Here is a 56,553-nt window from a genome sequence, read left to right on the forward strand (position 1 = left end):
CGTACAACGGCGTACGGAACACTGACGGCGCCTGCCCGCCTGTCCCCGACCGGACGACTGGGCAGGCGCCGTTGCATGTCCGGACGCCTACTCGTACCAGACGCCGTCCAGCGGTCCTCGCTCGGTGACGGCCCGGACCCCGGGCGGCAGCACGGCCCTCGCCAGGTCACCGCGGACGTGCTGGTAGAGCGTGGGCGTGGGCAGGCCGGCGGTCTGGATCCAGCCCCTGCCGTGCACATGCCCGGCCGCGATCAGCTCCTCCGGCTGTCCCGGCGGGGCCAGGTCCCGGCGGTACAGCTGGGAGATCGTCCGGCCGGCGTCCGCGAAGGCGAAGCGTGCGGCGTAGGCGTAGCCGTCGTCGTTCAGCCAGACGTAGAGCACCACGGGTCGCTCCAGCACCGACCGGAACCACTCGGCCGACCGGTCCGCCAGTTCCCCGATCGTGCCGGTGGCCTCCAGCGCCCAGCCGGAGGGGCGGTCGGGCAGCGTGAACAGCTGGTTGTGCAGACGGTCGCCGTGGACCCGGTCGCCGTAGAAGTGCACGCCGACGTCCATGAGGTGGCGCCGTGCGTGGGGGTCGCCGAAGGACAGGCAGGCGACCAGCGAGTCCCAGGCGTCCGTGCGCAGGACGTCACCGCCGACACGGGCCTCGGCCCAGCCGGCGGTGCGCTCCCGCAGCGCGGCCGCGAAGGCCCGCTCGGCGTCGGTGAACTCGAACTCCTCGTCGTCCTCCGGTTCGATGACGAACCACGGATGCTCAGGCATGGCCGGAAGCGTACGGTCGGCGCTCCCGGCCGGGCACCCGGTTTTCCGGCGCCCGCTCAGCTCGTCAGCGACGCCACCCGCACCGAGGTCAGGACGAGCAGCAGCGCCAGCAGGGCCACGCACACACCCGTCTGGACGAGGACGCGCCGGCCGTCCCGGGGCGCGTACGCGTACGCCAGCGTCACCACACCTCCCGCCAGCAGGCCGCCGGCGTGGGCCTGCCAGGAGGTCATCCCCGCGGAGACCAGCAGCCACAGCAGCAGGCCCGCCATGTAGCGGTTCACGGCCCGCATGTCGTGGCCGAGGCGGCGGCCCATGACCCAGTAGGCGGCGCCCAGGCCGAAGATGGCGCCGGACGCGCCGACCGTGAAGGCCGTGGGGTCGAGCAGCAGCACCAGCACCGAACCGCCCAGCGCCGACAGCAGGTACAGGGCGAGGTAGCGGACCCGGCCCAGCTGGGCCTCGACGACCTGGCCCACGTTCCACAGCGCGAGCATGTTGAACAGGATGTGCGTGATGCCGAACGTGCCCTCGTCGGGCGTCAGATGAAGGAACGCGCCGGTCAGCATCCGGTACCACTCGCCGTGCGCGACACCCGCCGGGAGGTAGCCCGCGGGCACCGTGCCGAGCATGGCGAAACGGTCCTCGACGGACGGCCGGGCCAGCTCCGCGACGTAGGCGAGCACGTTCAGCGCGACCAGCACGTACGTCACCAGCGGCACCGAACTGATCCGGCCGCCGAACGCGGTCCGCGCCTGCCGGACCGAGCGGGCACCTTCCTTCACGCACTCGACGCACTGGTGGCCGACGGAGGCCTCGCGCATGCAGGAGGGGCAGATGTAGCGGTCGCAGCGGGTGCAGCGGACGTAGGACTCCACCTGCGGATGACGGAAGCAGGTGGTCACGGCGGACTCGGCGGCCACGGCCGGCTCCTCGGAGGAAGGAAAGCGGGACAGGATCGAGCCGGTGGGGCGGCGGTGATCAAAATAGCGAACTCATATGACCGGCGTAAGGACAGGGGCCCGTGACCACGTAGGCTCGGCCGTCCGGACAGCGGAGGGGAGACCATGGCCGCGATCAGCCTGCGCAAGGTGGAGGAGACCGCGCCCGCGCTCGTCGGCGCCTACCGCTCGGCCGGGGTGTCCCTGCGCAAGCACGGCCTGGACGGGCTGCGCGCCGCCGTCTACCTCGTCATCGACTACTCCGGCTCCATGAAGCCCTACTACCAGGACGGCAGCGTGCAGGCGCTCGCCGACCGGGTGCTGGGGCTGTCCGCGCACCTGGACGACGACGGGCGGGTGCCGGTGGTGTTCTTCTCCACGGACATCGACGCGGTCACGGACATCGCCCTCGACGACCACCGGGGCCGCGTCGACCGGATCGTCTCCGGGCTCGGGCACATGGGCAGGACGAGCTACCACCTGGCGATGGACGCCGTCATCGACCACTACATGGACAGCGGCGCCACCGACCCCGCCCTGGTCGTCTTCCAGACCGACGGCGGCCCGATCAACAAGCTCGCCGCGGAGCGCTACCTGTGCAAGTCGGCGCCGCTTCCCCTGTTCTGGCAGTTCGTCGGCTTCGGCGACCCGGGCAGCCGGCAGTTCGACTTCCTGCGGAAACTGGACGAACTGCCCGTCCCCGGCAGGCGGATCGTGGACAACGCCGGCTTCTTCCACGCGGGACGGAACCCGCGGCAGGTCTCCGACGCGGAGTTGTACGACCGTCTCGTCGGCGAGTTCCCGGCCTGGCTGGCGGCCGCACGCGCCGCGGGCATCGTGCGCCCCTCCTGAAGCCGGCCGCTCACGGGCCGGGCGCTCACGGGCCGGCCGCGAGGGCGTCGCCCAGCACCAGGTCCCGGCACTCCTCGGGCGTCCCCCACGCGCCCCGCAGCGCGCGGGCCCTGGTCAGCCACAGGGACAGGTCGTACTCGGCCGTGTAGCCGATAGCGCCGTGCAGTTGCAGGGCCGTGCGGGCGGCGGTGTGGGCGGCCTCGCAGGCCTTGAGCTTGGCGGCGGCCACGTCCGTGGGGCGCATCGAGACCGCCGCGCCGTACACCAGGGGCCGGGCGAACTCCAGGGCGGTCCGGGTGTCCGCCAGCCGGTGCTTGACGGCCTGGAAGGAGCCGATGGGGACGCCGAACTGGGTGCGCCGGCGGACGTGGTCGAGGGTCCGGTCGAGGAGGGCGAGTCCCACGCCGAGGGCCTGGGCGGCGACGGCCAGGCGGATCCAGGCGAGGGCCCGGGCGCGGGGCGGGTCGGGGGTGAGGAGTTCGCCGTCCGGGGGCAGCGGGGTCAGACGGCGGGCGGGGTCGAGGGAGCGGTGCACCGGGCCGGGATCCGCCGTGCACAGGTACAGGCCCTCGGGGGCCGGGTACAGCCGCAGGGAGGCCGCGTCCCCGTCGAGGGCGTGACCGGTGGGCGCCGCCACCGTCGCGAGGTCCGTCCCGGCCGCGAGTCCGGCCAGGAAGCGCTTGGCCGACGGGGGTTCGCCGAGCAGCACGGCCGCGCCGACCGTCTCCGCCAGCGGCCCGGGCACCGCGTGGCGGCCCAGCTCCACGAAGGCCACCGCCAGGTCCACCGGGCGCGGCCCCAGCCCCCCGTGCTCCTCCGGCACCGCGAGGCCGAACACGCCCGCCCGCGCGAGCCGCGACCACAGCGCACGCCCGCTCGCGTGGTCGCCGCGGCTCCAGTCCCGGATCACCGCCGGGGTGTCCGCGGCCGTCAGCAGCGCGTGCAGCGACCCGGCGAAGGCGCGCTGCTCGGCATCGAGGACGAAGCGCATCAGCGGCGTCCCTTCGGCAGGCCGAGCAGGCGCTCGGCGATGATGTCGCGCTGGATCTCGTTGGTGCCCGCGTAGATCGGTCCGGCGAGCGAGAAGACGTACCCCTCGGACCAGTCGGTGCCGGCCAGTTCGCCCTCGGCGCCGAGCAGGTCGAGGGCCGTCTCGTGCAGGGCCAGGTCCAGTTCGGACCAGAACACCTTGTTCATGCTGGACTCCGGGCCGAGCCGGTCGCCGTCCAGGAACCGGGAGGCGGCCTCGTAGGTGAACAACTGGTAGGCCCGCGCGCCGACCAGGGCGTCCGCCACCCGCTGCCTCGCGTGCTCCGGGCAGCCCCGGCTCCGCCAGAGTCCGAGCAGCCGGGCCGCGGAGGCGAGGAAGCGGCCGGGAGAGCGCAGGGTCAGCCCGCGTTCGTCGCTTGTTGTGGACATCGCGATCCGCCAGCCCTGGCCGGGCTCGCCGACGACGTCCTCGTCGGGCACGAACACGTCGTCCAGGAACAGTTCCGCGAAGGCCGGCTTCCCGTCCAGGCGGGCGATGGGGCGGACGGTGACACCGGGGGCCCGCAGGTCGAACATGAGGTAGGTGAGCCCCTGATGCGGCTTCGGCGCCCCGGGATCGCTGCGGAACAGGCCGAAGGCCCGGTCGGCGAAGGCCGCCCGCGAGGACCAGGTCTTCTGCCCGCCGAGCAGCCAGCCGCCGTCCGTCCGCACCGCCCTGGAGGCGAGCGCGGCGAGGTCGGATCCCGCTCCGGGCTCCGACCAGGCCTGCGCCCAGACCACCTCGCCGCGGGCCATCGGCGGCAGCACCCGCGCGCGCTGCTCCTCGGTGCCGTGCTCGAAGAGCGCCGGGGCGAGCAGGCCGACGCCGTTCTGCCCGACCCGGCCCGGAGCGCCCGCCGCCCAGTACTCCTCCTCGAAGACCAGCCACCGCAGCAGGCCCGCGTCCCGCCCGCCGTACCGCTCGGGCCACGACACGACCGACCAGCGGTCCGCGGCCAGTTCGGCCTCCCACGCGCGATGCGCGGCGAAGCCCGCCGCCGTCTCCAGGGACGGCAGCGGGGTGCGCGGCACATGCGCCTCCAGCCAGGCCCGGGCCTCGGCGCGGAACTCCTCGTCGGCCGGGGAGTGGGTCAGGTCCACGGTCGCCGTCACCATCCTTCCCTAACAAGTGTTTGGTAGGTTAGCGTGGCCCCATGACAGGCGTCGAGAGCCCGGCCCGCGTCCCCGGGCACGGACTGCTGCAGGGGCGCACCGCCGTCATCACCGCGGCGGCCGGCGCCGGTATCGGAGGAGCGACCGCGCGCCGCTTCCTGGAGGAGGGCGCGCGCGTGCTCATCAGCGACGCGCACGGCCGCCGGCTGAAGGAGTACGAGGCCGAACTGGGCCGGGACTTCCCCGGCGCGGTGACGGCCCTGCCGTGCGACGTCACCGACGAGGGACAGGTCCGGGCGCTGTTCGAGACCGCCGCCGCCCAGCACGGGCGACTCGACGTCGTCTTCAACAACGCGGGCCTCGGCGGCACTTCGCCCCTCGTCGACATGACCGACGAGCAGTGGTCGAAGGTCCTGGACGTCACCCTGGGCGGCACCTTCCGCTGCACCCGCGCGGCCCTGCGCGCCATGCGGGAGACCGGCGGCGGGGTGATCGTCAACAACGCCTCCGTCGTCGGCTGGCGCGCCCAGGCCGGCCAGGCCCACTACGCCGCCGCCAAGGCCGGGGTGATGGCCCTGACCCGGTGCGCCGCGATCGAGGCGGCCGCCTACGGTGTGCGGGTCAACGCCGTGGCGCCGAGCCTCGCCCTGCACCCGCACCTGGCGAAGGTCACCTCCGCCGAACTGCTGGCGGAACTGACCGAACGGGAGGCCTTCGGGCGCCACGCGGAACCCTGGGAGGTGGCCAACGTGGTCGTGTTCCTGGCCTCCGGCTACTCCTCCTACATGACCGGCGAGGTCGTCGCCGTCAGCAGCCAGCACGCCTAGGACCAGAATGGGTGCGTGCCGACCAAGAAGAAGCCCCAGGTGACCCCCGCGGCGGCCCGGCGCGGCGAACTCCTCAGCACCGCTGCCGAGGTGTTCGCCGAGCACGGCTACAACGCCACCACCGTCCGCAGGATCGCCGACCACGCCGGGATGCTCGCGGGCAGCCTCTACTACCACTTCGACTCCAAGGAGTCGATGCTCGAGGAGATCCTGCGCACCTTCCTCGACGAGCTGTGGGACGGCTACGACACCGTCCTGGCCTCCGGACGCGGGCCCCGCGAGACGCTGGAGGCCCTGGTCACCGAGTCCTTCCGGGAGATCGACCGGCACCGCGCGGCCGTCGCGATCTACCAGAAGGAGAGCAGGCAGCTCGCGGCCCAGGACCGGTTCGCCTTCCTCGCCGACTCCCAGCGCAGGTTCGAGAAGACCTGGCTGTCCACCCTGGAACGCGGGGTCGCCGAACACGTCTTCCGCGCCGACCTGGACGTCCGGCTCACCTACCGGTTCGTCCGCGACACGGTGTGGGTCGCCGCCTCCTGGTACCGGCCCGGCGGACAGCACAGCCCCGAGGAGATCGCCCGGCAGTACCTGTCGATGGTGCTGGACGGCATCGCGGTCCGCGATGAGCACGGAGCACACGGCGAACAGAGCGAGCACAGCGGATAACACCCCTTTCCTGACGAGGGAGTCGCCATGGCCGAGGCCTACATAGTCGAAGCGGTCCGCACGCCCGTCGGGCGGCGCGGGGGAGGACTCGGCGAAGTCCACCCGGCCGATCTCGGCGCGCATGTCCTCAAGGCCCTCGTGGAGCGGGCCGGGATCGACCCGGCCGCCGTGGAGGACGTCGTCCTCGGCTGTCTGGACGCGGTGGGTCCGCAGGCCGGGGACATCGCCCGCACCTGCTGGCTGGCCGCCGGACTGCCCGAGGAGGTGCCGGGCGTGACCGTCGACCGGCAGTGCGGCTCCTCGCAGCAGGCGGTGCACTTCGCCGCGCAGGCCGTACTCTCCGGCACCCAGGACCTGGTGATCGCGGGCGGGGTGCAGAACATGACCCAGATCCCCATCGCCTTCGCCTCCCGGCAGGCCGCGGAGCCGCTCGGCCTGACCGACGGCCCCTTCCTCGGCAGCACCGGCTGGCGCGCCCGCTACGGCGACCGGCCCGTCAACCAGTTCGCCGGCGCCGAGATGATCGCCGCCAAGTGGGGCATCGGCCGCGCGGAGCAGGAGGAGTTCGCCCTGCGCTCGCACGAACGGGCGGTCCTGGCCGTCGACACCGGCCGCTTCGAGCGCGAGACCGTCCCCTTCGGCGCGGTCGCGGTCGACGAGGGCCCGCGCCGGGACACCTCTCTGGAGAGGATGGCCGCGCTGAAGCCGGTCCTCGACGGCGGCACCGTCACCGCCGCCTGCTCCTCCCAGGTCTCCGACGGCGCCGCCGCCATGCTGCTCGCCTCCGAGCGCGCGGTACGCGACCACGGACTGCGCCCCCGCGCCCGCGTCCACCATCTCTCCGTGCGCGGCGAGGACCCCATCCGGATGCTCTCCGCACCCATCCCGGCCACCGCGCACGCCCTGGAGAAGACCGGCCTGGCCATCGACGACATCGACCTCGTGGAGATCAACGAGGCCTTCGCGCCGGTCGTCCTCGCCTGGCTGCGCGAGACCGGCGCCGACCCCGGGAAGGTCAACGTCAACGGCGGCGCGATCGCCCTCGGCCACCCCCTCGGCGCGACCGGCGTCCGGCTCATGACCACTCTGCTGCACGAACTGGAGCGCACCGGCGGCCGGTACGGCCTCCAGACCATGTGCGAGGGCGGCGGCCAGGCCAACGTGACGATCATCGAACGGCTGTGACGCCGGGCCGGGCCGTCAGCGCACGGCCCTGAGCCCGTCGAGGCCCGCCAGCACCTCCTCAGCCTCCGCCACGACGCGCTCCACCAGCTCCGCGCACGACGGCAGGTCGCCGATCACCCCGGCGACCTGCCCGGCCGCCATCACCCCGAGGTCCGTACGCCCGTCCACCATCGCGGACCTCAGCAGCATCGGCGTGTTCGCGGCGAGCAGCACCTGGCTCCAGGACAGCTCCTTGCCGTGCCGCAGGGCGAGGCCCTCACGGACCAGCTGCCGCCAGGTGAGACCGGACAGCCGCCGGAACCCGGCCGCCCGCCGCACCGCGTGCCCGAAGGCCCGCACGCGGCCGGACCGCTCCAGCGCCTCGACCAGGTCCGTGCGCAGCATCCGGTGCGGCAGACCGTCCACCGCCCGGGTGACCGTGACGTCCCGGACCGTCGCCGCCAGATATCTGGCCTTCACCGCGTCCGGCACCGTCGAGTCCGAGGTGAGCAGGAACCGCGTGCCCATCGCGACCCCGGCCGCCCCGTACGCCAGCGCCGCCACCAGGCCCCGGCCGTCGAAGAACCCGCCCGCCGCCACGACCGGTATCCCCACCGCGTCCACCACCTGCGGCAGCAGCACGCTCGTCGCCACCTCGCCGGTGTGCCCGCCGCCCTCGCCGCCCTGCACGACCACCGCGTCCGCGCCCCACGCCGCCACCTTCTCGGCGTGCCGCCGCGCCCCCACGGACGGGATGACGACCACGCCCGCCTCCTTGAGCCGCGCGATCAGCTCGGGCGACGGGGCCAGCGCGAAGGAGGCCACCCGGACGCCCTCCTCCACCATGATCCGCACCCGCTCGGCCGCGTCGCCCGCGTCGGCCCGCAGATTCACCCCGAACGGCGCGCCGGTGCGGGACCGGACCTCCCGTATCGCCTCGCGCAGCCGGCCGGGCGTCATCGTCGCGGACGCCAGGACGCCGAGCGCTCCCGCGTTCGCCGCGGCCGAGACCAGCCGTGGTCCGGCCACCCAGCCCATGCCGGTCTGCACGACCGGATGGCGGACGCCGACCAGCCGGGTGAGCGCGGTCTCCATCAGCCCCTCACCCCCTCGGGCACCTCACGGTCGCGCGCCCCGCCCGGGTCCAGCACCTCACGGATCAGCCGCAGTTCCTCGGCCTCCGGCTCCCGTGTGGCCGGCACCTCGTCCGGCACCGCGAGCGCGAAGCCCGTCGCCTCCCGCACCCGGGCGACGTCCACCCCCGGATGCAGCGAGGCGAGGCGCATCGAGCGGTCCGGCGTCGCGAAGTCGAACACGCCGAGGTCGGAGACGACCCGCACGATGCGGTGGAAGCGGGCCGTCGCGCCGAGCGCGGCCGCCCGGTCGTACCCCACCCCGCACACCATGTCCACGCGCTCCACGAACACCCGCCGGGAGTGCCGGGGGATCCAGTAACTCGTGGGGTTGTTCAGCGTGTTGAGCGGCGCCCCGCGCACTCCCAGCAGCTGGCGGCCGGGTCGCGCCCAGTCGCCGATGCAGGAGATGTTCTGGTTGCCGTACCGGTCGATCTGGCTCGCGCCCATCATCACGTGCCGTCGGCCGCCCGTCACCAGCTCCAGATGCTGCCGGTAGGGCAGCCGGCCCTCCGGGGTGCCGTCCGGGCGCACCAGCAGGGCCTCGCCGTCGGTCAGCAGCAGGTCCGGCGCGAAGGTGAGCCGGGCCAGCCGGGCGCCCAGCGAGGGGATCAGCCCCATCGGGCTCGCCAGGATCTCCCCGGCACCGCGCCAGGCGTCGGCGCAGGCGGCCACGCAGTACTCGGCCCGGGTGACCCTCATCGCCCCTGCTCCTTCCGCCGCTCCTCGACCGCCGCCCGGTACGCGCCCTCGTCGCCGGCGAGGAACCGCCCGGCGAACTCCGGCCACGGCGTGCCCGCGTACACCTTCTGGAACTCCTCGTCCCTGCCGTAGTCCGGCGCGCAGGACGTGAAGTGCGCGCCGTTCGGCGCCTCCACCACGCCCGTCACCGCGAGCCGTTTCAGCAGCAGTGACTGCGTCGGCGCCTCCTTGGTCAGCTCGGCCGTGTCCACGATCCGTTCGCAGGAGACGTAGGCGGTGTCCGCCGCGGCGCAGAACAGGTCGTCGAAGTACGGGTCCGGGCCCAGGCACTGGCCGTTGCCCAGCCGGTCGGCACGGTTGACGTGGACCAGCGCCGCGTCCATCCGCAGGGCGGGCATCGCCACGAACGTCTCCCCGTCCTCGTACGGCGAGGTCACCGTCCGCAGGGCGGGGTTGACCCGCATGACGTCCGAGCCGAGCCCCGCCCGCACGGGAAGGAAGGGCAGCCGGCGCGCCGCCGCCTCCAGGCCCCACAGGAACATCCCCTCGTCGACCTCGGTCAGTTCGAGGCCGCCGCGCTCGCGGGCCGCCCGGTAGTGCGGCTCCAGCGGGACGGAGTCGAGGGTGACGAACGCGGTGACCAGCCTGCGGATCCGGCCGGCCGCCGCCAGCATGCCGACGTCCGGGCCGCCGCACGAGACGACGGTGAGATCGCCGATCCCGGACCGCAGCAGCGCCCGCACCAGGGTCATCGGCTTGCGGCGCGAACCCCAGCCGCCGATGCCGAGGGTCATGCCGCTCTCCAGCCGGGCCACCACCTCGTCGGCGGTCATCGTCTTGTCGCCCATCTACGCACCCTCCTTCCCGAACGTGTCGCGGACCCGGCCGGCCAGGCCGCTCAGGTTGGCCTCGAAGGTGAAGCCCTGTTCGAAGCGGTAGCTGCGGCGCACGTCGACCGGGTCGATGCCGTTGATGGCGGCCTTGGCCATGCGCAGCAGCCGCCCGTCCTTGGCGGCGATCTCGCCGGCCAGCTCCAGCGCCGCCGCCCGCAGCCGCTCGCCCGGCACCACGCGCCACACCGAGCCGTGCCGGTGCAGCTCGGCCGCGCTCACCTTGCGCCCCGTGAAGTAGAGGGCGCGCATCAGATGCTGCGGGACCAGCCGCGCCAGGTGGGTCGCGGCGCCCAGCGCGCCCCGGTCCAGCTCGGGCAGCCCGAAGACGGCGTCCTCGCTCGCCACGATCGCGTCCGCGTTGCCCACCAGGCCTATCCCGCCGCCCAGGCAGAAACCCTGCACCGCCGCGACGACCGGGGTCTCGCACTCGTAGACCGCGGCGAAGGCCTCGGCGCAGCCGTGGTTCGCCCCGATCAGCGCCTGGGGGCCGTCCGCCTGTATCTCCTTGATGTCCACGCCCGCGTTGAACCCCCGCCCCTCGGCGGCCAGGACCACGCACCGGACCTCCGGGTCGCGGCCCGCCGCGCGCACGGCATCGGCGAGCGCGAACCAGCCGGCCACCGGCAGCGCGTTCACCGGCGGGAAGTCGACGGTGACCACGGAAATCCCCTTTTCCGGGGCCGAACGGCAGACACCCATGGACACATCAGCTACCTTTCCACCAAACATTTGTTAGGTGTGAGGCTTCGAAGCTAGCAGTCGGCGAAGACGAGCGGGAGGCCCTGTGGACAACTCGACCGCGCGCCCTGTGGACAACTCGCTGCACGGCAGGACCGTCGTCGTCACCGGCGGCACCCGGGGGGTGGGCGCCGGGATCGCGCGGGCCTTCGCCGACGCGGGCGCACACGTCCTTGCCTGCGCCCGCAGACCCCCCGAACAGCCCCTGGACGGCGTCGGGTTCGCCCCGCTGGACCTGCGCGACCCGTCCGCCGTGCGGGCCTTCTTCGCCGCGCTGCCCCGGCTCGACGTGCTGGTCAACAACGCGGGCGGCACGCCGTACCGCAGGCTCGCCGACGCGGACGCCGAACACCACGCGAGGGTCGTCGAGCTGAACCTCGTCGCCCCGCTGACCGCCTCCCTCGCCGCGTACGAGCACCTGCGGCGCGGCAGGGGCTCCGTCGTGATGGTCGGCAGCGTGAGTGGCGGCCGTCCCTCGCCCGGATCGGCGGCCTACGGCGCGGCCAAGGCGGGGCTCGCGAACCTGGCCGCCTCCATGGCGGTGGAGTGGGCGCCGGAGATCCGGGTCAACACGCTCGTGGTCGGCATGGTGCACACCGAACTGGCCCATCTGCACTACGGCGGCCCGGACGGCGTCGACGCCGTCTCCCGCACCGTGCCGCTCCGCCGGCTGGCCGCCCCCGCCGACGTCGGCGCCGCCGCCGTCTTCCTCGCCTCCGACGCCGCCGCCTACATCAGCGGGGCGAGCCTGCACGTGCACGGGGGCGGGGAGCGGCCCGCCTTCCTCGACGCCACAACCGCCCACAGGGAGAGCTGAGATGAGGGGAATCTGCGACGGCCGGGTCGTCGTCGTCACCGGAGCGGGCCGCGGACTCGGCCGCGCGCACGCCCTCGCCTTCGCGGCCGAGGGCGCCCGGGTCGTCGTCAACGACCTGGGCGTCGGACTCGACGGGGCGCCCGGCGCGGAGAGCCCCGCGGACGCCGTCGTCGCCGAGATCCGGGCCGCGGGCGGTGAGGCGGTCGCGCACGGCGGTGACATCGCCACCACCGAGGGCGCCGCCGCACTGGTCCGGGCCGCCGTCGAGACGTACGGCCGGCTGGACACGCTGGTCAACAACGCGGGCTTCCTCCGCGACCGCATGCTGGTCAACCTCGACGAGGACGACTGGGACGCCGTGCTCCGCGTCCACCTCAGGGGCCACTTCCTGCCGCTGAGGCACGCCGCCGCGCACTGGCGGGCCGAGGCCAAGGCGGGGCGCACCCCGCGGGCCCGGGTCGTCGGCACCAGCAGCGGGGCCGGCCTGCTGGGCTCGGTCGGCCAGGTCAACTACAGCGCCGCCAAGGCCGGGATCGTCGCGCTGACCCTCGTCGCGGCGGCCGAACTGGCCCGCTACGGAGTCCAGGTCAACGCGATCGCGCCCGCCGCCCGCACCCGCATGACGGAACGGGCCTTCGCCGCGACCATGGCGGCCCCGGCCACCGGCTTCGACGCCATGGCGCCGGACAACGTCTCCCCGCTCGTGGTCTGGCTCGGCTCCGCCGCCAGCGCGGGTGTGACCGGCCGGGTGTTCGAGGCGGAGGGCGGCCGGATCACCGTGATGGAGGGCTGGCGGCCCGGCCCCACCGCCGACAAGGGCGCGCGGTGGACACCCGCCGAGGCGGGGGAGACGGCGCTGAAGCTGCTGGCGGACGCGCAGCCGCCGGGCCGGGTGTACGGCGCCTGAACGGCCCCGCGATCCTCGGGGAGGCCTACGTGTCGCACTCCAGCACCGTCCGGCACAGCCCGCAGCGCGCTCGCACGCGGCCCCGGACCGGCACCCTGATCCGCTGGTGGCAGGTGGGGCAGGCGAAGGAGACGCGGAGGTGGCCCGCGGGGTCGGGGGTGAAGGCGTAGGGCGCCTCCGGCGGCACGGCGTGCGCGTGCCGCCGGTCGTGGGCGTACCGCCTGCGCCCCGCCCAGCCGGCCGCGGTCAGCGGTGGCTGCTGCTCGTCCCGGCGGGCCCGCTCCAGGCCCTTGACGTAGGCGGTGTAGGCCTGCGGGCTGGTGAACCACACCGACGGGTCCTCGGCGAAGAGCAGGGACCGCTTCGCCAGCACGTAGCCGAACTCCTCCGGGGTGAGGTAGCCGAGCTTCTGCGAGGAGACCCCGTCCTCCCGGAAGGCGTCCAGCAGCAGCCAGCCCGCGCCCAGGTAGGTGGTCACCGTGTCGGTGAGGATCTCGTTCTCCGCCGTGGTGGGGAAGGCGAGGTCCAGCCGGTGCAGATAGACGTGGGCGACCTCGTGGGCGAGCGCCGCGCCGATGTCCCTGCGGTGGGTGCGGAAGCGGTCGTTCAGTTCGACGAAGTACTCCGGTCCGGCCGCCAGTTCGACGTTCGCCGCGTGCGTCATCTCGCGGAAGCCGACGATCAGCCGCGCGTCCGGCAGCCGGAAGTGCCGCACGATCTCCCGGGCCACCCGCTGGGCGCCCAGGTGCAGGTCGTCGGTGTCGCAGAAGGCCACGTCGGCGGGGACCACGCTGGTCGAGAACGTCCGCACCGTCTCGTAGGACAGGCGCCTGTACAGCGCCGTGACGGCGGCCCGCACCGTCTCCAGGTGCGGAAAGCCGTGCTGGACCGGTCCGCCGTTCGCCACGTCCGTACCCCCAAAGACGCCGGAGCCCCCCTCCACTGTAGGCGGGACCGGCGGCCGGTCACACGGGCAGCAGGCGGGGTGCCGGCCGGCCGGGCTGCGTCTCCTGGAGCTCCAGCACCCACACCTCGTTGCCACCCTCCCGCAGCACCGGGCCGGGGACGCAGAGGGTGCGCTGGGGGCCCACCGACCAGTAACGGCCCAGGCCGAAGCCGTTGACCCAGACGAAGCCGCGCGTCCAGCCGGGCAGTTCCAGCCGGGCGTCCCCGGCCCCGCGGACCTCGGCCGTGCCCCGATACAGCCCCGGCGCGCCGTGCGCGGGCGGCGCGCCGAACGGCACCCCCGCCACACCCCCTCGGAACGAGTCGAGGTCCAGCCCGCGCGCGCGTACCCCGTGCAGATACTGCCGCTCGTGCAGGATGCCGCCCGTGATCCCCTTCGCCTCGCCGGACCGCGGCCCGTAGCTCACCCTTCCGAGGGACTCCACCCACAGCTCCACGCGCGCGGGGCCCGCGACGGGCTCCTTCAGCCGCGGCTCCTCCTCCGTGAGCACCCCGGCCGGCTCGCCGTCGACGTACACCACCGCGAGGTCCCGCAGCCCCCGCACGGTGAGCGGGTACGGCTGCCGGGGTCCGGGCACGTCGACCTCGTAGCGCACCAGGCCCCGGGTGACGTGCAGTTCCTCGAAGGAGGGCGGCACCGGGGAGGCCGTCTCCCCGCCGCCCAGCGCCTCAAGGACGTCACCCAGGGGCGCCCAGCCGTCCAGCACGACCTCGGCCGGGCGGCCCAACGGGGCGGGCGCGGGCGGCGGTTCGGGCAGCGGCTCGGAGTGGTACTCGGCCAGCACCTCGCGGAAGCGCCAGAACTTCTCGGTCGGGCGGCCGTACTCGTCCACCGGGGCGTCGTAGTCGTAGGACGTCACATCCGGCTCCAGCGGGCCGTCGTGCAGCTCGCCGCCCCGGTTGGCCCCCGCCCAGCCGCCGAAGCTCGTGCCGCCGTGCGCCATGTAGAGGTTCACCGAAGCCCCGCACTCCAGGATCTCCCGCAGCACACCGGCGGCCTCCTCCGGATCCCGTACGGCATGCCCGCCGGCCCAGTGGTCGAACCAGCCGCACCAGAACTCCGCGCACATCAGCGGGCCCCCGGGGCGGTGGCGGCGCAGCGTGGCGAAGGCCTCGCGCGCGTGGGAGCCGAAGTTCACCGTGGCGAGCACCCCGGGCAGCGAACCGCCGCTCAGCATGTGGTCCTCGGGGCCGTCGGAGGTGAACAGCGGGACCGTGACCCCCTCGGCGCGCAGCACGGCGGCCAATTCCCGCAGGTACCGGGTGTCGCTGCCGTAGCTGCCGTACTCGTTCTCCACCTGCACCAGGACCACCGGGCCGCCGCGGCCGATCTGCCGGGGCACGACCTCGCGCAGCAGACGGCGCAACCAGTGCCGCACCGGGCCCAGGTAGCGCTCGTCGCGCGTGCGCACGCGCGTGCCCGCCGCGGCCGTCACCCAGGACGGCAGTCCGCCGTTCTCCCACTCGGCGCAGATGTAGGGGCCCGGCCGCACGACCGCCCAGAGGCCCGCCTCCCGGACCGCGTCCAGGAACCGGCCGAGCGCCCGCACGTCCCGGTGGTCTCCCGGGCGGGGCTCGTGCAGGTTCCAGGGGACGTACGTCTCCACGCAGTTCAGGCCCATCGCCCGGAGCATCGCCAGCCGGTGGCGCCAGTGCCGCTCGTGCACCCGGAAGTAGTGCAGGGCCCCGGACAGCAGCCGTACCGGCCGTCCGTCCAGCAGGAAGCCGGATTCCCCCACCGCGAACTCGCTCATGCGGCCCACCCTCGCCCCTTCCCGCGCCCGGCACCATGGACGAAGATCGGCACTGCTTGGACAAAAGTCGGCCGTCGCCGACGCGGGGAGGAGCGCCGATGTACCAGACCTGGATGCGGTTCTTCAGCCCCGGCCCCGCCCACCACCGCCTCGGCCTGGTCTGCCTCGGCGTCGGCCTCCAGCACGGCGCGCTGCCCACGGTCGGCCCGCGCACCCTCGACCACCACGTGGCCGTCGTGATCAGCTCGGGCGGCGGCTGGTACCGGGGCGCGGACGGCCGCCGTACGACCGTCACCGCGCCCGCGCTGCTGTGGCTGACCCCGGGCGTGCCGCACCACTACGCGCCCGACGCGCACTCCGGCTGGGACGAGGGCTTCGTCGACTTCGCCGGGCCCGCCACCACGACCTACACCGAACTCGGCTACATCGAACCCGAGCGGCCCGTCGTCGCCCTCTCCGACGCCGCCGGGCCCCGGGCGGTCGTCGCCCGCATCGCCCGCGCCGCCCGCCGCGGCAACCCGCTGCTGGAGGTGGAGACCGGCGCCGCCGTGCACGAACTGCTCGTCGCGCTGCGCCGCGCCCGCGCCGACCTCGCGCCCGACGGCGACCAGGTGCTGGAGGCCCTCGCCCGCGACGCCTGCACCCCGATGAGCGTCTCCGACCACGCGGCCCGGCACGGCATGACCACCGCCGAGCTGCGCGGCGCGGTCCGCCGGGCGGCCGGATGCAGCCCCAAGGACTACCTCCTCGGGATCCGTCTCGGCCGCGCCAAGGAACTGCTCGCCGCCACCGAACTGCCCGTCGCGGCCGTCGCCCGCCGCGTCGGCTACGACGATCCGGCCTACTTCTCCCGGCTGTTCACCCGTCGTGTCGGCCTCGCTCCCGTCCGCTTCCGCGCCCAGCAGGGGCGCAGCGTCCCCGGTGGCTGGAGCGACCGCGTCCCGGAACCCGACGCCCCTCCGGTGATCGAATCCCGCCACACCCCGTAGGGGCGGCCCCGGCGAGCACATAGGGTGGGCACCCATGACCACCAGCAACACCGGCACCGGTGACGTGGACCCCGGGGTCCGCCAGGAACTGGAGCGGCTGCGCGACAGCATCGACAACATCGACGCGGCCGTCGTCCACATGCTCGCCGAGCGTTTCAAGGCCACGCAGCAGGTCGGCCGGCTCAAGGCGGTGCACCAGCTGCCGCCCGCCGACCCGGCCCGCGAGGCCCGCCAGATCGAGCGGCTGCGCCGCCTCGCCGAGAGCGCCAAGCTCGATCCCGCGTTCGCCGAGAAGTTCCTGAACTTCATCATCGCCGAGGTGATCAGGCACCACGAGCGCATCGCCGAGGACACCAACGGGCGCTGACCCGCAAGGGGCGGACGGGCCGGCCGCGGGGGCAGGGGAGCGAAGCGGACATAAGCCGTGTACCGATCCGCCCCTGTGCGCTGTCGGTCCCATCAGGCAGCATGGCCTGCATGTCCGTACTCACGCGCGACGAAGCGCAGCTCCGTGCACAGCTCCTCGACGTCCACCACTACACGGTCGAACTGGACCTCACCACCGGGGACGAGACCTTCGGCTCCCACACCGTGATCCGGTTCACCGCACGGACGGACGGCGACACGTTCGTCGAGCTGAAGCCCGCCGAGCTGCGCGGCGTCACGCTCGACGGGCAGCCCCTCGACCCGGACTCGCTGCACGAGGGCCGGCTGCCGCTGAAGGACCTCGCCGCCGGCGAGCACGAACTGCGCGTCGACGCGGTCATGCGCTACTCCCGCACCGGCGAGGGCATGCACCGCTTCACCGACCCGAGCGACGGCGAGACGTACGTCTACACGCAGCTGTTCATGGACGACGTCCAGCGCGTCTTCACCGCCTTCGACCAGCCCGACCTGAAGTCCGTCTTCGAGGTCTCCGTCAAGGCCCCCGAGGGCTGGACGGTGCTCGCCAACGGGGTCACCGAGGAGCGGGGCGACGGTGTCTGGCGGGCCGCGCCGACCCCGCTGATCTCCACCTACCTGGTCGCCGTCGCGGCCGGCCCCTGGCACTCGGTGCGGACCGAGCACCGCGGACTGCCCTTCGGCATCCACTGCCGCCGCTCCCTCGCGCCGTACCTCGACACCGATGCGGACGAGATCCTCGACGTCACGCGCGCGTGCTACGACCGGTACCACGAGAAGTTCGAGGAGCCGTACCCCTTCGACTCCTACGACCAGGCGTTCGTCCCCGAGTTCAACGCGGGCGCCATGGAGAACCCGGGCCTGGTCACCTTCCGCGACGAGTTCGTCTACCGGTCCGCGGTCACCGAGACCGAGCGGCAGACCCGCGCCATGGTCATCGCGCACGAGATGGCCCACATGTGGTTCGGCGACCTGGTCACCCTCAAGTGGTGGGACGACATCTGGCTGAACGAGTCCTTCGCCGAGTACATGGGCTACCAGACCACCGCCGAGGCCACCCGCTTCACCGACCCCTGGACCGAGTTCGGCGTCACCCGCAAGGCCTGGGGGTACGACGCCGACCAGCGGCCCACCACCCACCCGGTCGCCCCCGAGAACGTCGACGACACGGCCTCCGCGCTGCTCAACTTCGACGGCATCTCCTACGCCAAGGGCGCCTCCGCCCTGCGCCAGCTGGCCGCCTGGCTGGGCGAGAAGGACTTCCTCGCCGGCATCAACACCCACTTCGCCCGGCACAAGTTCGGCAACGCCACCCTCGCCGACTTCATCGACTCCCTCGCCTCGGCCACCGAGCGCGACGTGCACGCCTGGGCCGACAGCTGGCTGCGCACCACCGGCGTCGACACGCTCACGCCCGTGATCACCGCCGCCGAGGGCACCTGCGTGCTGACCGTGGACCGCGCGGGCAGCCGCCCGCACCGCCTCACCGCCGGCCTCTACGACCACGACGTCGCCGACGAGGGCCGGCTGGTGCTGCGCGAGCGCCGCGACCTCGACGTCCCGCAGGCCGAGCCGCAGCCCATCGGCAAGCGTCCCGCGCTGCTCCTCCTGAACGACGGCGACCTCACCTACGCCAAGGTCCGCTTCGACACCGAGTCGTTCGACGCCCTCCGCGCCGGACTGTCAGGGCTGCCCGACCCGCTCACCCGCGCGGTCGTCTGGAACGCCCTCAGGGACGCCGTCCGCGACGGCGAACTGCCCCCCGCCGCCTATCTGGAGACGGCCCGCGCGCACCTCCCGCGCGAGACCGACCTGGCCGTCGTGCAGGGCGTCCTCGCCTTCGCCTCCGGCCAGATCGCCGACCAGTACCTGCCCGCCGAGGAGCGCCCGGCCGCCCTGGCCACCCTCACCTCGCTCTGCCGCGACCTGCTGCGGCGCACCGAGGACGGCGACCACCCCGGCCTGCGGCTGATCGCCGTGCGCCATCTGATCGGCGTGGCCGCGCACCCGGACACCATCGCCGCCTGGCTCGCCGACGGCACGGTGCCCGGGGGGCCGGAGCTCGACCCCGAGCTGCGCTGGCGCGTCCTCTCCCGGCTCGCCGTGCTCGGCGCCACCGACGAGGCCGCCATCGCCGCCGAGCTGGAGCGCGACCCGAGCGCCACCGGCCAGGAGGGCGCCGCCCGCTGCCGTGCCGCCCTGCCCGACCCGGACGCCAAGCGCGCGGCCTGGGAGGCGATGTTCGCCGGCGACGACCTGTCGAACTACCTGTTCACGGCCACCGCGCAGGGCTTCTGGCAGCCCGAGCAGGCCGAGCTGGTACGGGAGTACGTGGCACGCTTCTACGACGACGCGGTCTCCCTCGCCGCCCGCCGCGGCCCCGCCATCGCGGTCGCCGCCGGCCGCTGGTGCTTCCCGGCCCACGCCGTCGACGCCGAGAACGTGCGTCTCGGCGAGGCGTGCCTGGACGACGCCGAGCTCACCCCGGCCCTGCGCCGTACCCTCGCCGACCGGCTCGACGACCTGACCAGGGCCCTGCGGGTGCGCGGGGAGTAGGTCCGGCGACGTAGACGCGGCTGGTCCCCGGCGACGATGCGGCGCGGGGACCGCCCTCCTAGGCTCTGCGGGAACGATCGGCCGAGCCTCTGGAGGCAGCATCGTGATCGTCGTGACCGGCGCGACCGGCAACGTCGGACGCGCCCTCGTCGACCGTCTCCTCGCCGCGGGTCAGCCCGTGCGCGCGCTGACCCGCGACCCCGAACGGGCCGCGCTGCCCGGGCGGGCCGAGGTGGTGCGATTCCGGCCGGAGGACCCCGCTGCCCTGTTCGAGGGCGCGACGAAACTCTTCCTCTACGCCCAGGCGGGCACCGTCTCCCTCCTCGACGCGGCCCGCGCGCACGGCGTCCGGCACGCCGTGCTGCTCTCCAGCGGCATCGTCCAGGAGGGCGCGGACGAGACCCACCCCATCCACGTCGCGCACGCCACGGTGGAACGGCGGATCCGCGACAGCGGGCTCGCCTGGACCTTCCTGCGGCCCAACGCGTTCGCCACCAACGCCCTGCGGTGGGCGCCCCAGATCCGCGCCGGGAACACCGTCCGGGGCGTGTTCGCGGACGGGCTCTCCGCGCCCATCCACGAGGACGACATCGCGGCCGTCGCCGAGCGCGCGCTGCTCGACGACGGGCACGAGGGCGCCGTGCACCGGCTGACCGGACCCGAGGCGGTCAGCAACGCCGAGCAGGTCGCGGCGATCGGCGCGGCCGTCGGCAAGGAACTGGCCTTCGTCGAGGTGGACCCGCGCGAGGCGGGCCCGGAACTCTTCCCGCACGTGCCGCCGCAGATGCTCGAACGGCTGCTGGAGACCTTCGCCGGAACCGTCGGCGTGCCTCCGGAGATCACCGCGACGGTCGAGAAGACCACCGGCACCCCCGCCCGCACCTTCGCCCAGTGGGCCAGGGACCACGCGGGGGACTTCACGGCCTAGGACAGGGGGGGCCGACGGAGGCCGACACCCCCCAGGACTCAGCCCGCGGCCGGGCCGAGCGCCGCCCGCCGTACACTGGCTCGGGAGACTCAGCACGCCCCCCGGGCGGAGGATGGCCCGTCGTACGCTGCCGTGCGGGACTCAGCCCGAGCGCCGCCCGCCGTACACCGCCTCGCCGGACTCAGGCCGTCGCCGGGCGGAGGATGGCCCGTCGTGCACCGGCTTGCCGTGCTCAGCCCGTCGCCGGGCGGAGCACGGCCCGTCGTACGCCGTCCTCGCGTGGGCCCGGGCGGCGGCCGGCCGTGCCGTCTGGGGCACCCGTGTCGAGGGTGAAGCCGAGCCGCCGCAGGAAGCACTCGCCGGGCCGCCAGCCCGGCGGGACCGTCGCCGTCACCACCGTCGCGCCCTCGGCGCGGGCCAGCAGGGACGCGGCCAGGGCCCGGCCGAGGCCCCGCCCCCGCGCCCACGGGGCCAGCAGGAACAGGCCCACGGCCACCGCGCCCGGCTCCGGATGGTCACGCACGGCGTCCACCACGCCCGCGACCACCCCGTCCCGCTCCAGCACCAGCAGCACCTTGTCGTCGGGTCCCGCGCCCTCGGGCAGCGCGTAGAACAGGCTCTGCACGTCGCCCGGCCCCGACGGCAGGCCAGTGGCCGCCACGAACCAGTCCTCGCACTCCTCGAACAGCCTGAGCAGGGGTTCCTCGTCCGCCGGGCCGAGCTCACGGACCAGCACGCGCTCACCGGGCACGTCGATCATCCACGCGTCAACCATTCGACTGAAAGTACCCCTCGCGGCCCCCGCTCCAACGTGTTTTCCCCGCACGGCAGTACCCACTTTCGGGTTTCGATCGTTGGACTTTCAGGACACGTGGCCCCCTTCCCGTACAAGCTGGAAGACCACTCACAAGCCGGAACCCGACCGGACCCGGAAACCCGCGGCTGAGGACGCAAGAGCCCGACGACCGGGGAGTCCGCCGGAGGTCCGCGCGCCGCGCCCCGGAGGAGAGCCATGAGCGGAGGAGAGCCGATGCGTACGCCGCCCCTCGCCTCGGGACCCGAAGGGCCCGACGCCCTGCGGCCGCTGCTCGACACCGTGCTCGACGCGCTCGCGGCCGGCGGCCGGGCGCGCGGCGGCCCGCTGCCCGCCGGCGGTCCCGCCGCCGTCGCCGCCCGGGTCGCCGACGCCCTCGGGGACGTCCTGCCGGAGGACGGCGACCCCGACGCCCTGCGCGCGCTCGTGCACGCCCTCGCCGAGGGCGCGGCCGACCCCGCCGAGCCCCTGTGCGCGGCCCATCTGCACTGCCCGCCGCTCGCCGTCGCCACCGCCGCCGACCTCGCCGCGAGCGCCCTGAACCCCTCCCTGGACTCCTGGGACCAGGCCCCGGCCGCCTCCGCGCTGGAATCCGTCGTGGCACGCGCGCTCGCCCGCGAGACCGGGCTGGCCGACGCCGTGGTCACCACCGGCGGCACCGAGTCCAACCTGCTCGCGCTGCTGCTCGCCCGCGAGGCGCACGACGGCAGCGTCCGACTCGTCTGCGGCGCCAACGCCCACCACTCCCTGGCCCGCGCCGCCTGGCTGCTCGGCCTGCCCGACCCGGTGGTCGTCCCGGCGCCCAACGGCACCCTCGACCCGGCCGCCCTGGACGCCGCCCTCACCACGCTCCCCGGCCCGCTGCTCGTCGCCGCCACCGCCGGCACCACCGACGCCGGCCTGATCGACCCCCTGCCCCAGATCGCGGGCCTGTGCGCCGCCCACGGCACCCGCCTGCACATCGACGCCGCCTACGGCGGAGGGCTGCTGTTCAGCGGCCGGCACCGCGAGAAGCTCGCCGGGCTCGAAGCCGCCCACACCGTCACCCTCGACCTGCACAAGCTCGGCTGGCAGCCGGTCGCCGCGGGGCTGCTCGCCGTCGCACGCCCGGGCGAACTCGCCGTGCTCCACCAGCGCGCGGACTACCTCAACGCCGACGACGACACCGAGGCGGGCCTGCCCGACCTGCTCGACCGCTCGCTGCGCACCACCCGCCGCCCCGACGTCCTGAAGATCGCCGTCACCCTGAGGACCCTCGGCCGCGGCGGCCTGGGCGCCCTGGTCGACCAGGTGTGCGCCCGGGCCGACGAGTTCGCCGAGCTCGTCCAGGACCACCCCGGCTTCGAGCTGTACGGCCGGCCCGTCATCAGCACGGTCCTCTTCCGGCCCGCCGGGGCCGGCGACGACGCCGTGGCCACCGTGCGCCGCAGGCTGCTGCACGAGGGCCGGGCCGTCCTCGGCCGCGCCCGCCCGGACGGCCGGCTCTGGCTCAAGGCCACCCTCCTCAACCCCCGCACCCGGCCGGACGACTTGGCCCACCTGTTGAAACTCGTCGAAGGAAGCACCCCCGGATGACCCTCCCCCCACGCCACGAGCCCGAGTCCCCCCGCGACCTGGTCGGCATCGGCATCGGACCGTGCAACCTCTCCCTCGCCGCCCTCGCCCACCCGCTCGCCGAACTCGACGCCGTCTTCTACGAACAGCGGCCCGGCTTCGACTGGCACCCCGGTCTGCTCATCGAGGGCGCCACCGTCCAAGTGCCGTTCCTGGCCGACCTGGTGACCCTCGCCGACCCCACCAGCCCCTGGAGCTTCCTCAACTACCTTCGGGCCCGGGAGCGGCTGTTCCCCTTCTACTTCGCCGAGCGCTTCCACATCCAGCGCGCCGAGTACGACGCCTACTGCCGCTGGGTCGCCCAGAGCCTGCCCGGGCTGCGCTTTCGCCACCAGGTCGACGCCGTCCGCTGGAACCCCGAACGCGACGTGTTCGAGGTCGACTTCACCCAGCTCGACGCCGAGGGCGAGGCGGAGGCCCTCGGCCGCACCTACACCCGCAACATCGTCCTCGGCGTCGGCACCGTCCCCCATGTGCCCGACCCGCTCAGGCCCCTGGTGGAGGCCCCCGGCGTGCCCGTCATCCACGCCGCCGACTACCTCGACCACCGCGACGACGTCCTCGCCGCCGGGCACGTCACCGTCGTCGGCTCCGGACAGTCCGGCGCCGAGGTCTTCCTCGACCTGCTGCGCCACCGCCCGGCCGGCCGGGAGAGGCTGCACTGGATCGGCCGCACCGAGGCGTTCGCGCCGATGGAGTACTCCAAGCTCGGCCTGGAGCACTTCACGCCCGACTACACCCGCTACTTCCACGCCCTGCCCGAGCCCGTCCGCGACCGGCTGGTCTCCGCGCAGTGGCAGCTGCACAAGGGCATCGACGCCGACACCCTCGCCGCCCTCCACGACGAGCTGTACCGGCGCACCCTGCACGGCGGCTGGCCCGACGCCGTCCTCACCCCCGGCGTCCGGGTGCGCACCGCGGGCCGCATCGCCAACACCCGGATCGAACTCCATCTGGAGCACATCCAGCAGGACGGCCGCTCCCGGCTCACCACCGACGCCGTCGTCCTCGCCACCGGCTACCGGGAACGGCCGCTCGGCCGCATCCTCGCCGGACTCGACCCCTACATGCGCCGCGACAGCAGCGAACGCCCGCGCATCGACGAGGAGTTCCGGCTGGTCCTCGACCCCTCGGTGACCGGCTCCGTCCACGTGCAGAACGCCGAGCTCCACACCCACGGCGTGGGCGCCCCCGACCTCGGGCTCGCCGCCTGGCGCAGCGCCACCATCCTCAACTCCGTGACCGGGAAGGACCCCTACCCGCTCGCCGAGCGCACCGCCTTCACCACCTTCGGTCTGGAGGGGCCCGCACGCGTCCCGGGGACCCGGCGGCCGAAGCAGCTGACGCCACTCGTCGAGGGAAGGTGACGAGCCGGTCGTCGTGACCGCGTACATCACCCCCGGTAGTCGACCGGCGAAGGAAAAGGGGCCGGGTGCGCGGGGAATTCGCTCATGCGAGCGGTCCCCCGCACAATTCAACACTTGTCAATAAGGCTTCACTCAAGCGTTGTTGAGTAGTCACGCCACCCGGAATCTCTACCCACCGGTAAGGCCTAGGCTCGAATACATGCGCCGAGCAAAGATCGTTTGTACATTGGGGCCCGCCACCGACTCGTACGACCAGATCAAGGCACTGGTCGACACCGGAATGGACGTCGCCCGCTTCAACCTCAGCCACGGCACCCGCGCCGAACACGAGGAGCGTTATCAGCGCGTGAGAAAGGCGGCCGACGAGACCGGCCGCAGCGTCGGAATCCTCGCCGACCTTCAAGGTCCGAAGATCCGGCTCGGCCGCTTCGCCGAAGGACCGGTACTGCTTGAACGCGGCGACGCCTTCACGATCACCGTGGAGGAGGGCGTCGAGGGCGACCGCCACCGCTGCGGCACCACCTACGCCGGCCTCGCCGCCGACGTCGCCCCCGGTGAGCGCGTCCTGGTGGACGACGGCAAGGTCTGCCTGGAGGTCACCGCCGTCGACGGCCCCCGCGTGCACACCCGGGTGGTCGAGGGCGGCATGGTCTCCGACCACAAGGGACTCAACCTCCCCGGCGTCGCCGTCTCCGTCCCCGCCCTCTCCGAGAAGGACGAGGACGACCTGCGCTGGGCGCTGCGCACCGGCTTCGACGTCGTCGCGCTCTCCTTCGTGCGCAGTGGCGACGACGCCAGGGTCGTGCACCGCATCATGGCCGAGGAGGGCCGCCGCCTCCCGGTGATCGCCAAGATCGAGAAGCCGCAGGCCGTGGCGAACCTCGACGACATCGTGGCCGCCTTCGACGGGCTGATGGTCGCGCGTGGCGACCTCGGCGTGGAGATGCCGCTGGAGCAGGTGCCGATCGTCCAGAAGCGCGCCGTCAAGCTCGCCAGGCGCAACGCCAAGCCGGTCATCGTCGCCACCCAGATGCTCGACTCGATGATCGTCAACTCCCGCCCCACCCGCGCCGAGGCCTCGGACGTGGCCAACGCCGTCCTCGACGGCGCGGACGCGGTGATGCTCTCCGGCGAGACCAGCGTCGGCCGCCACCCGGTCGAGACCGTGCGCACCATGGCGAAGATCGTCGCCGCGGCCGAGGAGGACATGCTGGCCAAGGGCCTGCCGCCGCTGACCGAGCGGAGCAAGCCCCGCACCCAGGGCGGCGCCGTCGCCCGGGCCGCCGCCGAGATGGGCGACTTCCTCGGCGCGAAGTTCCTCGTGGCCTTCACCCAGTCGGGAGACACGGCCCGCCGGCTCTCCCGCTACCGCTCGCCGATCCCGCTGCTCGCCTTCACCCCCGAGCCGGCCACCCGTTCCCAGCTCAGCCTCACCTGGGGCGCGGAGACCTTCCTCGGCCCGCACGTCGACTCGACGGACGCCATGGTCGAGCAGGTGGACGAGTTGCTGCTGCGGTACGGCCGCTGCCGGAAGGGTGATGTCGTGGTGATCACCGCGGGCTCGCCGCCCGGGGTCTCCGGCTCGACCAACATGGTCCGCGTCCACCACATCGGTGAGGACGACAGCCCCCGGGCATGAGAAAGGGCCCCTCAACCCGAGGGGCCCGCCCAAACAGTGACCTTGGAATCCAAGGAAAAGTGCCCCGGGTCGGACTCGAACCGACACTGTACGGGTTTTGAATCCGTTGCCTGCTGCCAATTGGGCTACCGGGGCTCGCAGAATCCAAGGTTTCCCCCGACCCTCCGCGCGTCCACCATACCGTAGCTAGGTAGGCTCTTGTCAGCAGTAGCCCTGCCCTGAACGAGGAGCCCCCGTGACCGCCGAGTCGCCCCAGCCCGTAGACGCGCCCGACGACGACAAGTCGCACGTGCCTCCGCTGACGACCCGTGTCGTCATCGCCGAGGACGAGGCCCTGATCCGGCTCGACCTCAAGGAGATGCTGGAAGAGGAGGGCTACAGCGTCGTCGGTGAGGCCGGGGACGGTGAGCAGGCCGTGGAGCTGGCCCGCGAGCACCGGCCGGACCTGGTCATCCTGGACGTCAAGATGCCCAAGCTGGACGGTATCTCCGCGGCCGAGAAGATCGCCGAGGAGTCCATCGCGCCGGTCCTGATGCTCACCGCCTTCTCGCAGCGCGACCTCGTCGAGCGGGCCCGGGACGCCGGTGCCATGGCGTACCTGGTCAAGCCGTTCAGCAAGAGCGACGTCGTCCCGGCCATCGAGATGGCGGTCTCCCGCTTCACCGAGCTGAAGCAGCTGGAGAAGGAGGTCGCCGACCTCACCCTGCGGCTGGAGACCCGCAAGCTTGTCGACCGCGCGAAGTCCATCCTGCAGACCGAGTACGGCCTGACCGAGCCGGCCGCCTTCCGCTGGATCCAGAAGACGTCGATGGACCGCCGCATGTCGATGCAGCAGGTCGCCGAGGCCGTCATCGCGGACAGCGAGGAGAAGAAGGCCAGGAACGGCTGAGCCGCGGCTCCCGTACGACGAGGCCCGCGCCCCGGACTGGGGGCGCGGGCCTCGTCGTGTCCGGTGTCAGTCCTCGCCGAGGTAGGCCTTGCGGACCGACTCGTCGTGCAGCAGGTCCTGGCCGCTGCCCGACAGGACGATCGAGCCGACCTCCATGACATGGCCCTGGTCGGCGAGCGAGAGCGCCGCCTGGGCGTTCTGCTCGACCAGCAGGATCGTCGTGCCCTGGGACTTCAGCTCGGCGATCGTCGCCATGATCTTCTGCATCATGATCGGCGACAGCCCCATGGACGGCTCGTCCAGCATCAGCAGCTTCGGCCGGGACATCAGCGCCCTGCCCATCGCCAGCATCTGCTGCTCACCGCCCGAGAGGGTGCCCGCGGCCTGCTTGCGCCGCTCGCCGAGGATCGGGAACAGCTCGTAGGCCCGCTGGATGTCCTTCTCGATGCCCTCCTTGTCCTTGCGGAGAAAGGCGCCGAGCTGCAGGTTCTCGGCGATCGTCAGGCGCGGGAAGATGTGCCGGCCCTCGGGGGAGTGGGCGAGCCCGAGCGCGACGATCTTGTGCGCCGGGACCCCGCTGAGCGGCTTGCCGTCGAAGGCGATCCTCCCGCCGACGGGCTTCAGCAGGCCCGAGAGGGTGCGCAGGGTGGTCGTCTTGCCGGCGCCGTTGGTGCCGATGAGGGTGACGACCTGGCCGGCCTCGACGCTGAACGAGATGCCCTTGACGGCCTCGATCTTGCCGTAGGCGACCCTGAGGTCCTCGACCTCGAGCAGTGCGGTCACGGCGTCTCTCCCTCGGTGGTGCTGGTGCTCCCGGCGCTCTCCGCGTCGTCGGCACTGTCCGCGCTCTCGCTGCTCGCCGCCTCTTCGAGGCTGTCCGGGCTGTCGGGGCTGTCCGGGCTCTCCGCGGGCTCGGCCGGGGCGGAGTCGGCGGCCGCCTCGGCCGCCTCCACGGCGGCTGCGTCCGCCTCGCCCGGGTCGCCCTCGAAGGGCTCGCCCAGGTAGGCGGCGATGACCCGCTCGTCGGCCTGGACGACCTCGGAGGTGCCCTCGATCAGCTTCTCGCCCTGGACGAGCACGGCGACGCGGTCGCACAGGTTGAAGATGAACCGCATGTCGTGCTCGATGACGAGCACGGCGATGCCCCTGTCCCGGATGGCGAAGACCAGTTCCTCGGTGGTCCGGGTCTCCTGCGGGTTCATTCCGGCGGTCGGCTCGTCGAGCAGCAGCAGACCCGGCTCGCTGGCCAGGGCCCGCGCGATCTCCAGCTTGCGCTGCTCGCCGTAGGGCAGGTTGCGCGCCAGGTGCTCGCGCTTGCCGGCGAGGCCGACGAACTCCAGGAGTTCCATGGCCCGCGCCTCGGACTCCTTCTCCGCCTTGCGGAAGCCGGGGCCGCGCAGCAGCGCCGACCACAGGCCCTCCTTGGTCCGCGTGTGGCGGCCCACGAGGACGTTCTCCAGCACCGTCATGTTGGCGAAGAGCCGGATGTTCTGGAACGTACGGGCGATGCCCGCCTGCGTCACCAGGTGCGGCTTGGGCGGCAGCACCCTGCCCTTGTAGGCGACCTTGCCCTCGGTGGGGACGTACAGACCGGTGAGGCAGTTGAAGAACGTGGTCTTGCCGGCGCCGTTCGGGCCGATCAGGCCGACGATCTCGCCGCTGTTCACCGTGAAGTCGACGGACCGGACGGCGGTGAGGCCGCCGAACCGCATGGTGACGTCACGGGCTTCGAGTACAGGTGTCGTCATGGTTCCTTACGCCCCTGCCTTGGTGACGGCCGCCTCGTCGGACAGCGTCGTCTGCGCCGGCACGTCGAGTTGGCCGGTCTCGTGGAACTCCAGCTGGCGGCGGCGGTTGGCGATGATGCCCTCCGGCCGGAACCGCATCAGCAGGATCAGCGCGACACCGAACGCGAGCAGCTCGTAGTTCTGCAGGAACTGCAGCTTCTCCGGCACCAGGTAGAGGACGCTCGCGCCGAGCAGCGGGCCGCTGACGGTGCCCATGCCGCCGAGGACGACGGCGGCCAGCAGGAAGGCCGAGTTGGGCGGGGCGGCGCCGGCGAACTGGTAGGGCTGCGGGTTGACGCTGTAGTTGACGTGCGCCATCACGGTGCCGGCGAGCCCCGCGAGGGAGGCGCCGAGCGCGAAGGCGATCAGCTTGACCCGGAAGCCGTTGATGCCCATGGCGGTGGCGGCGGTCTCGTCCTCGCGGATGGCGATCCAGGACCGGCCGATGCGGGAGTCGGCGGCGCGGGTGAAGACGAGTACGACGATCGCCGTGACGACGAGCATCAGGAACAGGTAGTTGGCGAACCGGCCCAGCGAGAACCCGGCGATGTCGTGCCCCTCGCCGAGGTTGAACCCGAAGATGCTCAGGTCCGGGATCTGGGTGATGCCGTTGGGGCCGCGGGTGATGTTCGGACCGGAGTCGCCGTCGAGGTTGTTGACCGCGATCCGGAAGATCTCTCCGAAGCCGAGGGTGACGATGGCCAGGTAGTCGCCGCGCAGCCGCAGCGTCGGGGCACCGATGAGCACGCCGAAGACCAGCGAGGCGGCCATGCCGGTGAGTGCGGCGGCCCAGAAGGGGAAGTGCACGCCGGAGAACCGGGAGTACTCCGAGCCGGAGACCAGGGCGGCCGCGTAGGCGCCGACGCCGAGGAAGGCGACGTAACCGAGGTCGAGCAGACCGGTCAGGCCGACGACGATGTTCAGGCCGAGGGCGACCGTGGCGAAGATCAGGATGTTGACGCCGATGTTCGCGTTGTGGTCGTCGCTCTGGGTGAAGGGGAAGACCGCGGCGGCGACGAAGGCGAGCGTCGCGGCGAAGCCCTTGTGCCGTGCGGAGATGGCCGCGTACCGGTCGAGGAGACCGGCGTGGATGAGGCCCCAGGCGGCGAAGATGACGACCAGGAGGAAGCCGATGAAGGTCTCGCTGTCGTCGTCGTTGATGCCGATGCCGTAGGTGAAGATCACCAGGGCGAGGGCGGTGCCCACGGTGATGACGGCCCGCTCGGCGAGCGGGGGGAGCGCGCCGGGGCGCGGCTGGTCGGGCTTGGTGAAGTAGCCGCGGATGCCGGTGCCCGGAGCCGGGTGGGGCAGGGCGAGGGCGCCGATGACCGGCAGGGCCGAGGCGGCCATGGCCACGAAGGCGCCGGGGTCCAGGTTGACCAGACCGCCGAGGTCGACGGCGATGGCGATGCCGGTGAACCAGCAGACGGCGAACGCGGAGAGCGTGGTCAGGAAGACCGGGGTGGTGGCGCCCGCGGGGTTCAGCCGGTCGAGCCCCTTCACGTTCCACAGGCCGAGCCCGTACAGGAGCGTGAGGGCACCGGCGACCAGGGCGATGACCTGCAGACCGGCCGGGTACCCGTAGATGGTCAGGTCGCCGGGGAAGTCCGACGTCCAGGTCCAGCTGAGGAAGGTGCTGGCGATGGTGCCGATGGCGCCCACCGTGATGAGCAGCCGGGCCACGACGGGGGAGAGCGGTATGGGACCGCGCCCGGCCGGGGTCTGGGTGGTGGTGTCGGTCATGGTGCTCACGCCCTGTCCGCGACGCGTTCGCCGAGCAGGCCCTGTGGCCTGAAGAGGAGTACGAGGATGAGGAGGACGAAGGCCCACACCGCGGCCCAGCCGCCGCCGCCGAGCTGCTGCATGCCGGGGATGTTCGCGATGTAGGCGGTGGCCATGGCCTCGGCGAGGCCGAGGACGAGACCGCCGAGCATGGCGCCGTAGATGTTGCCGATGCCGCCGAGGACGGCCGCGGTGAACGCCTTGAGGCCGGCGATGAAGCCCATGTCGTACGAGACCGAACCGTACTTGAGGCCGTACGCCGTGCCCGCGACCGCCGCGAACAGGCCGCCGATGGCGAACGCGATGACGATGATGCGGTTGGTGTCGATGCCCATCAGCTGCGCGGTGTCCGGGTCCTGCGCGGTGGCCTGCATGGCGCGGCCGGTGCGGGAGAGGCGGACGAAGAAGGCCAGGACCGCCATGCAGAGCGGGGCGGCGATGATCAGGAAGACGTCACCGCTCTGGATCGTGATCGAGCCCAGGTGGTAGGGCCCGAACGGCAGTTGGGGGAACACCCGGGCCGTCTTGGCGTCCGGGTACACGTTGAAGACGAGCTGCTGGAGCGCGAGCGAGAGGCCGATGGCCGTGATGAGTGGCGCGAGGCGTGGCGCGCCGCGCAGTGGACGGTAGGCGAAGCGCTCGGCGCCGACGGCGATGAGCACGGCGACCAGGGCACCGCCGATCAGCATCGCCGGCAGGGCTATCCACATGGATATGCCGTCCGGCAGGGCGAGGTACACCGTGAGGGCGCCGAAGCCTCCCGTCATGAAGATCTCGCCGTGGGCGAAGTTGATGAGCTGGACGATGCCGTACACCATCGTGTACCCGATGGCGATCAGGCCGTACATCGAGCCGAGGAACAGCCCGTTGGCCAGCTGCTGCGGCAGGGTGTTCACCGCATGGCCTCCATGTGGTGGGGAGAGTCAAGGGGGGCGTAGAAGGCGGGCCGCGCGGTGACGGTGGTCTGTGCCGCGCGGCCCTGGTGTTGCGGGGTGTTCCGTCGGTTACTTCGGGTTGGCGGTGCCGCTCTTGACGGACTTCCACGCTCCGTTGACGACCTGGTAGACCGTCAGCTGCTTGTTCGTGGTGTCGCCGTACTGGTCGAACGCGATCTTGCCGGAGATACCGTCGAAGGAGCTGTTCTGGACCCCGTCGACGACCTTGGAGCGGGCGTCGTCCGGGAGCTTGCCGTCCTTTACGACCTGGCCGACGGCCTTGATGATCGCGGTGGCGGCGTCGTAGGAGTACGAACCGTAAGTGCCGTAGTCGCCAGGGTACTTCTTGGCCTTGTAGGTGGCCACGAAGTCCTTGGCGGCGGGCAGGGTGTCGACCGGGACGCCGATGGAGGTCACCAGGTCGCCCTCGGAGGCCTTGCCGGCGGTCTTGATGTAGGTCGGGGTGAACATGCCGTCGCCGCCGAACAGCGGGATCTTGGCGCCGGCGTCCTTGAGCTGCTTGGTCAGCACCTGGGACTCGTCGTACTGGCCGCCGTAGTACAGCATGTCGGCGCCCGAGTTCTTGATCTTGGTGACGAGGGTGGAGAAGTCACGGTCGCCCACGTTGACGTGGTCGGTGCCGATGACCTTGCCGCCCTGCTTGGCGAACTGCTCCCGGAAGATCTTGGAGAGGCCGGCGCCGTAGGTCTGCTTGTCGTCGACGACGAACGCCTTCTTCTTGTGCAGGCCGTTGAAGGCGTAGTCCGCGGCGAAGGCGCCCTGCAGCGCGTCGGTGGTCGCGGTGCGGAAGTAGGTCTTGAACGGGCGGGACTTGCTGGTCTGCCAGTTCTTGCCCTGGGTCAGCTCGGGGGCGGTGTTGGACGGGGAGATCTCCACCAGGTTGGCGGTGGCGAAGACCTGCTGCATCTGCGTGGCCACACCGGAGTTGAGCGGGCCGACGACACCGAGCACGCTCTTGTCCGAGACGAGCTGGGTGGCGTTCTGCTGGCCGGTGGCCGGGATCGCCTTGTCGTCCAGCGCCTTGATCTTGAAGGTGACGCCGGGGACGGTCTTGTTCTTGTTGGCGTCGTCGACGGCGATCTGGGCGCCGTACTGGATGCCGAGGCCGGTGGCCGAGTTCTGGCCGGTCAGCGGGGCGTCGACGCCGATCGTGACCGTCACGTTGCCATTGTCGCCGCCCTTGCTGTCGTTGTTGCGGGAGCCGCAGGCGGTGAGAGTCAGAGCTCCGGTCGTCAGCACGGAGGTAAGAATCACCAGAGAACGCTGTCGCACAATCGATCCTTTCCGCAGGCACGTCAGGCCCCCTGAGGGACACAGCGGGTGCCGCGCCGGTACCGAACTCCCGTTGGAGCGGTGACTGGCCGTGACTCTAAGCCCGTCGTGGAGACCTCGGCAGCGCCGTGCGCTGGCTTGTGACTTTCTTGTTATGACGGCGTGGACGGCCGACTTCCGGCGGGGATGCTCTCGGCCGTTTTGGCGGATTTTCCTCTCGGTCCACATTTCGAGAACCCGCACTTCCGGTTGGCCATGGCACTGCAGTGCGCCCCGGCCGGTCGCGGGCCCGTGAAGCGGCGCGGAAAGGCCCCGGGAAGGCACTCCTCCCAAGGCGAAACCGGGGTGCCGTATTGCGCGCGTGTTACGGAGCGTTACGCCAAGAAAGGGAGGGCCCGGATTCGGGAATCCCGCGTGACCGATCACCGGTATCTCCACCGAGGCACCACGGGTCGTCCCGGCTCGGACGATGAAATTCCGCTTGGCGGTACGGAGTTGAGGGAGCGTCGTGCCATCCCCCGCGCACCGGCGGCCTCCAGCGGCCGCGGACCGGCCGACGGCCCCTCAGGCGCCCTGCCGGAAAGGTGAATTGCCGGAATGCCGAGAGCCCGGCCCCGCTCCACGAGGGAGGCGGGGCCGGGCTCCTGGAACCGGGTACGGGGCCTCAGGCGGAGGCGCTCGCCCGGGCGCCGTCCTCGGGCCGGACGTCACGGAGCAGACAGGTCAGGCGCGCGCTGCACACCCGGCGGCCCTCCTCATCGCTGATCACGATCTCGTACGTCGCCGTCGACCGCCCCCGGTGCACGGGCGTAGCCACGCCGGTCACCAGGCCCGAGCGGACCCCGCGGTGGTGCGTGCAGTTCAGGTCCACACCGACCGCGATCTTCGAGCTGCCGCCGTGCAGCATGGAGCCGACCGAGCCGAGGGTCTCGGCCAGCACCGCGGAGGCGCCGCCGTGCAGCAGGCCGTACGGCTGGGTGTTGCCCTCCACCGGCATCGTCCCGACGACCCTGTCCGCCGAGGCCTCCAGGATCTGCACGCCCATCCGCGTGCCGAGGTGCCCGGCCGAGAACAGGGCGGGCAGGTCCACGCCGAGTGCCGCGTACTCGTCGATGACGTCCTGCGGGAATGTCACCTGCTGCTGCTCACCCATGGGCCCGGCTCCGTTCGTCTTGCACCTGTCTCGTGGCTGAGCAAACGCTCAGTCGGTAGCCGATTGTTCCAGACCGCCCCCGACGGGCGCCTCCAGGCGTACGACCACGGACTTGCTGGCCGGGGTGTTGCTGGTGTCGGCGGTGGCGTCCAGCGGAACCAGCACGTTGGTCTCCGGGTAGTACGCCGCCGCGCATCCCCTGGCCGTCGGGTAGAGCACGACGCGGAACCCCGGCGCCCGACGCTCCACCCCGTCCTTCCACTCGCTCACCAGATCCACGTACGACCCCTCCGCGACGCCGAGCGCCGTCGCGTCCTCGGGGTGCACCAGCACCACCCGGCGGCCGCCCGTGATGCCCCGGTAGCGGTCGTCGAGCCCGTAGATCGTGGTGTTGTACTGGTCGTGCGAGCGCAGGGTCTGCAGCAGCAGGCGGCCCTCGGGCAGCTCCGGGAACTCCACCGGCGCCGCCGTGAAGTTCGCCTTGCCGGTGGCCGTCGGGAAGCGCCGCTCGTCGCGCGGCGCGTGCGGCAGCGTGAAACCGCCGGGGCGGGCCACGCGCGCGTTGAAGTCCGTGAAACCGGGGACCACGCGCGCGATGCGGTCACGGATCGCCGCGTAGTCCCTCTCGAACTCCTCCCACGGCACGACGCTGTCCTCGCCGAGCACCCGGCGCGCGAGACCGCAGACGATGGCCGGCTCCGACCTCAGGTGCGCGCTCGCGGGCGCCAGCCGGCCGCGTGAGGCGTGCACCATGCCCATGGAGTCCTCGACGGTCACGAACTGCTCGCCACCCGCCTGGAGGTCCCGCTCGGTGCGGCCCAGGGTGGGCAGGATCAGTGCCCGCGCGCCCGTGACCACGTGCGAGCGGTTGAGCTTCGTCGACACGTGCACGGTCAGCCGCGCCCGCCGCATCGCCGCCTCGGTCACCTCGGTGTCGGGGGAGGCGGAGACGAAGTTGCCGCCCATGGCGAAGAACACCTTCGCCTCGCCGTCGCGCAGCGCGCGGATGGCCCGTACGACGTCGAAGCCGTGCTCCCGGGGCGGCGCGAACCCGAACTCCTTCTCCAGCGCGTCCAGGAAGGCGGGGGCCGGGCGCTCGAAGATGCCCATCGTGCGGTCGCCCTGCACGTTCGAGTGGCCGCGCACCGGGCACACGCCCGCGCCCTGGCGGCCGATGTTGCCGCGCAGCAGCAGGAAGTTGACCACCTCGCGGATGGTCGGCACGGAGTGCTTGTGCTGGGTGAGGCCCATGGCCCAGCAGACGATGGTGCGCCGCGAGGCGAGCACCATGCCCAGCGCCTGCTCGATCTCCGCGCGCGTGAGCCCGGTCGCGGCCAGCGTCTGGTCCCAGTCGGCGGCCCGGGCGGCCGCGGCGAACTCCTCGAAGCCGTGCGTGTGTTCGCGCACGAACTCCTCGTCGACCGCGCCGTCCGTGTCGAGGACCAGCTTGTTGAGGAGCCGGAAGAGCGCCTGGTCGCCGCCGATGCGGATCTGCAGGAACAGGTCGGTGAGGGCGGCGCCCCTGAGCATGCCCTGCGGGGTCTGGGGGTTCTTGAACCGCTCCAGGCCGGCCTCGGGCAGCGGATTGACGCTGATGATCCGCGCGCCGTTCGCCTTGGCCTTCTCCAGCGCGGAGAGCATGCGCGGATGGTTCGTGCCCGGGTTCTGCCCCGCGACGATGATCAGGTCGGCCTTGTACAGGTCCTCCAGCAGGACGCTGCCCTTGCCGATGCCGATGGTCTCGGAGAGCGCCGAGCCGGACGACTCGTGGCACATGTTCGAGCAGTCGGGCAGGTTGTTCGTGCCCAGCTCGCGCGCGAAGAGCTGGTAGAGGAACGCCGCCTCGTTGCTGGTGCGGCCCGAGGTGTAGAACACCGCCTCGTCGGGCGAGTCAAGGGCGGCGACCTCCTCGGCGATGATGTCGAAGGCCCGGTCCCAGGCGACCGGCTCGTAGTGCTCCGCCCCCTCGGCGAGGTACATGGGGTGCGTGAGCCGGCCCTGCTGGCCCAGCCAGTAACCGCTGCGCGTGGCCAGGTCGGCGACGGGGTGCGCGGCGAAGAACTCCGGGGTGACGCGGCGCAGCGTGGCCTCCTCGGCCACCGCCTTCGCGCCGTTCTCGCAGAACTCCGCCTTGTGCCGGTGGTCCGGCTCCGGCCAGGCGCAGCCGGGGCAGTCGAAGCCGTCCTTCTGGTTCACCCGCAGCAGCGTCAGCGCGGTCCGCTTCACACCCATCTGCTGCTGGGCGATGCGCAGGGTGTGCCCGATGGCCGGCAACCCCGCCGCCGCGTGCTTCGGCTCCGCGACCTGCGGCGCGTCCTGAACCGGATCACCCTTGGGCGGCTTCGTCGCCATCGCACGCTCCCCTTCGACTGCGTGTGTGAAATACCGGGCCGATCCTCCCACGGGGCACCGACAGCGGTGAGCCCCGGGCAGGCCAGGAGGCGAAGGACGCCGGTTGCGGCAGCGGCCGGTGGCGGTGCCGGGCCGCCCGCCGCGGGGCGCGGGTCCCGCCGTCCTGTGACCGCACTCACATCCGTCGCGGGCGCGCGGCCCGCGGTGTCAGTGGGGCGTGGCAGGATCGGGGACGTGGCAGAGACAGCATCGAAGAAGACCGACAAGACCCCCGGCGGCTCCCGTCCCCGGCTGATGCTCATGGACGGGCACTCGCTGGCGTACCGCGCGTTCTTCGCGCTGCCCGCGGAGAACTTCACGACCGCGACGGGCCAGCCGACGAACGCGATCTACGGCTTCGCCTCGATGCTGGCCAACACCCTGCGTGACGAGGCGCCCACGCACTTCGCGGTGGCCTTCGACGTCTCCCGCAAGACCTGGCGCTCGGAGCGCTTCACCGAGTACAAGGCGAACCGCTCCAAGACCCCGGACGAGTTCAAGGGCCAGGTCGAGCTGATCGGCGAACTGCTCGACGCGATGCACGCCCACCGCTTCGCCGTCGAGGGGTTCGAGGCGGACGACATCATCGCCACCCTCGCCACCCAGGCCGAGGCCGAGGGCTTCGAGGTCCTGATCGTCACCGGCGACCGCGACTCCTTCCAGCTGGTCACCGAGCACACCACCGTGCTGTACCCGACCAAGGGCGTCTCGGAGCTGACCCGGTTCACCCCGGAGAAGGTTTACGAGAAGTACGGATTGACGCCCGCCCAGTACCCGGACTTCGCGGCCCTGCGCGGCGACCCGTCCGACAACCTGCCCGGCATCCCCGGAGTCGGCGAGAAGACCGCCGCGAAGTGGATCAACCAGTTCGGCTCCTTCGCGGAGCTGGTCGAGCGCGTCGACGAGGTCAAGGGCAAGGCCGGGCAGAACCTGCGCGACCACCTGGAGTCGGTCAAGCTCAACCGCGTGCTCACCGAGCTGGAGCGCGCCGTCGGGCTGCCGCGGACGGTCCCCGACCTGGAGCGGGCAGCCTACGACCGCAAGGCCGTCGCGATGGTCCTGGACACCCTGGAGATCCGCAACCCGTCCTTGCGCGAGCGCCTCTTCGCCGTCGACCCCGGCGCCGAGGAGGCCGAGACCACCCCGGTCGCCGCCGAGGGCGTGGCGGTGGACGGCACCGTCCTGCGCACCGGCGAGCTGGCCCCCTGGCTCGCCGGGCACGGCACGGAGACCCTGGGCGTCGCCACGGTCGACACCTGGGCACTGGGCGCCGGATCCGTCGCCGAGGTCGCCCTGGCGGCGGCCGGGGGAGCGGCCGCCTGGTTCGACCCCTCGGAGCTGGACGAGGCCGACGAGAACGCGTTCTCGGGCTGGCTGGCGGACCCCGACCGCCCCAAGGTGTTCCACAACGCCAAGGGCGCCATGCGGGTCTTCGCCGAGCACGGCTGGCGCATCGAGGGCGTGCGCATGGACACCGCGCTCGCCGCCTACCTGGTCAAGCCGGGCCGCCGCTCCTTCGACCTGGACGCGCTCTCCCTGGAGTACCTGCACCGCGAGCTGGCCCCCGCCGCCGCGGCCGACGGCCAGCTGGCCTTCGGGGCGGACGAGGGCGCCGAGGCCGAGGCCCTGATGATCCAGGCCCGCGCGGTCCTGGACCTGGGCGAGGCCTTCGAGGGCCGCCTCGGCGAGGTCGGCGCCGCCGACCTCCTGCGGGACATGGAGCTGCCCACCTCGGCGCTGCTCGCCCGCATGGAGCGCCACGGCATCGCCGCCGACCGCGCGCACCTCGAAGCGATGGAGCAGATGTTCGCGGGCGCGGTGCAGCAGGCCGTGAAGGAGGCCCACGCGGCCGCCGGCCACGAGTTCAACCTGGGCTCGCCCAAGCAGCTCCAGGAGGTACTCTTCGGCGAGCTGGCCCTGCCGAAGACGAAGAAGACCAAGACCGGCTACACCACGGACGCCGACGCCCTGGCCTGGCTCGCCACCCAGACCGACAACGAGCTGCCGGTGATCATGCTCCGCCACCGCGAGCAGGCGAAGCTCCGCGTCACCGTCGAGGGGCTGATCAAGACCATCGCGGGTGACGGCCGTATCCACACCACCTTCAACCAGACGGTGGCCGCGACCGGCCGGCTCTCCTCCACGGACCCGAACCTGCAGAACATCCCGGTCCGCACGGACGAGGGCCGGGCCATCCGCCGCGGCTTCGTCGTCGGTGAGGGCTTCGAGTCCCTGATGACCGCCGACTACAGCCAGATCGAGCTGCGCGTGATGGCGCACCTCTCCGAGGACGAGGGCCTGATCCGGGCGTTCACCTCCGGCGAGGACCTGCACACCACGGCCGCCTCCCAGGTCTTCGGCGTCGAGCCCGCCGCGGTCGACGCGGAGATGCGCCGCAAGATCAAGGCCATGTCGTACGGCCTGGCCTACGGCCTGTCGGCGTTCGGCCTGTCCCAGCAGCTGAACATCGAGGCGGCGGAGGCGCGCGCCCTCATGGACGCCTACTTCGAGCGCTTCGGCGGGGTCCGGGACTACCTGCGCCGTGCGGTCGACGAGGCACGGGCGACGGGCTACACGGCGACGCTCTTCGGGCGTCGCCGCTACCTCCCCGACCTCAACAGCGACAACCGCCAGCGCCGCGAGGCGGCCGAGCGCATGGCCCTCAACGCGCCCATCCAGGGCACGGCGGCGGACATCGTCAAGATCGCCATGCTCAAGGTGGACGACGCGCTGCAGGCCGCGGACCTCAGGTCCCGCATGCTCCTCCAGGTCCACGACGAAATCGTCCTGGAGATCGCCCCCGGCGAGCGCACCGCCGTCGAGGAGATCGTCCGCCACGAGATGGCGCACGCCGTCGACCTTCGGGCCCCCCTGGACGTCTCGGTCGGCGTCGGCCCGGACTGGGAGTCGGCGGCGCACTAGCGGACGGCTCCCCGCCGCGGGGGCCGCACCGGTGAAGGGGGCGCCGTACCTGGCACGGCGCCCCCCTTTGTCCCACCCCGCCGCGAGCCGCGACGGCGAGCGGCCCCCAGGACGCGCCCCGCCGGCGCCGGACCCACCGCAACCCGGGATCCCCCGATCCCCGCACGCATAACAAAGACGGCCCAACCCCCGGGCGAACCGTCACTCACGTGGCCCCCGCCAAAACGCCCCGCACCCCTCGCAGCCGCAAAACTGCGGGCATGGGTATACGCATGCTTCACCGCCGGACACCCGAGGCAGTGACCCGGGTCTGGGCGGACACCGCCTCGGCGCAGGCACTGCCCGCCTCGCCGGTCCCGGCCCTCGCGGCCGACGCAAGCACCGCCCGCATCCCGGCCGATCCCGCCACGACCGTGCGCAGGGCCGCCGAGCACGTCCGGCGCGGTCTCCACCGGACCGCCCGTGCCGGTCACACCCCCGACCGGCACCAGTGGGCCGACCTGGCCCGTGGCTATCTCGCGCTCGCGCTCACCCTGCTGCCGAGAACGCGCCCCCGGCGCAGGCTCACCGTCTTCGTCGCCTCCGTCACCGAGCGACCGGCCGCTCCCCGGAGGCACCGGCCACCGCACCGGGACCCCCGGGAACCGGGGCCGGACGCCACACCCTGACCCCGAGGGCGTACGCCACCAGCCCGGCCACCGTCCCCGCGCCGGCCCCGAAGCACAGGGTGGGCAGCAGGTCCAGGCCCACCACCACGGCCCCCGCCGCCCGCTGCACCGCTCCGGCCAGCGCGCAGCCGCCGATCACCGCACCGGCCCACCACCGGTCCCGCGCCGACAGCAGGGGCACGCCCACCGGCTCGCCGCCGGGCGCCCGCCTCAGGGCGCGCACCACCCACACCACGACGACGGCCGCGCCCGCCGCGGAGCAGCCGTACTGGAGCCAGGAGAACAGCGGCATGCCCGCCGGGTGCTCCCGCGCGATGGCGGGGATCAGCCGCGTCCCCCACCGCCCGTAATGGGTGAAGGCGTCCCACACCACGTGGGTCAGGGAGCCGAGCACCGCGGAGACGTACCACCACAGGACGGAGACGACGCGCACACGCGCGCGTGGCCCACCGCGGCACAGCAGCGCGGCCGGCCGGCCCTGCCGGGCCCTGGGCAGCAGCGCCAGCAGCGGCTCCCGGGCCACCAGCCACAGCCCCACCAGCGCCCACGAGATGAGCACATCGACGGTGGCGACACCGGCGAACGAGTGGGTGACCGTCCCGAACTCCATGCCGCCGGGCAGCACACCGGCCGCGTAGAAGGGCATGTCGGGCGCGAAGGAACCCGCGACGAGCACCGCCGGCACCAGCCGGCCCCGCCCGGTCCCGTCCCCACGGATCGCGGGCAGCACGGCCGCCGCATGGCTGAGCGTGAACGGCAACGGGTCCCTCCGCAGCGGTCGTCGGCCGTGGCACCGGAACCGGTGATCACTTCCCATCCAGTATGCGGGACCGCCGTCCGGGCGTGCCGACGACAACGACAGTTGGCCAACCGGTGAAAATCGGGCGTGAACGGGTCCCTACGCAAAGCAAGTTGTCGTAGGGTCACCTGGGTTGCCGTGCCGGGCGCACGGTCTCACTCGCATCGCACGCGCGGAAAGGCGGCGCAGAGGCAACCAGAGCACCGGGTCGACCGTCACACCAGGGCGAGACACGCAGACGGAAACGGGCGCACCGACGTCCACGGGAGGGGTTCACTCTATGGCGGCGCATTTCGGCAGGCGGCTCCGCAAGGGAGCGGCGACCACCGCCGTGGCCGCGGCAGCGGTCGCGGCGCTCTCCGCGTCCCAGGCTCCGGGAGTGACCGGCGAGGACCACGGCAGACAGGCGGCGGCCGGCGCCTCCGCCCCCGTCCCGGACAGCGTGGGCGGCGACGCCACGGGCGACTCGCCGTACTACACGGACCTGCCGCCGCTGAACAGCCCGAACCCCAGCCCCTCGCCGACGCCCAACACCCCCGTCGTCCAGGGGGACTCCCAGGCGGGCATACCGGCGACGGTCCTCGACGCGTACAAGAAGGCCGAGGCGGAGCTGCGCTCCTCCAAGCCCGGCTGCAACCTGCCCTGGCAACTCCTCGCCGCCATCGGCAAGGTGGAGTCGGGCCAGGCGAGCGGCGGCCGGGTCGACGCGAGCGGCACCACGCTCAGCCCGATCCTCGGCCCGGTGCTCGACGGCGACGGCTTCGCGCTCATCAAGGACACCGACCACGGCGAGTACGACGGCAACAGCCAGTACGACCAGGCCGTCGGCCCCATGCAGTTCATCCCGTCCACCTGGGCCTGGGCGGGCCGCGACGGCAACGGCGACGGCAAGAAGGACCCCAACAACGTCTACGACGCCGCCCTAGCCGCCGGCCACTACCTGTGCCGCGACGGCTGGGACCTGTCCAGCGAGGCGGACCTGCACAGCGCGATCCTCAGCTACAACAACTCGCAGGCGTACCTCGACACCGTCCTGTCGTGGATGGAGTACTACCGCAACGGCACCCACTCCGTGCCCGACGGCACCGGCGGTCTGCCGAGCCACCGCAGCGACGACAGCACCCCGCGCAAGCCGTCCCCGAAGCCCTCGGACCCGCCGAGCAGGAAGCCGCACCCGACGCCCTCCAAGCCCGGCGGCGGCCGGCCCGGCGGCGACAGCGGGAGCCCCAGCCCGAAGCCCCCGAAGCCGCCCGTCCCGCCGACGGCACCGCCGACCCCCACCGACACGGTGGACCACCTCGAGGACGCGGGCACGGCCAAGCTCACCACCATGGCCGGCCACGCCTTCACCGACCGCGTCGGCGCCCGTGCCGAGACCAAGGCCGGCCGGTCCGTCGCCAAGGTCCGCGTCCGGTTCACCATCACCGGGGACACCGACGCCACCTTCGTCGGCGGCGAGACCGTGGCCACGGTCGCCACCGACGCCAAGGGCCTGGCGAGCGCCCCCGTGCTCCAGGCGGGCGAGAAGACCGGCGACTTCAAGGTCACCGCCACCGTCGTGGGCCGCTCGGCCAAGGGCGTCGACTACCCGGCCACCGTCACGGAGCGCGCCGCCGACACCCTGGCCCGCACCGGCGACACCCCGCTGACCTGCACCCCGGGCGGCGAGTTCGCCGACCAGGTCCAGGTGAAGGCGACGTACAAGGGCGCCGTCGCGGACAAGGTCGCCGCCACCGCCACCCTCGTCAAGTCGGCGGACGACGCCACCGAGAACGACAAGGGTCCCTACTTCAAGGACGCCGACGGCAAGGCCGTACGCACCCTCACCGGCCTGGTGACGGACGACAAGGGCCTGCTCACGCTGCCGAAGCTGTACGCCGACGACACCACCGGCACCTTCCTGCTGCGCATCACCACCCCCGGCGGCGGCACCCTCACCGTCGAGCTGAAGGTCGCCGCCGCGGACACCTCGGCCGACCCGTCCCCGTCCCCGAGCCCGTCCCCCTCCTCCTCCTGACCTCACCGGTTCCGGCAGGGCGCCCTCCCCGCTCCGGCGGGGAGGGCGCCCTCGTTCGTGCGTGCACCGCTGTTCTCATCTCGCCCGCGCGTTGCTACGGTGCCGGACCTGACGCACCATCAGGAACGCGTCAGGACATCGACCGCCCGCCGGGAGGCCCCGCATGCGCGCCCTGATCGCCGCCGCGACCGGTCTCGCCCTCGCGCTCGCCCTGGTCCTCACGATCAGCGCGACGGGCTCGCCGTCGGGCCGGACGTCCCCCAAGCCGCTGCTGACGACGGTGCCTTCGCACCCGTAGCCGCGCCCGTCCGGGAGGGAGGCCGGAATGCGCCGCACGGCCAGCCTGGTCCTGCTCGCCTGTGCCGTGTTCTGCGCGGCACTGTCCCCACTGCTGCGCTGGTACGCCTTCCCGCGCCTGGCCAGGATCCCCGCGAACCAGTACCAGGACATGGTCCTGGAGGCCAAGGGCGCCACCCTCCTCGACTACGGCACCATGCGCGCGAAGAAGGTCTCCGAGGTCACCATCGTGCAGACCCTCAAGGGCGACGTGGAGGCCGCCAAGAAGATCGAGAAGACGGCGGGCCGGCCGGTCGTGGTCTGGGACAGCCTCTCCTACGTCCAGGGCCCCGACGGCAAGATGGTCTCCCGCATCCCCGAGCGCTACATCTTCGACGCCCACAGCCAGGCCCCCGTCCACGCCACCGGCGAAATGGTCGACGGCGACCCGGTCAAGCGGGACGGCATCGAGTTCAAGTGGCCCTTCCTGACCCAGAAACGGGACTACGAGTACTTCGACGCGCAGACCCGCACCACCAACCCCATCCACTACGAGGGCACCCGGAACTTCCGCGGGCTGACGGTCTACTACTTCGAGCAGACCGTCCCCTGGACCAAGGTCCCCATGCCGAAGACGATGCCGGTCAAGGGCATCACCCCCGAGTCGGTCGCCAGGACCGGCACCACCCGCTGGTACACCACCGTGCGCAGGTTCTGGGTGGAACCGGTCACCGGAGCGCCCGTCTACGGGGAGGAGACCCACAAGGAGGAACTGCGCGGCGGCACCCTGCTCGGGGGCAGGGCCAGCGTCACGGCGTTCGCCGGGGACGTGAAGATGCGCGAGGACTACATCGAGCACACGGTCGCCCTGGTCAAGCACAACCGCACACTTGTCCTGATGCTCACCTCGTACGTCCCCTGGGGCTCCCTGATCCTCGGACTGCTGCTCCTCGCGCTCTCCCTCACCCTGGAGGCCCGCGCCCGCCGGCCCGAGGATCCCGCGCCCACGGAGACGACGGAGCCCGAACCGGTCAGCGCCTGAGCCGCGCGTTGGTGTGCCGCGTGGGCTCGGCGGTCGCCGGGTCCTCCGGCCACGGGTGCTTCGGATAGCGGCCGCGCAGCTCCGCCCGCACGCCCTGGTAGCCGTCCTTCCAGAAGGAGGCCAGATCGGCCGTGACGGCCGCGGGCCGCCCGGCGGGGGACAGCAGGTGCACGAGCAGCGGCACCCCCGCCACGGTCGGCGTCCGCTCCAGCCCGAACATCTCCTGCAGCTTCACCGCGAGCACCGGCCGCTCCGGGTCCCGGTAGTCGATCCGGATCCTGGACCCGCTCGGCACGGTGATCCGCTCGGGCGCGAGCTCGTCCAGCCGGCCCGCCTCCCCGCTCGCCCAGGGCAGCAGCCGCGTGAGCGCCTGCCCGGCGTCGATCCGCGCGAGATCGGCCCGCCGCCGGGCCCGGCCCAGCTCCAGCCACTCCTCCGCGCGCGCGTGCAGTGCCTCGTCCGACATCGGCGGCCACGGCTCCCCGAGGCGCGCGTGCAGGAACGCCAGCCGCTCCCGCAGCACCTCCGCCTCCGGCGACCAGCGCAGCAGCCCCGGCCCCTCCTGCCGCAGCCCTTCGAGCAGGGCCGCGCGGACGAGGTCCGGATCGGCGTCCTTCAGCGTCCGCACGGCCAGCTCGATCGCCCCCAGCCGCTCGACACGCCGGGCCACGACGTCCCCGTCGGCCCAGTGCACCTCCTCCCGCTCGTCCAGGAGCGCCCCGGCGGCGGCCCGCGCCACGTCCTCGGGCACGGCGACCCCGAGCCGCACCCGCGCGTGCCCCTTCCCGGCGGGCCGGTCGGCGACGGCCACGACGATCCAGGGCGCTCCCCGCAGCGCCGACCCGTCCGCCACCTCGGCCCGCGTACCGGAGGCCATGAGATACGACCCGCCGTCGAGCCTCGCGACTCGCTCCGGGAAGGCGAGCGCGGCGACGAGCCCGGCGAGCCCGTCGCCGCCGGCGGCACCCTCCCGGCTGTCCCGGGCGGGCGAGCGGCCGTGGGCGGGGGATTGGGCGCGGGCCGCCGAGCTGTCGTCGGCGGGTGAGCGGTCGTCGTCGGCCGGTCGGTGATCCGGGGCGGGTGAGTTGTCGTGGGCGGCCGGTTGCTGGTCTCGGGCCGGTGAGTCGTCGTGGGTCGATGAGCGGTCGTGGGCGGCCGGTCGGTGATTCAGGGCGGGTGACTGGTCCTGTGCGGCCGGTTGCTGGTCCCGGGTCGGTGAGTCGTCATGCGCCGGTGACCGGTCGTGGGCCGGTGGGCGGGGGGACCCGGCGGCGGCCCGCAGTCGCCGGACCTCCGCGGCCCACCGCCCCGCGTAGGCGTCACTCCCGCGCCGGGCCCGCCGCAGAGCGCCGGCGAGATCGTCCCCGTAGTCCCGCGGCACCTCCTCGGAGAGCAGGGCGACGACCTCCGCGCCCCGACCCGAGGTGTCCAGCAGGGCCCGCCCCAGCCGGGGATGCACCCCCAGCCGGGCCAGCCGGGCGCCGGCCTCCGTGGCCCGCCCGGCGGCGTCCACCGCGCCCAGGCCCGACAAGACCTCCCGCGCCGCCGCCATCGCCCCGCCCGGCGGCGGATCCAGCAGTGCGAGGCCCGAGGCCTCCGGATCGCCCCAGCAGGCGGCCTGGAGGGCGAACGCGGTCAGATCGGCCACCTTGATCTCCGGCGCCGGAAAGGCCGTCAGACGGATGTCCTCGGCCTCGGACCAGCACCGGTACACCGCCCCCGGCGCCTCGCGCCCGGCCCGCCCCGCCCGCTGCCGGCCGGCCGCCCGCGACGCCCGTACGGTCGTCAGTCCGCTCAGCCCGCGCGCGTGATCCACCCTCGGCTCCCGCGCGAGCCCCGAGTCGACCACCACCCGCACCCCGGGCACGGTCAGCGAGGACTCCGCGACGGACGTCGCCAGCACCACCCGGCGCCGCTCCCCGGGCGCCAGCACCGCGTCCTGCACGGCCGCGGGCGCCCGCCCGTGCACCTGGAGCACGTCCACCTCGCCGAGGCCCCCGAGCAGGCCCGCCACCCGCGCGATCTCGCCCACCCCGGGCAGGAAGCACAGCACGTCCCCCGCCCGCTCGGCCAGCGCCCGCCGCACCACCGACGCCACGTGGGCCAGGAGCGCGGGATCCACGCGCATGCCGTGCGGCGGCGGCACCGGCCGCGCGGGCGGGGCCCAGACCACCTCCACGGGGTGCGAGACACCCGTCGCCTCGACCACCGGCGCCCCGCCGAGCAGCCGCGCCCACCCCTGCGCGTCCGTGGTCGCCGACGCGGCCACCAGCCGCAGCTCGGGCCGCAGGGTCTGCCGTACGTCCCAGAGGAAGGCGGTCGCCGTGTCGGCGTCCAGATGCCGCTCGTGGCACTCGTCGAGCACGACCACGTCCACGCCGGACAGCTCCTGGTCGCGTTGGAGCCGCTGCAGCAGCACACCGGTCGTCACGACCTCCACGCGCGTGTGCCGCCCCCCGACGCGCTCGCCGCGCACCGTGAAGCCGACGCTCTCGCCCGGCTTCCCGCCCAGCAGCCAGGCCATCCGCCGGGCCGCCGCGCGGGCCGCGATCCGCCGGGGCTCGGCCACCACGACACGCCGCTTCGGACCGTCCCCGACCAGCCCCGCCAGGACCAGCGGCACCAGGGTCGTCTTGCCGGTGCCGGGCGGCGCCACCAGAACGGCGGTGCCGTCGGCGTCGAGGGCGTCGGTCAGGGCGGGCAGGACGGAGCGCACGGGCAGCGCGTCCAGGGCGTCGTAACGGATCACGCCCCCAGTGTCGTACGACGGCGTGAACCGCCTCTCAGCGCGCGTGGGGCGCGAGTCTCTCCCACGCGCGCGCGTGGGAGAGAGCGAAACGTGTACAGACGGCGAAACGCGTGCACGGCAACGAACCGCGTGCACCACAGCGAAAACGGCCGCCACGCGCGCGTGGCGGCCGTTCTCACCGGCTCAGTCCCGTTCGCACACGAAGATGGCCGTGCCCGGGATCAGGTTCCCACGCAGTGGGGACCAGCCGCCCCACTCCGAGGTGTTCCAGGCCGGCCACTCCGGCTCCACCAGGTCCACCAGCCGGAAGCCCGAGGCCACGATGTCCCGGACCCGGTCGCCGAGCGTCCTGTGGTGCTCCACGTAGACCGCCCGGCCCTCCTCGTCCTGCTCCACGTAGGGCGTGCGGTCGAAGTAGGAGGCGGCCACCGACAGACCCTCGGGGCCCGGCTCGTCCGGGAACGCCCAGCGGACCGGGTGCGTCACCGAGAAGACGAACCGGCCGCCCGGCCGCAGCACCCGGCGCACCTCGCTCAGCACCAGCCTGGGGTCCGCGACGAACGGCAGCGCGCCGTACGCGGAGCACGCCAGGTCGAAGGAGCCGTCCGCGAAGGGCAGCGCGCCCGCGTCGGCGCAGACCAGAGGAAACGATCCGCCGATCCGCAGCGCGTGCTGCAGCTGGCGGTGCGAGAGGTCCAGGGCGACCGGAGTGGCGCCCTGGGCGGCCAGCCAGCGCGAGCACTGCGCCGCGCCCGCGCCGATCTCCAGGACGTCCTTGCCCTTCAGGTCCTCCGGCGGCCCGAGCAGCTCGGCCTCCACCTCGTCCAGGCCCTCCGGGCCCCACACGAAGCGGTCGTCGCCGAGGAACGTTCCGTGGTCGACCTGGTACTCGTCGGCGTTGCGGTCCCACCAGCCGCGGTTGGCCCGGCTGCTCTCCGCGACCCCGGCGTCACGGCGGGTGGCTTCGGTCTCGTCCCCCGAAGGGTCGAGCGGTTCCGGCTCTTGGATGATCGGCTCCCTCGTCGTACTCTTCCGTCCAACCCGCCGGGCGAAGGCGTGTCGCGGAAGGGTTCCCGAAGGCCTGCGTGGCCTCCTGGGACGTTTCTTCTGCCGGGTATGCGGCGTTCTGCCCCCGGTGTGCGCCTTCGCGCATTGACCCTGTCCGGCTGCCCCCGTATGCTACAAGTTGCGCTGCGGGCCTGCGCACCTCAGACGTAGCAGGCTGCGCTCGCATCTGTTGTATGTCCCCTCGGTTTTCGAGGCGCCATCACCAGTTCCTGGTGGGGCGCTTCCTTGGCTGTCCGGCTTCTTCAGAGCGATACGGGCTCCCGGCGTAGCAGTACCTACGACTTCAATGTCCGTACCGGAGCCCTTTCCCACATGACGAGCAGCACCGAGACCACCGCCACCACCCCGCAGGTTGCGGTCAACGACATCGGTAACGAGGAAGCCTTCCTCGCCGCGATCGACGAGACGATCAAGTACTTCAACGACGGCGACATCGTCGACGGCGTCATCGTGAAGGTCGACCGGGACGAGGTCCTGCTCGACATCGGTTACAAGACCGAAGGTGTCATTCCGAGCCGCGAGCTCTCGATCAAGCACGACGTCGACCCCAACGAGGTCGTCGCCGTCGGTGACGAGATCGAGGCCCTGGTCCTCCAGAAGGAGGACAAGGAAGGCCGCCTGATCCTCTCGAAGAAGCGCGCCCAGTACGAGCGTGCCTGGGGCACCATCGAGAAGATCAAGGAAGAGGACGGCATCGTCACCGGTACCGTCATCGAGGTCGTCAAGGGTGGTCTCATCCTCGACATCGGCCTCCGTGGCTTCCTCCCGGCCTCCCTGGTCGAGATGCGCCGCGTCCGCGACCTCCAGCCGTACGTCGGCAAGGAGCTCGAGGCCAAGATCATCGAGCTGGACAAGAACCGCAACAACGTGGTCCTGTCCCGCCGTGCCTGGCTGGAGCAGACCCAGTCCGAGGTCCGCCAGACGTTCCTCACGACCCTCCAGAAGGGTCAGGTCCGCTCCGGCGTGGTCTCCTCGATCGTCAACTTCGGTGCCTTCGTGGACCTGGGTGGCGTCGACGGTCTGGTCCACGTCTCCGAGCTGTCCTGGAAGCACATCGACCACCCGTCCGAGGTCGTCGAGGTCGGCCAGGAGGTCACCGTCGAGGTTCTCGACGTGGACATGGACCGCGAGCGCGTCTCCCTGTCGCTGAAGGCGACCCAGGAAGACCCGTGGCAGCAGTTCGCCCGCACCCACCAGATCGGCCAGGTCGTGCCCGGCAAGGTCACGAAGCTGGTTCCGTTCGGTGCGTTCGTCCGCGTGGACGAGGGCATCGAGGGTCTGGTCCACATCTCCGAGCTGGCCGAGCGCCACGTGGAGATCCCGGAGCAGGTCGTCCAGGTCAACGACGAGATCTTCGTCAAGGTCATCGACATCGACCTCGAGCGCCGTCGCATCAGCCTCTCGCTGAAGCAGGCCAACGAGTCCTTCGGTGCCGACCCGGCCTCGGTCGAGTTCGACCCGACCCTGTACGGCATGGCCGCGTCCTACGACGACCAGGGTAACTACATCTACCCCGAGGGCTTCGACCCCGAGACCAACGACTGGCTCGAGGGCTACGAGAAGCAGCGCGAGGAGTGGGAGCGCCAGTACGCCGAGGCGCAGACCCGCTTCGAGCAGCACCAGCAGCAGGTCATCAAGTCCCGCGAGGCCGACGCTGCCGCTGCCGCCGAGGGTGGCGAGGCTGCCGCTCCGGCCGCCTCGGGTGGCGGTTCGTACTCCTCCGAGGGTGCGGACACCTCCGGCGCGCTGGCCTCGGACGAGGCGCTTGCCGCGCTGCGCGAGAAGCTGGCCGGCGGCCAGAGCTGATCGCTGCGGCTGAGGCTCAGCCGATAGCTGGTTCCGAGGGGCCGCACCTTCCGAGGTGCGGCCCTTCGGGCGTGTTGGAGGGTCGTGCCTTTCGGGGGCGGTCCTTCGGGCTTGTGCAGGGCCGTGCCTTTCGGGTTGCGGCCTTCGGGCTTGTTCGGGGGCCGAGCCTTCGGGGTGCGGCCCTTCGGGCCTGTTCGAGGGGTCGTACCTGTCGGGGTGCGGCCCCTCAGGCGTGTTCGGGACGGCTCGGGTCGTCCCTTCGCTGCGCGCACTGCGCGGTTCCCCGTCCCCTTGAGGGCATGGCCGTACCGTTCGTACCGTGGCCCCGCCCGAGATTCGCTGATCAGCGGCGTGTCGCGGGAATGCCCGCGTTCCAGAGCGTGTTGTCGATGACGGACACGAGGAGGAGCGGTCACAGTGCTTGATCCGCAGGGTTTGTACGCATGGGAGCCGAAGGGCCTCGCCGTGGTCGACATGGCGCTCGCCCAGGAGTCGGCCGGCCTTGTCATGCTCTACCACTTCGACGGATACATCGACGCGGGCGAAACAGGCGACCAGATCGTCGAGGGGCTGCTCGACTCGATGCCCCACCAGCTCGTGGCCCGGTTCGACCACGACCGGCTCGTGGACTACCGGGCGCGGCGCCCCCTGCTCACCTTCAAGCGGGACCGCTGGACCGAGTACGAGGTCCCGGCGATCGAGGTCCGCCTGGTCCAGGACACCACCGGCGCCCCCTTCCTGCTGCTCTCCGGGCCCGAACCGGACGTGGAGTGGGAGCGGTTCGCCGCGGCTGTACGGCAGATCGTGGAGCGGCTCGGCGTCCGCCTGTCCGTCAACTTCCACGGCATCCCCATGGGCGTCCCGCACACCCGGCCGGTGGGTCTCACCCCGCACGGCAACCGCACCGACCTCGTCCCCGGCCACCGCAGCCCCTTCGAGGAGGCCCAGGTGCCCGGCAGCGCCGAGGCACTCGTCGAGTACCGCCTCATGGAGGCGGGGCACGACGTCCTGGGCGTCGCGGCACACGTCCCGCACTACATCGCCCGGTCGGCGTACCCGGACGCAGCCCTGACCGTCCTGGAGGCCGTCACGGCCGCCACCGGTCTGGTGCTGCCCGGGCTGGCGCACTCCCTGCGCACGGACGCGCACCGCACGCAGACCGAGATCGACCGGCAGGTCCAGGAGGGCGACGAGGAACTGACCGCGCTCGTCCAGGGCCTGGAGCACCAGTACGACGCCGCGGCGGGCGCCGAGACCCGGGGCAACATGCTCGCCGAGCCGGTGGAGATCCCGTCGGCCGACGAGATCGGCCGCGAGTTCGAACGCTTCCTGGCGGAACGCGAGGGCGAAAACTGAACGGAGCCGGCGCCGCTGGTTCCTTGGGCAGGGCTGAGCAGGGTTGAGCGCGGCCAGTGTGGCCGTGGGCGGGGCCGGACGGGGTTGAGCGCGGCCAGTTCCGTCGGCACTCAGGGCGGGGTTGAGCGCGGCCAATGTCGCCGTGGGCGGGGCCGGGCGGGACCGAACGCGGCCAATGTCGCCGGGCTCGGGGAGAGCCTCTCCGACGACGGCCCGTCTCGCCGGGTCGGGCGGACGGCGGCCTGTCTCGCAGGGTTCGGGCGCGCGGCGATCGCCCTCTGCCCGTTCGGCCCCTGTCGGTCCGGCCTCCGCCGGTTCGGCGTTCGATCCCTGCCGGTTTCCTTCGGAGAGACGGCCTCCGAAGGCAGCCGCTGCCGCTCCGTCCAGGAAGAGCAGCGGCCTTCCTCGCCGGATCGGGGACAGTAGCGGCCCTTCTCTCCGGATCGGGACGAACAACGGCCCTGCTCACCGGATCGGCGAGCGCAGCGACCGGCCTCCCCCGTCGCACTGTCGGTGGCAGGGCCTAAGCTTCCGCTCATGCTGAAAGTGGGCCTGACCGGTGGGATCGGCGCCGGCAAGAGCGAGGTGTCGCGGCTGCTCGTGGAGCACGGGGCCGTGCTGATCGACGCGGACCGCATCGCGCGCGAGGTCGTGGCGCCCGGCACACCGGGCCTCGCGGCCGTGGTCGAGGCCTTCGGCGAGGACGTCCTCGCCGACGACGGCAGCCTGGACCGGCCCCGGCTCGGCTCCATCGTCTTCGCCGACCCCGAGAAGCTCGCCGTCCTCAACTCGATCGTGCACCCCCTCGTAGGCGCCCGTTCCCACGACCTGGAGAGCGCGGCGGCCGACGACGCCGTGGTGATCCACGATGTGCCCCTGCTCACCGAGAACGGCCTGGCCCCGTTCTACGACCTCGTGGTCGTCGTGGACGCCGGCACCGAGACCCGGCTCGACCGGCTCGTACGGCTGCGCGGGATGACCGAGGAGGACGCGCGCGCGCGGATGGCCTCGCAGGCCACGCGCGAGCAGCGCAGCGAGATCGCGGACATCCTGATCGACAACGACGTACCCCTGGACGAGCTGAGAAAGCGCGTCGACGAGGTCTGGGACGAGCTGGTGCGCCGGGCGCGCGGGGCATCCGCCGTGGAATAGCGGTCCGCGCCAGGGCGTTGAACGGCCGGAGCGAGGGAAGGACTCTGCCGTGCCCGAGACCAGCGGTTCCACCGGACGTACTCCGGAAACGCATGTCATCGACTTCCGTGCCGCCGAGCAGCTGCTCAACGCGCGGGACCCGCGGGGCGCGGTGAAGCTGCTCGACGGAGTCATCGCCGCGCACCCCGAGAACACCGCGGCCCGCCTGCTCCGCGCCCGTGCCTTCTTCGCCGCCGCGCAACTGCGTCCCGCCGAGCTGGAGTTCACCATCGTGCTGGAGCGGGAGCCGGACAACGCGTTCGCCCACTTCGCGCTGGCCCGCACCTACGAGCGCCAGGGCCGCCCCGAACAGGCCAAACGTCATTTCCGGCTGGCGGCCGCGCTCGACCCCAACCCGCAATATCTGAAGGCGGCGCACTTCGACGACTGACGTCCTACGACGGCAGCTGAAGGCGACACGTGTAAGCGGCCGAAGGCAGCTGACGGGCGACACCCGCAGGCGGCCGACCTCCGCCGACGCCGCGCGGCCCCGTACGTGCTCGTCGGTCCGCGTTGGTCCGCGTCGCTCACGGATGCCGGTGCCGTGGCGGCCCGGGATACGGCGGCCCGCCGTCCACCGGGTTGTACGGCGGCACGTCACGGCCCGGCTGGTAGTGCGGCCCCTGCCGGATGTGTCTGAGGATCATGGCCATGTCGACGGTGACCACCAGCCACAGCACCCCGCAGGCCGCCGCCCAGCCCGGGCGCCCGACCAGTGCGAACACCGTCGTGCCGAAGATCGCCCAGACGAGTCCCCAAATGCTCAGCCACAACCGCGCCCGCAGGGCACTGCGCGCGGTCGCCGGTTCACTGCCTGTACGCATCAGGATCACCACTCCTCCTAGCAACGTACTCTTCGAGGTCGACGCACATCAACGATGTCCGTCGGACGTGAGCCGAAGGGGGAACCGTTGCTGCCGGACGCCGACGACCTGCCGGAACTGCTCCTCGACCTGACCGTGCCGCACGAGGACGTCAACGAACTGGTCGCACGGCGGCGTATCGTCACCCGCGACCCGGGCGCGCGGGCACTCCTGGAGGAGTGCGTCGAGGCGCTGTTCCGGGACCCCGCGGACAGCACCCGCGCCCCCGACCTCGCCGATCTCGTCGCGGCCGCTCCGGCCGGGCTGGACGGCACGTTCGCCGTGTACGTCTTCCTCGCCGCGCTGCCGACCACGCTCGCCCGCCACCGGGAGCGCGGCATCCCGGCGGAGGTGTCCCGGCGCACCCTGGCCGACCTGGGCCGGAACATGGCTACGCACCGCAGACGGCGCGGCACGGCCGGACTGGAGGTGTGGCGCTGGCTGGTCCTGCACTTCCGCGGCGAGCTGTACCAGCTCGGGCGGCTGCAGTTCGAGCGCGCGCGGCACGGGCAGCGCACGTCAGCGGTGATCGCGGCGGCCGGACTGGACGTGGCGCCCGGCACCCCCTGTCTGAACCTGCACATACCCGACTTCAGCGGTCCGCTGACCCCGTCCGCCTGCGACCGCTCCCTGGCGCTGGCCCGGGACTTCTTCGCCCGGCACTTCCCCGAGGAGCGGCCACTGGCGGCGCTGTGCCATTCCTGGCTGCTGGACCCGCAGTTGAAGCGGTACCTGTCCGCCGACTCGAACATCGTCCGCTTCCAGGACCGGTTCCGCGTCGCCCGCGAGGACACGGAGCAGGCCGACACCGAGCCCGTCCGGTTCGTCTTCGGTGACCCGGACCTGCCGGTGGCGGAGCTGCCGCGCCGCACGTCCGTGGAGCGGGCGGTCGGGGACCATCTGCGGGCGGGCGGCCACTGGTACATCGGGCACGGATGGTTCCCGTTCGCCGGGGCGGTGGAGGGTTCCCGTTCCGTACCGAATCGCTCGAACGGGTGAACAAGGGTCGAACGGGAACGGCATTGCGGGGACCGGCCGTTGTTCGGGCATGACGGTCGAAATGCGTGAGGGATACGAGGGCACGGGACCCGGCGCGATCACCCCGGACGGCTGCGCGGTCGGGGTGTACGAGAGGCTGCCGGTGGGGGACGAGCCGGACATCATCGCCGCGGCGGTGCCGGCCGGGGCGCACATCCTGGAACTGGGCAGCGGAGTGGGGCGGATGACACACCCCCTGCTGGAGCGCGGTTTCACGGTCACCGCGGTGGACGAGTCCGCCGAGATGCTCGCCGGAGTACGAGGGGCACGCACGATATGCGGCCCCATCGGGACCCTGGACCTGGGCGGCGAGACGTTCGACGTGGTGATGCTCGCGTCGTTCCTCGTCCACGCCGGGGACGAGGAGGTGCGCCGGGGCCTGCTGCGCACCTGCGCCCGGCACGTGGCCGAGGACGGCTGTGTGCTCGTCCAGCGGGAGGGCGAGGACTACCACACGAACGTGCCCAGGGAGCGGGTCGACCCGAGCGGCTTCACCGTGCGGATCGCCTCGGTGGAGCCCGCCGGGGACGGGGTGAACGCGGTCCGCGTGGAGTACGAGTTCCCGGACGGCCGCTGGACGCACAGGTTCCTGGCCCGGCCCCTGACGAAGGAACAGTTCGAGTCGGCACTCGCGGAGGCGGGACTGGAGGTGGACGCGTATCTGACACCGGACGGGACTTGGGTGCGGGCCGTGCCCACGGCATAGGAGGCGTTCGGCAGCGGTGCGCGAGGTGTGCGGTAGAGCGATGAGTTCTCGGGCGGCGGCCGGTCTACCTCCTTGAAAGCAACCGGCACCGCTTCACCAGGAGACCCACATGTCCGAGAGCATCGCTCCCGTCAGCACCACCACCTCCGCGGCCGCCGCCGGCTCGCCCACCGGCCGGGCGCGAGCCGCAAGGGTCGCCCTGCGCTCCGTGCAGGTCCTGCTCGCGCTCTTCTACGGGATCGCGAGCGCCCTGCCCAAGCTCATCGCACACCCGTCGGCCGTCGAGTCCTTCGACAGGATCGGCTGGGGCAGCGGGGCGATGTACGCCATCGGCGCGCTCGAACTCGCCGGAGCCATCGCGCTGTTGATCCCGGTACTGCAGTCGGTCGCGGCGATCGCCCTGAGCGCGCTCATGGTGGGAGCCTTCATCGTCCAGCTCACCGTGTTCCACGGCCAGAACGCGGCGACTCCGCTGATCCTCATCCTCCCCCTCACCCTGATCGCCTGGACCCGCCGGTCCCACAACAAGGACCTGCTCCGCCTGGTGCGGCGCGGGTGAGGCCCGGGACGAGAGGGGATGTCCTTCCGGGGGCCGGCGTGGTCACCGCCCCAGGGCTCCGCACCCACCGCTGCCGCTCCTCCCGCCGCGATCCCCGGTCCTCCCGCCGCGACCCCCGCTCCTCCCAGCCGCCCCGGACCCGGCTCCTCACCGTCCCCGGGGACGCCCGCCGAGGCCGCCGGGGCCCGCAGCGCTGCCGGGACCGCCGGGACCGCCGAGGCCGCCGGGTCCGCTCGGCCCCATCAGGCCGCGCAGGCGCTCCAGTTCGCGGCGGTCTCGTTTGGTGGGACGGCCGGTGCCCCGGTCGCGGAGGCCGGCGGGGGCGACGGCCTCGCGGGGCGGGGGAGGAGGAGAGTTGTCGATGTAGCACTGCACGGCCACGGGCGCACCGACCCGCTTGCGGATCAGGCGCTTGACGATCACGACCCGCTCCCGGCCCTCGTGCCGCAGGCGCACCTCGTCGCCGATGCGGACCGAATAGGCGGGCTTCACCCGCTCACCGTTCACATGCACATGTCCACCGCGGCAGGCGGTGGCGCCCAGGGAACGCGTCTTGATCAGCCGGACGGCCCAGACCCAGCTGTCGATCCGGACCGCATCGCCGTTGGCGGGCCCCGCGGCCTCGGCGGCGGCCACCGCGGCGGCGATCTTGGGATCGACCGGGCCGCCCGCGGAGGTACCGGAGTCCTCGGTGCCCTGGGCGGAGTTCGTGCCGCCCGGCCCACTGGTCTCACGGTTGACGTTCTCGTCCGCATCCTCGGAAGCCATGTCCCGACCCTAACCCGCCGGGACGGGGGAACCGGAGGTGATTTTCCGGGCGACGGCGGACGCCGGCCGCATCAACCAGGGGGTGTCTACCAGCACCATCGCAACTGCAGGGGGCGTCCGCGCACCGGCTCCACCCGCTGCGCCGCCTATACCCGCGCCGCCGGGGCATACCGTGGCGGTATGGACGACAGCAGCGCTCTCGCCCGGCTCGACCTGCGCGTCTGCGACTGCCGGGCCTGTCCCCGGCTGGTCGAGTGGCGCGAGGAGGTGGCCCGGACCAAGCGGGCGGCGTTCGCCGACTGGACGTACTGGGGGCGCCCGGTGCCCGGCTTCGGCCCCGCCGACGCCCGGATGCTGATCATCGGCCTGGCCCCCGCGGCGCACGGCGGCAACCGCACCGGCCGCATGTTCACCGGGGACCGTTCCGGGGACGTGCTCTACCAGGCGCTGTACGACGTGGGGCTCGCCTCGCAGCCCACCTCGGTCGCCGCCGACGACGGTCTGGAACTGCACGGCGTCCGGGTCACCGCACCGGTGCACTGCGCCCCGCCCGCCAACAAGCCGACGCCGGGGGAGCGCGACACCTGCCGGCCCTGGCTGGTGCAGGAGCTGAAGCTGCTGCGGCCGACGCTGAGGACCGTGGTCGTCCTCGGGGCCTTCGGCTGGCAGGCCGCGCTGCCCGCGTTCGCCGAGGCGAGCTGGACGGTACCCCGCCCCCGGCCGGCCTTCGCCCACGGCACCCGGGTCGCGCTCGACGGCCTCGACCTCTTCGGCTGCTTCCACGTCAGCCAGCGCAACACCTTCACCGGCCGGCTCACCGCCGAGATGCTCCGCGAGGTGCTGCGCACGGCGGCGGGGACGGCGGGTCTGCGGTAGGAGCCGCCCCCGGCGGGCCCGAGGCCGCGGGGAGCGCCCGCGC

50 protein-coding genes and 1 tRNA gene are annotated in these 56,553 nt (G+C 72.7%); 27 read left to right on the plus strand and 24 right to left on the minus strand.

Annotation, left to right across the window (positions count from 1 at the left end; translation table 11 throughout):
- Positions 1–87: 87 nt before the first annotated feature.
- Both ACZ7FF_RS03615 and ACZ7FF_RS03620 read right to left on the minus strand, forming a co-directional pair.
- Positions 88–765, minus strand: a complete 678-nt coding sequence (locus tag ACZ7FF_RS03615) for a hypothetical protein (RefSeq protein WP_470809125.1) — start codon at positions 763–765, stop codon at positions 88–90.
- A gap of 56 nt (positions 766–821) precedes the next feature.
- Positions 822–1,688, minus strand: a complete 867-nt coding sequence (locus tag ACZ7FF_RS03620) for a rhomboid family intramembrane serine protease (RefSeq protein WP_470809126.1) — start codon at positions 1,686–1,688, stop codon at positions 822–824.
- Positions 1,689–1,832: 144 nt separating this feature from the next.
- On the opposite strand from ACZ7FF_RS03620, the gene ACZ7FF_RS03625 reads away from it, so the two are divergent.
- Positions 1,833–2,558 (plus strand): VWA domain-containing protein, encoded by a 726-nt coding sequence (locus ACZ7FF_RS03625; RefSeq protein ID WP_470809128.1) that lies wholly within the window; start codon positions 1,833–1,835, stop codon positions 2,556–2,558.
- Positions 2,559–2,583: 25 nt separating this feature from the next.
- Here ACZ7FF_RS03625 and ACZ7FF_RS03630 read toward each other — a convergent pair whose 3' ends face one another.
- Both ACZ7FF_RS03630 and ACZ7FF_RS03635 read right to left on the minus strand, forming a co-directional pair.
- Complete coding sequence (locus ACZ7FF_RS03630) at positions 2,584–3,549, minus strand: acyl-CoA dehydrogenase family protein (RefSeq protein WP_470809129.1); 966 nt, start codon at positions 3,547–3,549, stop codon at positions 2,584–2,586.
- Positions 3,549–4,688, minus strand: coding sequence for an acyl-CoA dehydrogenase family protein (locus ACZ7FF_RS03635; RefSeq protein WP_470809583.1), 1,140 nt, complete (start codon positions 4,686–4,688; stop codon positions 3,549–3,551). Before ACZ7FF_RS03635 ends, ACZ7FF_RS03630 begins: the two co-directional genes overlap by 1 nt.
- Before the next feature lie 53 nt (positions 4,689–4,741).
- On the opposite strand from ACZ7FF_RS03635, the gene ACZ7FF_RS03640 reads away from it, so the two are divergent.
- From ACZ7FF_RS03640 to ACZ7FF_RS03650, 3 genes are read left to right on the plus strand one after another with little or no spacing between them, the layout of a single operon-like run.
- Positions 4,742–5,527, plus strand: a complete 786-nt coding sequence (locus ACZ7FF_RS03640; RefSeq protein WP_470809131.1) for an SDR family oxidoreductase — start codon at positions 4,742–4,744, stop codon at positions 5,525–5,527.
- 15 nt (positions 5,528–5,542) lie between these two features.
- A complete protein-coding gene (locus tag ACZ7FF_RS03645) occupies positions 5,543–6,193 on the plus strand; it encodes a TetR/AcrR family transcriptional regulator (protein ID WP_470809133.1) in 651 nt (216 codons plus the stop codon).
- A gap of 27 nt (positions 6,194–6,220) precedes the next feature.
- Positions 6,221–7,378 (plus strand): acetyl-CoA C-acetyltransferase, encoded by a 1,158-nt coding sequence (locus ACZ7FF_RS03650; RefSeq protein ID WP_470809134.1) that lies wholly within the window; start codon positions 6,221–6,223, stop codon positions 7,376–7,378.
- A 15-nt stretch (positions 7,379–7,393) separates the two neighbouring features.
- Here the strand turns inward: ACZ7FF_RS03650 and ACZ7FF_RS03655 are convergent, their stop codons facing one another.
- Genes ACZ7FF_RS03655 through ACZ7FF_RS03670 form a run of 4 tightly spaced genes read right to left on the minus strand, consistent with a single transcriptional unit; the run spans position 7,394 to position 10,784 of the window.
- Positions 7,394–8,452, minus strand: coding sequence for an NAD(P)H-dependent flavin oxidoreductase (locus tag ACZ7FF_RS03655; RefSeq protein WP_470809135.1), 1,059 nt, complete (start codon positions 8,450–8,452; stop codon positions 7,394–7,396).
- Complete coding sequence (locus ACZ7FF_RS03660) at positions 8,452–9,192, minus strand: CoA-transferase subunit beta (RefSeq protein ID WP_470809137.1); 741 nt, start codon at positions 9,190–9,192, stop codon at positions 8,452–8,454. Before ACZ7FF_RS03660 ends, ACZ7FF_RS03655 begins: the two co-directional genes overlap by 1 nt.
- Entirely contained in the window at positions 9,189–10,040 is an 852-nt protein-coding gene (locus ACZ7FF_RS03665) for a CoA transferase subunit A (protein ID WP_470809138.1), read from the minus strand. Before ACZ7FF_RS03665 ends, ACZ7FF_RS03660 begins: the two co-directional genes overlap by 4 nt.
- The gene (locus tag ACZ7FF_RS03670) at positions 10,041–10,784 is read right to left on the minus strand and encodes an enoyl-CoA hydratase family protein (protein WP_470809585.1); all 744 of its coding nucleotides are present in this window, start codon (positions 10,782–10,784) and stop codon (positions 10,041–10,043) included.
- Between the two features lie 85 nt (positions 10,785–10,869).
- Here ACZ7FF_RS03670 and ACZ7FF_RS03675 point away from each other — a divergent pair, with 85 nt between their 5' ends.
- Together ACZ7FF_RS03675 and ACZ7FF_RS03680 are read left to right on the plus strand one after the other, a co-directional pair.
- On the plus strand, positions 10,870–11,640 hold the full coding sequence (locus ACZ7FF_RS03675; RefSeq protein WP_470809140.1) for an SDR family oxidoreductase: 771 nt from the start codon (positions 10,870–10,872) through the stop codon (positions 11,638–11,640).
- Between the two features lies 1 nt (position 11,641).
- On the plus strand, positions 11,642–12,547 hold the full coding sequence (locus tag ACZ7FF_RS03680) for an SDR family oxidoreductase (protein WP_470809142.1): 906 nt from the start codon (positions 11,642–11,644) through the stop codon (positions 12,545–12,547).
- A gap of 25 nt (positions 12,548–12,572) precedes the next feature.
- Here the strand turns inward: ACZ7FF_RS03680 and ACZ7FF_RS03685 are convergent, their stop codons facing one another.
- Both ACZ7FF_RS03685 and ACZ7FF_RS03690 read right to left on the minus strand, forming a co-directional pair.
- Positions 12,573–13,454, minus strand: coding sequence for a hypothetical protein (locus ACZ7FF_RS03685; RefSeq protein ID WP_470809143.1), 882 nt, complete (start codon positions 13,452–13,454; stop codon positions 12,573–12,575).
- 58 nt (positions 13,455–13,512) lie between these two features.
- A complete protein-coding gene (locus ACZ7FF_RS03690; RefSeq protein ID WP_470809144.1) occupies positions 13,513–15,267 on the minus strand; it encodes a glycoside hydrolase family 35 protein in 1,755 nt (584 codons plus the stop codon).
- Between the two features lie 98 nt (positions 15,268–15,365).
- Between ACZ7FF_RS03690 and ACZ7FF_RS03695 the strand changes: the two genes are divergently transcribed.
- The 4 genes from ACZ7FF_RS03695 to ACZ7FF_RS03710 all read left to right on the plus strand — a co-directional run bounded on the left by ACZ7FF_RS03695 (position 15,366) and on the right by ACZ7FF_RS03710 (position 20,142).
- A complete protein-coding gene (locus ACZ7FF_RS03695; RefSeq protein ID WP_470809145.1) occupies positions 15,366–16,256 on the plus strand; it encodes a helix-turn-helix domain-containing protein in 891 nt (296 codons plus the stop codon).
- Positions 16,257–16,290: 34 nt separating this feature from the next.
- Positions 16,291–16,623, plus strand: a complete 333-nt coding sequence (locus ACZ7FF_RS03700) for a chorismate mutase (RefSeq protein ID WP_470809147.1) — start codon at positions 16,291–16,293, stop codon at positions 16,621–16,623.
- A gap of 110 nt (positions 16,624–16,733) precedes the next feature.
- A complete protein-coding gene (gene pepN / locus ACZ7FF_RS03705) occupies positions 16,734–19,214 on the plus strand; it encodes an aminopeptidase N (RefSeq protein ID WP_470809148.1) in 2,481 nt (826 codons plus the stop codon).
- 103 nt (positions 19,215–19,317) lie between these two features.
- On the plus strand, positions 19,318–20,142 hold the full coding sequence (locus ACZ7FF_RS03710; RefSeq protein ID WP_470809149.1) for an NAD(P)H-binding protein: 825 nt from the start codon (positions 19,318–19,320) through the stop codon (positions 20,140–20,142).
- Between the two features lie 232 nt (positions 20,143–20,374).
- On the opposite strand, the gene ACZ7FF_RS03715 is transcribed toward ACZ7FF_RS03710, so the two are convergent.
- On the minus strand, positions 20,375–20,917 hold the full coding sequence (locus ACZ7FF_RS03715) for a GNAT family N-acetyltransferase (protein WP_470809151.1): 543 nt from the start codon (positions 20,915–20,917) through the stop codon (positions 20,375–20,377).
- Between the two features lie 255 nt (positions 20,918–21,172).
- On the opposite strand from ACZ7FF_RS03715, the gene ACZ7FF_RS03720 reads away from it, so the two are divergent.
- The 3 genes from ACZ7FF_RS03720 (at position 21,173) to pyk (ending at position 25,576) form a co-directional block, all read left to right on the plus strand.
- Positions 21,173–22,531 (plus strand): pyridoxal phosphate-dependent decarboxylase family protein, encoded by a 1,359-nt coding sequence (locus ACZ7FF_RS03720; protein ID WP_470809153.1) that lies wholly within the window; start codon positions 21,173–21,175, stop codon positions 22,529–22,531.
- Positions 22,528–23,937, plus strand: coding sequence for a lysine N(6)-hydroxylase/L-ornithine N(5)-oxygenase family protein (locus ACZ7FF_RS03725; RefSeq protein WP_470809154.1), 1,410 nt, complete (start codon positions 22,528–22,530; stop codon positions 23,935–23,937). Before ACZ7FF_RS03720 ends, ACZ7FF_RS03725 begins: the two co-directional genes overlap by 4 nt.
- 199 nt (positions 23,938–24,136) lie before the next feature.
- Positions 24,137–25,576 (plus strand): pyruvate kinase, encoded by a 1,440-nt coding sequence (gene pyk, locus ACZ7FF_RS03730; RefSeq protein ID WP_470809156.1) that lies wholly within the window; start codon positions 24,137–24,139, stop codon positions 25,574–25,576.
- Between the two features lie 60 nt (positions 25,577–25,636).
- Here the strand turns inward: pyk and ACZ7FF_RS03735 are convergent.
- Positions 25,637–25,711, minus strand: a tRNA-Leu gene (locus ACZ7FF_RS03735).
- Positions 25,712–25,811: 100 nt separating this feature from the next.
- On the opposite strand from ACZ7FF_RS03735, the gene ACZ7FF_RS03740 reads away from it, so the two are divergent.
- Positions 25,812–26,465 carry an ANTAR domain-containing response regulator gene (locus tag ACZ7FF_RS03740; RefSeq protein ID WP_470809157.1) on the plus strand — a complete coding sequence of 218 codons (654 nt, stop codon included), beginning with the start codon at positions 25,812–25,814 and terminating at the stop codon, positions 26,463–26,465.
- A 66-nt stretch (positions 26,466–26,531) separates the two neighbouring features.
- Here ACZ7FF_RS03740 and ACZ7FF_RS03745 read toward each other — a convergent pair whose 3' ends face one another.
- The 7 genes from ACZ7FF_RS03745 to ACZ7FF_RS03775 all read right to left on the minus strand — a co-directional run bounded on the left by ACZ7FF_RS03745 (position 26,532) and on the right by ACZ7FF_RS03775 (position 35,767).
- Positions 26,532–27,248 (minus strand): ABC transporter ATP-binding protein, encoded by a 717-nt coding sequence (locus ACZ7FF_RS03745; protein ID WP_470809158.1) that lies wholly within the window; start codon positions 27,246–27,248, stop codon positions 26,532–26,534.
- Positions 27,245–28,213: an ABC transporter ATP-binding protein gene (locus ACZ7FF_RS03750; protein ID WP_470809160.1), complete on the minus strand. Its 969-nt coding sequence runs from the start codon at positions 28,211–28,213 to the stop codon at positions 27,245–27,247. Before ACZ7FF_RS03750 ends, ACZ7FF_RS03745 begins: the two co-directional genes overlap by 4 nt.
- 6 nt (positions 28,214–28,219) lie before the next feature.
- Positions 28,220–29,995 (minus strand): branched-chain amino acid ABC transporter permease, encoded by a 1,776-nt coding sequence (locus tag ACZ7FF_RS03755; RefSeq protein ID WP_470809587.1) that lies wholly within the window; start codon positions 29,993–29,995, stop codon positions 28,220–28,222.
- 5 nt (positions 29,996–30,000) lie between these two features.
- Complete coding sequence (locus tag ACZ7FF_RS03760) at positions 30,001–30,930, minus strand: branched-chain amino acid ABC transporter permease (protein WP_470809162.1); 930 nt, start codon at positions 30,928–30,930, stop codon at positions 30,001–30,003.
- A 108-nt stretch (positions 30,931–31,038) separates the two neighbouring features.
- Positions 31,039–32,262: a branched-chain amino acid ABC transporter substrate-binding protein gene (locus ACZ7FF_RS03765; RefSeq protein ID WP_470809163.1), complete on the minus strand. Its 1,224-nt coding sequence runs from the start codon at positions 32,260–32,262 to the stop codon at positions 31,039–31,041.
- Positions 32,263–32,926: 664 nt separating this feature from the next.
- The gene (locus tag ACZ7FF_RS03770; RefSeq protein WP_470809164.1) at positions 32,927–33,415 is read right to left on the minus strand and encodes a hotdog fold thioesterase; all 489 of its coding nucleotides are present in this window, start codon (positions 33,413–33,415) and stop codon (positions 32,927–32,929) included.
- A 48-nt stretch (positions 33,416–33,463) separates the two neighbouring features.
- Positions 33,464–35,767 carry an FdhF/YdeP family oxidoreductase gene (locus tag ACZ7FF_RS03775; RefSeq protein WP_470809166.1) on the minus strand — a complete coding sequence of 768 codons (2,304 nt, stop codon included), beginning with the start codon at positions 35,765–35,767 and terminating at the stop codon, positions 33,464–33,466.
- Between the two features lie 234 nt (positions 35,768–36,001).
- Here ACZ7FF_RS03775 and polA point away from each other — a divergent pair, with 234 nt between their 5' ends.
- Both polA and ACZ7FF_RS03785 read left to right on the plus strand, forming a co-directional pair.
- A complete protein-coding gene (gene polA, locus ACZ7FF_RS03780) occupies positions 36,002–38,728 on the plus strand; it encodes a DNA polymerase I (protein WP_470809167.1) in 2,727 nt (908 codons plus the stop codon).
- Positions 38,729–38,988: 260 nt separating this feature from the next.
- The gene (locus tag ACZ7FF_RS03785; protein ID WP_470809169.1) at positions 38,989–39,396 is read left to right on the plus strand and encodes a hypothetical protein; all 408 of its coding nucleotides are present in this window, start codon (positions 38,989–38,991) and stop codon (positions 39,394–39,396) included.
- On the opposite strand, the gene ACZ7FF_RS03790 is transcribed toward ACZ7FF_RS03785, so the two are convergent.
- Positions 39,314–40,156 (minus strand): DUF4184 family protein, encoded by an 843-nt coding sequence (locus ACZ7FF_RS03790; protein WP_470809171.1) that lies wholly within the window; start codon positions 40,154–40,156, stop codon positions 39,314–39,316. The genes ACZ7FF_RS03785 and ACZ7FF_RS03790 overlap by 83 nt on opposite strands.
- 319 nt (positions 40,157–40,475) lie before the next feature.
- Here ACZ7FF_RS03790 and ACZ7FF_RS03795 point away from each other — a divergent pair, with 319 nt between their 5' ends.
- From ACZ7FF_RS03795 to pgfA, 3 genes are all read left to right on the plus strand, one after another.
- Complete coding sequence (locus tag ACZ7FF_RS03795; protein ID WP_470809173.1) at positions 40,476–42,212, plus strand: lytic transglycosylase domain-containing protein; 1,737 nt, start codon at positions 40,476–40,478, stop codon at positions 42,210–42,212.
- A 163-nt stretch (positions 42,213–42,375) separates the two neighbouring features.
- A complete protein-coding gene (locus ACZ7FF_RS03800; RefSeq protein WP_470809174.1) occupies positions 42,376–42,510 on the plus strand; it encodes an SPW_0924 family protein in 135 nt (44 codons plus the stop codon).
- A 27-nt stretch (positions 42,511–42,537) separates the two neighbouring features.
- Positions 42,538–43,530 carry a cell envelope lipid trafficking protein PgfA gene (pgfA, locus tag ACZ7FF_RS03805; protein ID WP_470809176.1) on the plus strand — a complete coding sequence of 331 codons (993 nt, stop codon included), beginning with the start codon at positions 42,538–42,540 and terminating at the stop codon, positions 43,528–43,530.
- Here the strand turns inward: pgfA and ACZ7FF_RS03810 are convergent.
- Both ACZ7FF_RS03810 and ACZ7FF_RS03815 read right to left on the minus strand, forming a co-directional pair.
- Positions 43,520–46,279 carry an ATP-dependent RNA helicase gene (locus ACZ7FF_RS03810; RefSeq protein ID WP_470809178.1) on the minus strand — a complete coding sequence of 920 codons (2,760 nt, stop codon included), beginning with the start codon at positions 46,277–46,279 and terminating at the stop codon, positions 43,520–43,522. The genes pgfA and ACZ7FF_RS03810 overlap by 11 nt on opposite strands.
- A 183-nt stretch (positions 46,280–46,462) precedes the next feature.
- Positions 46,463–47,287, minus strand: coding sequence for a class I SAM-dependent methyltransferase (locus ACZ7FF_RS03815; RefSeq protein ID WP_470809588.1), 825 nt, complete (start codon positions 47,285–47,287; stop codon positions 46,463–46,465).
- Between the two features lie 372 nt (positions 47,288–47,659).
- Here ACZ7FF_RS03815 and rpsA point away from each other — a divergent pair, with 372 nt between their 5' ends.
- From rpsA to ACZ7FF_RS03835, 4 genes are all read left to right on the plus strand, one after another.
- Positions 47,660–49,153, plus strand: a complete 1,494-nt coding sequence (rpsA, locus tag ACZ7FF_RS03820; RefSeq protein WP_067015219.1) for a 30S ribosomal protein S1 — start codon at positions 47,660–47,662, stop codon at positions 49,151–49,153.
- A 417-nt stretch (positions 49,154–49,570) separates the two neighbouring features.
- Complete coding sequence (locus tag ACZ7FF_RS03825) at positions 49,571–50,509, plus strand: PAC2 family protein (RefSeq protein WP_470809181.1); 939 nt, start codon at positions 49,571–49,573, stop codon at positions 50,507–50,509.
- 537 nt (positions 50,510–51,046) lie between these two features.
- A complete protein-coding gene (coaE, locus tag ACZ7FF_RS03830) occupies positions 51,047–51,661 on the plus strand; it encodes a dephospho-CoA kinase (RefSeq protein ID WP_470809183.1) in 615 nt (204 codons plus the stop codon).
- 49 nt (positions 51,662–51,710) lie between these two features.
- Positions 51,711–52,091, plus strand: a complete 381-nt coding sequence (locus tag ACZ7FF_RS03835) for a tetratricopeptide repeat protein (RefSeq protein WP_470809185.1) — start codon at positions 51,711–51,713, stop codon at positions 52,089–52,091.
- 136 nt (positions 52,092–52,227) lie between these two features.
- Here ACZ7FF_RS03835 and ACZ7FF_RS03840 read toward each other — a convergent pair whose 3' ends face one another.
- On the minus strand, positions 52,228–52,524 hold the full coding sequence (locus tag ACZ7FF_RS03840; RefSeq protein ID WP_470809187.1) for a DUF6343 family protein: 297 nt from the start codon (positions 52,522–52,524) through the stop codon (positions 52,228–52,230).
- Positions 52,525–52,611: 87 nt separating this feature from the next.
- On the opposite strand from ACZ7FF_RS03840, the gene ACZ7FF_RS03845 reads away from it, so the two are divergent.
- From ACZ7FF_RS03845 to ACZ7FF_RS03855, 3 genes are all read left to right on the plus strand, one after another.
- On the plus strand, positions 52,612–53,562 hold the full coding sequence (locus ACZ7FF_RS03845; RefSeq protein WP_470809589.1) for an acyltransferase domain-containing protein: 951 nt from the start codon (positions 52,612–52,614) through the stop codon (positions 53,560–53,562).
- A gap of 61 nt (positions 53,563–53,623) precedes the next feature.
- Complete coding sequence (locus tag ACZ7FF_RS03850) at positions 53,624–54,307, plus strand: class I SAM-dependent methyltransferase (protein ID WP_470809189.1); 684 nt, start codon at positions 53,624–53,626, stop codon at positions 54,305–54,307.
- A 109-nt stretch (positions 54,308–54,416) separates the two neighbouring features.
- Positions 54,417–54,866 (plus strand): DoxX family protein, encoded by a 450-nt coding sequence (locus ACZ7FF_RS03855; protein WP_470809191.1) that lies wholly within the window; start codon positions 54,417–54,419, stop codon positions 54,864–54,866.
- A gap of 147 nt (positions 54,867–55,013) precedes the next feature.
- Here the strand turns inward: ACZ7FF_RS03855 and ACZ7FF_RS03860 are convergent, their stop codons facing one another.
- Positions 55,014–55,634 carry an RNA-binding S4 domain-containing protein gene (locus ACZ7FF_RS03860; RefSeq protein WP_470809193.1) on the minus strand — a complete coding sequence of 207 codons (621 nt, stop codon included), beginning with the start codon at positions 55,632–55,634 and terminating at the stop codon, positions 55,014–55,016.
- 180 nt (positions 55,635–55,814) lie between these two features.
- Here ACZ7FF_RS03860 and ACZ7FF_RS03865 point away from each other — a divergent pair, with 180 nt between their 5' ends.
- Positions 55,815–56,510, plus strand: a complete 696-nt coding sequence (locus ACZ7FF_RS03865; RefSeq protein ID WP_470809194.1) for a uracil-DNA glycosylase — start codon at positions 55,815–55,817, stop codon at positions 56,508–56,510.
- The last annotated feature ends 43 nt before the right edge of the window (positions 56,511–56,553 follow it).

This window comes from Streptomyces sp. NPDC037126 (genome assembly GCF_055605965.1).

Coding starts and splice junctions, on each gene's coding strand:
- ACZ7FF_RS03615 (WP_470809125.1), bottom strand. CDS start 765: ATGCCTGAGCATCCGTGGTTCGTCATCGAACCGGAGGACGACGAGGAG.
- ACZ7FF_RS03625 (WP_470809128.1), top strand. CDS start 1,833: ATGGCCGCGATCAGCCTGCGCAAGGTGGAGGAGACCGCGCCCGCGCTC.
- ACZ7FF_RS03630 (WP_470809129.1), bottom strand. CDS start 3,549: ATGCGCTTCGTCCTCGATGCCGAGCAGCGCGCCTTCGCCGGGTCGCTG.
- ACZ7FF_RS03640 (WP_470809131.1), top strand. CDS start 4,742: ATGACAGGCGTCGAGAGCCCGGCCCGCGTCCCCGGGCACGGACTGCTG.
- ACZ7FF_RS03650 (WP_470809134.1), top strand. CDS start 6,221: ATGGCCGAGGCCTACATAGTCGAAGCGGTCCGCACGCCCGTCGGGCGG.
- ACZ7FF_RS03655 (WP_470809135.1), bottom strand. CDS start 8,452: ATGGAGACCGCGCTCACCCGGCTGGTCGGCGTCCGCCATCCGGTCGTG.
- ACZ7FF_RS03660 (WP_470809137.1), bottom strand. CDS start 9,192: ATGAGGGTCACCCGGGCCGAGTACTGCGTGGCCGCCTGCGCCGACGCC.
- ACZ7FF_RS03665 (WP_470809138.1), bottom strand. CDS start 10,040: ATGGGCGACAAGACGATGACCGCCGACGAGGTGGTGGCCCGGCTGGAG.
- ACZ7FF_RS03670 (WP_470809585.1), bottom strand. CDS start 10,784: ATGGGTGTCTGCCGTTCGGCCCCGGAAAAGGGGATTTCCGTGGTCACC.
- ACZ7FF_RS03680 (WP_470809142.1), top strand. CDS start 11,642: ATGAGGGGAATCTGCGACGGCCGGGTCGTCGTCGTCACCGGAGCGGGC.
- ACZ7FF_RS03690 (WP_470809144.1), bottom strand. CDS start 15,267: ATGAGCGAGTTCGCGGTGGGGGAATCCGGCTTCCTGCTGGACGGACGG.
- ACZ7FF_RS03695 (WP_470809145.1), top strand. CDS start 15,366: ATGTACCAGACCTGGATGCGGTTCTTCAGCCCCGGCCCCGCCCACCAC.
- ACZ7FF_RS03700 (WP_470809147.1), top strand. CDS start 16,291: ATGACCACCAGCAACACCGGCACCGGTGACGTGGACCCCGGGGTCCGC.
- pepN (WP_470809148.1), top strand. CDS start 16,734: ATGTCCGTACTCACGCGCGACGAAGCGCAGCTCCGTGCACAGCTCCTC.
- ACZ7FF_RS03715 (WP_470809151.1), bottom strand. CDS start 20,917: ATGGTTGACGCGTGGATGATCGACGTGCCCGGTGAGCGCGTGCTGGTC.
- ACZ7FF_RS03720 (WP_470809153.1), top strand. CDS start 21,173: ATGCGTACGCCGCCCCTCGCCTCGGGACCCGAAGGGCCCGACGCCCTG.
- ACZ7FF_RS03725 (WP_470809154.1), top strand. CDS start 22,528: ATGACCCTCCCCCCACGCCACGAGCCCGAGTCCCCCCGCGACCTGGTC.
- pyk (WP_470809156.1), top strand. CDS start 24,137: ATGCGCCGAGCAAAGATCGTTTGTACATTGGGGCCCGCCACCGACTCG.
- ACZ7FF_RS03750 (WP_470809160.1), bottom strand. CDS start 28,213: ATGACGACACCTGTACTCGAAGCCCGTGACGTCACCATGCGGTTCGGC.
- ACZ7FF_RS03755 (WP_470809587.1), bottom strand. CDS start 29,995: ATGACCGACACCACCACCCAGACCCCGGCCGGGCGCGGTCCCATACCG.
- ACZ7FF_RS03770 (WP_470809164.1), bottom strand. CDS start 33,415: ATGGGTGAGCAGCAGCAGGTGACATTCCCGCAGGACGTCATCGACGAG.
- ACZ7FF_RS03775 (WP_470809166.1), bottom strand. CDS start 35,767: ATGGCGACGAAGCCGCCCAAGGGTGATCCGGTTCAGGACGCGCCGCAG.
- ACZ7FF_RS03785 (WP_470809169.1), top strand. CDS start 38,989: ATGGGTATACGCATGCTTCACCGCCGGACACCCGAGGCAGTGACCCGG.
- ACZ7FF_RS03795 (WP_470809173.1), top strand. CDS start 40,476: ATGGCGGCGCATTTCGGCAGGCGGCTCCGCAAGGGAGCGGCGACCACC.
- ACZ7FF_RS03800 (WP_470809174.1), top strand. CDS start 42,376: ATGCGCGCCCTGATCGCCGCCGCGACCGGTCTCGCCCTCGCGCTCGCC.
- pgfA (WP_470809176.1), top strand. CDS start 42,538: ATGCGCCGCACGGCCAGCCTGGTCCTGCTCGCCTGTGCCGTGTTCTGC.
- rpsA (WP_067015219.1), top strand. CDS start 47,660: ATGACGAGCAGCACCGAGACCACCGCCACCACCCCGCAGGTTGCGGTC.
- coaE (WP_470809183.1), top strand. CDS start 51,047: ATGCTGAAAGTGGGCCTGACCGGTGGGATCGGCGCCGGCAAGAGCGAG.
- ACZ7FF_RS03840 (WP_470809187.1), bottom strand. CDS start 52,524: ATGCGTACAGGCAGTGAACCGGCGACCGCGCGCAGTGCCCTGCGGGCG.
- ACZ7FF_RS03850 (WP_470809189.1), top strand. CDS start 53,624: ATGCGTGAGGGATACGAGGGCACGGGACCCGGCGCGATCACCCCGGAC.
- ACZ7FF_RS03855 (WP_470809191.1), top strand. CDS start 54,417: ATGTCCGAGAGCATCGCTCCCGTCAGCACCACCACCTCCGCGGCCGCC.
- ACZ7FF_RS03860 (WP_470809193.1), bottom strand. CDS start 55,634: ATGGCTTCCGAGGATGCGGACGAGAACGTCAACCGTGAGACCAGTGGG.
- ACZ7FF_RS03865 (WP_470809194.1), top strand. CDS start 55,815: ATGGACGACAGCAGCGCTCTCGCCCGGCTCGACCTGCGCGTCTGCGAC.